This is a genomic window from Streptomyces sp. NPDC045899 (assembly GCF_056431485.1).
The window spans coordinates 129,848-185,680 of the sequence record NZ_JBWKKP010000005.1 but is presented as its reverse complement, the minus strand read 5'-3'; the positions used below and the strand labels follow the sequence as shown (position 1 = coordinate 185,680).

At 73.1% G+C, this 55,833-nt stretch carries 51 protein-coding genes (1 of these 51 running past the window's edge); 27 read left to right on the top strand and 24 right to left on the bottom strand.

All coding sequences use genetic code 11. The features are described 5' to 3' along the window. Positions 1-56 precede the first annotated feature (56 nt). Positions 57-275, bottom strand: a complete 219-nt coding sequence (locus tag AC07FT_RS09690; protein WP_479175422.1) for a hypothetical protein — start codon at positions 273-275, stop codon at positions 57-59. Between the two features lie 112 nt (positions 276-387). Between AC07FT_RS09690 and AC07FT_RS09685 the strand changes: the two genes are divergently transcribed. The 3 genes from AC07FT_RS09685 to mug are packed head-to-tail and all read left to right on the top strand — an operon-like array spanning position 388 to position 3,235. Then, positions 388-1,170, top strand: a complete 783-nt coding sequence (locus tag AC07FT_RS09685) for an SGNH/GDSL hydrolase family protein (protein ID WP_479175420.1) — start codon at positions 388-390, stop codon at positions 1,168-1,170. A gap of 60 nt (positions 1,171-1,230) precedes the next feature. Further along, the gene (purB, locus tag AC07FT_RS09680; RefSeq protein ID WP_479175418.1) at positions 1,231-2,664 is read left to right on the top strand and encodes an adenylosuccinate lyase; all 1,434 of its coding nucleotides are present in this window, start codon (positions 1,231-1,233) and stop codon (positions 2,662-2,664) included. 28 nt (positions 2,665-2,692) lie between these two features. Beyond that, positions 2,693-3,235 carry a G/U mismatch-specific DNA glycosylase gene (gene mug / locus AC07FT_RS09675; RefSeq protein WP_479175679.1) on the top strand — a complete coding sequence of 181 codons (543 nt, stop codon included), beginning with the start codon at positions 2,693-2,695 and terminating at the stop codon, positions 3,233-3,235. 16 nt (positions 3,236-3,251) lie between these two features. Here mug and AC07FT_RS09670 read toward each other — a convergent pair whose 3' ends face one another. Then, the gene (locus tag AC07FT_RS09670) at positions 3,252-3,689 is read right to left on the bottom strand and encodes a hypothetical protein (protein WP_479175416.1); all 438 of its coding nucleotides are present in this window, start codon (positions 3,687-3,689) and stop codon (positions 3,252-3,254) included. Positions 3,690-3,874: 185 nt separating this feature from the next. Here AC07FT_RS09670 and AC07FT_RS09665 point away from each other — a divergent pair, with 185 nt between their 5' ends. Next, on the top strand, positions 3,875-5,077 hold the full coding sequence (locus AC07FT_RS09665; protein WP_479175415.1) for an ROK family protein: 1,203 nt from the start codon (positions 3,875-3,877) through the stop codon (positions 5,075-5,077). A 15-nt stretch (positions 5,078-5,092) separates the two neighbouring features. On the opposite strand, the gene AC07FT_RS09660 is transcribed toward AC07FT_RS09665, so the two are convergent. Then, positions 5,093-5,839, bottom strand: a complete 747-nt coding sequence (locus AC07FT_RS09660; RefSeq protein ID WP_432034849.1) for a GntR family transcriptional regulator — start codon at positions 5,837-5,839, stop codon at positions 5,093-5,095. Between the two features lie 203 nt (positions 5,840-6,042). Between AC07FT_RS09660 and AC07FT_RS09655 the strand changes: the two genes are divergently transcribed. Further along, positions 6,043-6,789 carry an SDR family oxidoreductase gene (locus tag AC07FT_RS09655; protein ID WP_479175413.1) on the top strand — a complete coding sequence of 249 codons (747 nt, stop codon included), beginning with the start codon at positions 6,043-6,045 and terminating at the stop codon, positions 6,787-6,789. 26 nt (positions 6,790-6,815) lie between these two features. Here AC07FT_RS09655 and AC07FT_RS09650 read toward each other — a convergent pair whose 3' ends face one another. After that, complete coding sequence (locus tag AC07FT_RS09650; protein ID WP_479175411.1) at positions 6,816-7,697, bottom strand: RNA polymerase sigma-70 factor; 882 nt, start codon at positions 7,695-7,697, stop codon at positions 6,816-6,818. Between the two features lie 147 nt (positions 7,698-7,844). Between AC07FT_RS09650 and AC07FT_RS09645 the strand changes: the two genes are divergently transcribed. From AC07FT_RS09645 to AC07FT_RS09630, 4 genes are all read left to right on the top strand, one after another. Further along, the gene (locus AC07FT_RS09645) at positions 7,845-8,675 is read left to right on the top strand and encodes an alpha/beta fold hydrolase (protein ID WP_431774543.1); all 831 of its coding nucleotides are present in this window, start codon (positions 7,845-7,847) and stop codon (positions 8,673-8,675) included. Positions 8,676-8,865: 190 nt separating this feature from the next. Then, on the top strand, positions 8,866-10,440 hold the full coding sequence (locus AC07FT_RS09640; protein WP_479175408.1) for an alkaline phosphatase D family protein: 1,575 nt from the start codon (positions 8,866-8,868) through the stop codon (positions 10,438-10,440). 49 nt (positions 10,441-10,489) lie between these two features. Next, positions 10,490-11,065 (top strand): DUF1990 family protein, encoded by a 576-nt coding sequence (locus AC07FT_RS09635; RefSeq protein WP_479175407.1) that lies wholly within the window; start codon positions 10,490-10,492, stop codon positions 11,063-11,065. A 103-nt stretch (positions 11,066-11,168) separates the two neighbouring features. Beyond that, positions 11,169-12,497 (top strand): N-acetyltransferase family protein, encoded by a 1,329-nt coding sequence (locus AC07FT_RS09630; protein ID WP_479175405.1) that lies wholly within the window; start codon positions 11,169-11,171, stop codon positions 12,495-12,497. On the opposite strand, the gene AC07FT_RS09625 is transcribed toward AC07FT_RS09630, so the two are convergent. After that, positions 12,427-13,653, bottom strand: a complete 1,227-nt coding sequence (locus AC07FT_RS09625; RefSeq protein ID WP_479175403.1) for a trans-sulfuration enzyme family protein — start codon at positions 13,651-13,653, stop codon at positions 12,427-12,429. The two genes, AC07FT_RS09630 and AC07FT_RS09625, sit on opposite strands and share 71 nt — an antisense overlap. A gap of 59 nt (positions 13,654-13,712) precedes the next feature. On the opposite strand from AC07FT_RS09625, the gene AC07FT_RS09620 reads away from it, so the two are divergent. The 3 genes from AC07FT_RS09620 to AC07FT_RS09610 all read left to right on the top strand — a co-directional run bounded on the left by AC07FT_RS09620 (position 13,713) and on the right by AC07FT_RS09610 (position 16,961). Further along, entirely contained in the window at positions 13,713-14,207 is a 495-nt protein-coding gene (locus AC07FT_RS09620; RefSeq protein WP_479175401.1) for an Lrp/AsnC family transcriptional regulator, read from the top strand. A gap of 92 nt (positions 14,208-14,299) precedes the next feature. Beyond that, complete coding sequence (locus AC07FT_RS09615; RefSeq protein WP_479175400.1) at positions 14,300-15,982, top strand: DUF885 domain-containing protein; 1,683 nt, start codon at positions 14,300-14,302, stop codon at positions 15,980-15,982. 103 nt (positions 15,983-16,085) lie between these two features. After that, positions 16,086-16,961, top strand: a complete 876-nt coding sequence (locus AC07FT_RS09610; RefSeq protein WP_479175398.1) for an ATP-grasp domain-containing protein — start codon at positions 16,086-16,088, stop codon at positions 16,959-16,961. Between the two features lie 51 nt (positions 16,962-17,012). Here AC07FT_RS09610 and AC07FT_RS09605 read toward each other — a convergent pair whose 3' ends face one another. Continuing rightward, complete coding sequence (locus AC07FT_RS09605; protein WP_479175396.1) at positions 17,013-20,408, bottom strand: AAA family ATPase; 3,396 nt, start codon at positions 20,406-20,408, stop codon at positions 17,013-17,015. Further along, positions 20,405-21,634 carry an exonuclease SbcCD subunit D gene (locus tag AC07FT_RS09600; RefSeq protein ID WP_479175394.1) on the bottom strand — a complete coding sequence of 410 codons (1,230 nt, stop codon included), beginning with the start codon at positions 21,632-21,634 and terminating at the stop codon, positions 20,405-20,407. Before AC07FT_RS09600 ends, AC07FT_RS09605 begins: the two co-directional genes overlap by 4 nt. 338 nt (positions 21,635-21,972) lie before the next feature. Here AC07FT_RS09600 and AC07FT_RS09595 point away from each other — a divergent pair, with 338 nt between their 5' ends. Together AC07FT_RS09595 and AC07FT_RS09590 are read left to right on the top strand one after the other, a co-directional pair. Then, positions 21,973-22,767, top strand: a complete 795-nt coding sequence (locus AC07FT_RS09595; protein ID WP_479175393.1) for a response regulator transcription factor — start codon at positions 21,973-21,975, stop codon at positions 22,765-22,767. Then, complete coding sequence (locus AC07FT_RS09590) at positions 22,764-24,332, top strand: sensor histidine kinase (RefSeq protein ID WP_479175392.1); 1,569 nt, start codon at positions 22,764-22,766, stop codon at positions 24,330-24,332. The genes AC07FT_RS09595 and AC07FT_RS09590 overlap by 4 nt, the downstream gene beginning before the upstream one ends. A gap of 55 nt (positions 24,333-24,387) precedes the next feature. On the opposite strand, the gene AC07FT_RS09585 is transcribed toward AC07FT_RS09590, so the two are convergent. Then, complete coding sequence (locus AC07FT_RS09585; protein ID WP_479175390.1) at positions 24,388-25,014, bottom strand: YigZ family protein; 627 nt, start codon at positions 25,012-25,014, stop codon at positions 24,388-24,390. A gap of 75 nt (positions 25,015-25,089) precedes the next feature. On the opposite strand from AC07FT_RS09585, the gene AC07FT_RS09580 reads away from it, so the two are divergent. The 3 genes from AC07FT_RS09580 (at position 25,090) to AC07FT_RS09570 (ending at position 26,622) form a co-directional block, all read left to right on the top strand. Beyond that, entirely contained in the window at positions 25,090-25,704 is a 615-nt protein-coding gene (locus AC07FT_RS09580; protein WP_479175388.1) for a CGNR zinc finger domain-containing protein, read from the top strand. Continuing rightward, positions 25,701-26,123, top strand: coding sequence for an SRPBCC family protein (locus tag AC07FT_RS09575; RefSeq protein WP_479175386.1), 423 nt, complete (start codon positions 25,701-25,703; stop codon positions 26,121-26,123). The genes AC07FT_RS09580 and AC07FT_RS09575 overlap by 4 nt, the downstream gene beginning before the upstream one ends. Positions 26,124-26,214: 91 nt before the next feature. Beyond that, the gene (locus tag AC07FT_RS09570) at positions 26,215-26,622 is read left to right on the top strand and encodes a CoA-binding protein (protein WP_479175385.1); all 408 of its coding nucleotides are present in this window, start codon (positions 26,215-26,217) and stop codon (positions 26,620-26,622) included. Between the two features lie 61 nt (positions 26,623-26,683). Here the strand turns inward: AC07FT_RS09570 and AC07FT_RS09565 are convergent, their stop codons facing one another. Together AC07FT_RS09565 and AC07FT_RS09560 are read right to left on the bottom strand one after the other, a co-directional pair. Beyond that, positions 26,684-27,238, bottom strand: coding sequence for a YbaK/EbsC family protein (locus AC07FT_RS09565; RefSeq protein WP_479175383.1), 555 nt, complete (start codon positions 27,236-27,238; stop codon positions 26,684-26,686). A 34-nt stretch (positions 27,239-27,272) separates the two neighbouring features. Next, positions 27,273-27,845, bottom strand: a complete 573-nt coding sequence (locus AC07FT_RS09560) for a helix-turn-helix domain-containing protein (RefSeq protein WP_471196276.1) — start codon at positions 27,843-27,845, stop codon at positions 27,273-27,275. Positions 27,846-27,947: 102 nt separating this feature from the next. Here AC07FT_RS09560 and AC07FT_RS09555 point away from each other — a divergent pair, with 102 nt between their 5' ends. After that, positions 27,948-28,823 (top strand): EamA family transporter, encoded by an 876-nt coding sequence (locus tag AC07FT_RS09555; RefSeq protein WP_254741420.1) that lies wholly within the window; start codon positions 27,948-27,950, stop codon positions 28,821-28,823. A 67-nt stretch (positions 28,824-28,890) separates the two neighbouring features. Here AC07FT_RS09555 and AC07FT_RS09550 read toward each other — a convergent pair whose 3' ends face one another. Beyond that, the gene (locus tag AC07FT_RS09550) at positions 28,891-29,628 is read right to left on the bottom strand and encodes an alpha/beta hydrolase (protein WP_479175380.1); all 738 of its coding nucleotides are present in this window, start codon (positions 29,626-29,628) and stop codon (positions 28,891-28,893) included. 127 nt (positions 29,629-29,755) lie between these two features. Between AC07FT_RS09550 and AC07FT_RS09545 the strand changes: the two genes are divergently transcribed. Beyond that, positions 29,756-30,313 (top strand): gamma carbonic anhydrase family protein, encoded by a 558-nt coding sequence (locus AC07FT_RS09545; protein WP_432585634.1) that lies wholly within the window; start codon positions 29,756-29,758, stop codon positions 30,311-30,313. Between the two features lie 10 nt (positions 30,314-30,323). On the opposite strand, the gene AC07FT_RS09540 is transcribed toward AC07FT_RS09545, so the two are convergent. Next, positions 30,324-30,992 (bottom strand): DedA family protein, encoded by a 669-nt coding sequence (locus tag AC07FT_RS09540; RefSeq protein ID WP_479175378.1) that lies wholly within the window; start codon positions 30,990-30,992, stop codon positions 30,324-30,326. 145 nt (positions 30,993-31,137) lie between these two features. Continuing rightward, the gene (locus tag AC07FT_RS09535) at positions 31,138-31,590 is read right to left on the bottom strand and encodes a DUF4442 domain-containing protein (RefSeq protein ID WP_254741564.1); all 453 of its coding nucleotides are present in this window, start codon (positions 31,588-31,590) and stop codon (positions 31,138-31,140) included. An 84-nt stretch (positions 31,591-31,674) separates the two neighbouring features. On the opposite strand from AC07FT_RS09535, the gene AC07FT_RS09530 reads away from it, so the two are divergent. After that, the gene (locus AC07FT_RS09530) at positions 31,675-32,793 is read left to right on the top strand and encodes a DUF8017 domain-containing protein (RefSeq protein ID WP_479175376.1); all 1,119 of its coding nucleotides are present in this window, start codon (positions 31,675-31,677) and stop codon (positions 32,791-32,793) included. 57 nt (positions 32,794-32,850) lie between these two features. Beyond that, a complete protein-coding gene (locus AC07FT_RS09525) occupies positions 32,851-34,206 on the top strand; it encodes an MFS transporter (RefSeq protein ID WP_479175374.1) in 1,356 nt (451 codons plus the stop codon). On the opposite strand, the gene AC07FT_RS09520 is transcribed toward AC07FT_RS09525, so the two are convergent. From AC07FT_RS09520 to AC07FT_RS09505, 4 genes are all read right to left on the bottom strand, one after another. Then, a complete protein-coding gene (locus AC07FT_RS09520) occupies positions 34,185-35,345 on the bottom strand; it encodes an abortive phage infection protein (protein WP_479175372.1) in 1,161 nt (386 codons plus the stop codon). The two genes, AC07FT_RS09525 and AC07FT_RS09520, sit on opposite strands and share 22 nt — an antisense overlap. Positions 35,346-35,552: 207 nt before the next feature. Next, positions 35,553-36,398, bottom strand: a complete 846-nt coding sequence (locus AC07FT_RS09515) for a spermidine synthase (RefSeq protein WP_479175371.1) — start codon at positions 36,396-36,398, stop codon at positions 35,553-35,555. 170 nt (positions 36,399-36,568) lie between these two features. Continuing rightward, the gene (gene tuf / locus AC07FT_RS09510; RefSeq protein WP_479175369.1) at positions 36,569-37,750 is read right to left on the bottom strand and encodes an elongation factor Tu; all 1,182 of its coding nucleotides are present in this window, start codon (positions 37,748-37,750) and stop codon (positions 36,569-36,571) included. A 96-nt stretch (positions 37,751-37,846) separates the two neighbouring features. Beyond that, positions 37,847-37,996 carry a hypothetical protein gene (locus AC07FT_RS09505; RefSeq protein ID WP_479175367.1) on the bottom strand — a complete coding sequence of 50 codons (150 nt, stop codon included), beginning with the start codon at positions 37,994-37,996 and terminating at the stop codon, positions 37,847-37,849. Positions 37,997-38,211: 215 nt separating this feature from the next. Here AC07FT_RS09505 and AC07FT_RS09500 point away from each other — a divergent pair, with 215 nt between their 5' ends. Next, complete coding sequence (locus AC07FT_RS09500) at positions 38,212-39,057, top strand: TVP38/TMEM64 family protein (protein ID WP_479175366.1); 846 nt, start codon at positions 38,212-38,214, stop codon at positions 39,055-39,057. 5 nt (positions 39,058-39,062) lie between these two features. On the opposite strand, the gene AC07FT_RS09495 is transcribed toward AC07FT_RS09500, so the two are convergent. Continuing rightward, on the bottom strand, positions 39,063-40,616 hold the full coding sequence (locus AC07FT_RS09495; protein ID WP_479175364.1) for an MFS transporter: 1,554 nt from the start codon (positions 40,614-40,616) through the stop codon (positions 39,063-39,065). A gap of 259 nt (positions 40,617-40,875) precedes the next feature. Between AC07FT_RS09495 and AC07FT_RS09490 the strand changes: the two genes are divergently transcribed. After that, positions 40,876-41,748 carry an undecaprenyl-diphosphate phosphatase gene (locus AC07FT_RS09490; protein ID WP_254741586.1) on the top strand — a complete coding sequence of 291 codons (873 nt, stop codon included), beginning with the start codon at positions 40,876-40,878 and terminating at the stop codon, positions 41,746-41,748. 287 nt (positions 41,749-42,035) lie between these two features. Here the strand turns inward: AC07FT_RS09490 and AC07FT_RS09485 are convergent, their stop codons facing one another. From AC07FT_RS09485 to AC07FT_RS09460, 6 genes are all read right to left on the bottom strand, one after another. Next, complete coding sequence (locus AC07FT_RS09485) at positions 42,036-42,671, bottom strand: HAD family hydrolase (RefSeq protein WP_479175677.1); 636 nt, start codon at positions 42,669-42,671, stop codon at positions 42,036-42,038. A 52-nt stretch (positions 42,672-42,723) separates the two neighbouring features. Next, positions 42,724-43,347, bottom strand: coding sequence for a flavin reductase family protein (locus AC07FT_RS09480; protein WP_471196235.1), 624 nt, complete (start codon positions 43,345-43,347; stop codon positions 42,724-42,726). Positions 43,348-43,480: 133 nt separating this feature from the next. Then, entirely contained in the window at positions 43,481-43,933 is a 453-nt protein-coding gene (locus tag AC07FT_RS09475) for a VOC family protein (RefSeq protein ID WP_479175362.1), read from the bottom strand. After that, positions 43,930-44,796, bottom strand: a complete 867-nt coding sequence (locus tag AC07FT_RS09470; RefSeq protein ID WP_471196228.1) for a helix-turn-helix domain-containing protein — start codon at positions 44,794-44,796, stop codon at positions 43,930-43,932. The genes AC07FT_RS09475 and AC07FT_RS09470 overlap by 4 nt, the downstream gene beginning before the upstream one ends. 60 nt (positions 44,797-44,856) lie before the next feature. Continuing rightward, complete coding sequence (locus tag AC07FT_RS09465) at positions 44,857-45,165, bottom strand: hypothetical protein (protein WP_479175360.1); 309 nt, start codon at positions 45,163-45,165, stop codon at positions 44,857-44,859. Positions 45,166-45,204: 39 nt separating this feature from the next. Further along, positions 45,205-45,624 carry a helix-hairpin-helix domain-containing protein gene (locus AC07FT_RS09460; RefSeq protein ID WP_471196222.1) on the bottom strand — a complete coding sequence of 140 codons (420 nt, stop codon included), beginning with the start codon at positions 45,622-45,624 and terminating at the stop codon, positions 45,205-45,207. Between the two features lie 374 nt (positions 45,625-45,998). On the opposite strand from AC07FT_RS09460, the gene AC07FT_RS09455 reads away from it, so the two are divergent. The 4 genes from AC07FT_RS09455 to AC07FT_RS09440 all read left to right on the top strand — a co-directional run. Then, positions 45,999-46,730 carry a hypothetical protein gene (locus tag AC07FT_RS09455; RefSeq protein ID WP_479175358.1) on the top strand — a complete coding sequence of 244 codons (732 nt, stop codon included), beginning with the start codon at positions 45,999-46,001 and terminating at the stop codon, positions 46,728-46,730. Positions 46,731-46,744: 14 nt separating this feature from the next. After that, positions 46,745-47,965, top strand: coding sequence for a copper amine oxidase (locus AC07FT_RS09450; RefSeq protein WP_479175356.1), 1,221 nt, complete (start codon positions 46,745-46,747; stop codon positions 47,963-47,965). A 44-nt stretch (positions 47,966-48,009) separates the two neighbouring features. Beyond that, positions 48,010-49,374, top strand: coding sequence for a serine hydrolase domain-containing protein (locus tag AC07FT_RS09445; RefSeq protein WP_479175354.1), 1,365 nt, complete (start codon positions 48,010-48,012; stop codon positions 49,372-49,374). A 144-nt stretch (positions 49,375-49,518) separates the two neighbouring features. Then, positions 49,519-55,833: the beginning of a non-ribosomal peptide synthetase gene (locus tag AC07FT_RS09440; RefSeq protein ID WP_479175353.1), read on the top strand. It continues 12,351 nt past the right edge of the window; 6,315 of the gene's 18,666 nt are visible here — the first part of the coding sequence; its start codon is at positions 49,519-49,521; the stop codon falls past the right edge of the window.

Genomic DNA, 55,833 nt, shown 5'->3' with positions numbered 1-55,833 from the left:
CGAGCACCCTGCCCCGCCGGGCCCCGGGCGGAACCCCACGCGGTCCAACCGGGGTATCACCCCTGGGGACGCGGCCCGGGGCGGCGGGCGGAGGGGTCGTAGCGGAAGACGACGTACTCGATCCGGCCGAGCACCTTGACCCTGGTCGTACGCCGGTACAGCTCGGGCGGCCGGAAGATGTTGTCGTCGAAGATGTCCGCGCCGGGCTCCAGATTCCAGCTGACGGTCGTCCCGTTCCGCGCGCCGCCCTCGAAGTAGATGTGGGTCATCGCCATGCGGCTCATCATGCTCGCGCCCGGCCACCCGCGCAGCACACCAGCACGGGAACACCCGGGCGAGGTGGGTACCGACCGGGCGGTCTGGAGATCCGGATAGGATCGTCGCGCCATGCAGACGAACCTCACGTACACCAGCTTCGCCGCGCTGGGCGACTCCTTCACCGAAGGCATGTCCGATGAGCTCCCGGGCGGCGCCTACCGCGGCTGGGCGGACCTCCTCGCCGGGCGGCTCGCCGCCCGCACCCCCGGCTTCCGCTACGCCAACCTCGCGGTGCGCGGCAAGCTGATCGGCCAGATCGTCGACGAGCAGACCGGTCCCGCGGCCGCCATGGGCGCCGACCTGGTGACGCTGGTCGGCGGGCTGAACGACGTCCTGCGGCCCAAGTGCGACGTGGACCGGGTGTGCGCGCTGCTGGAGGAGGCGGCCGAGCGGCTGGCACCGAGCTGCGAGCGGCTGGTGCTGATGCGCAGCCCGGGGCGGCGCGGACCGGTGCTGGCGCGGTTCCAGCCGCGCATGGAGCAGCTGTTCTCCTTCATCGACGACCTGGCCGCCCGGTATGACGCGACGGTGGTGGACCTCTACGGCTCCGCGGCACTGGGCGACCCCCGGCTGTGGGCCGACGACCGGCTGCACCTCAACGCCGAGGGGCACCGCCGGGTGGCCGAGGCCGTCTGGCAGGCGCTGGGGCACGAACCGGAGGCCGACTGGAACGCCCCGCTGCCGCCCCCGGTCCGCCCCGGCTGGGTCGCCCGGCGCACCTCCGACGCGCGGTTCGCCCGGGAGCACCTCGGGCCCTGGATCGTGCGGCGGCTGACGGGCCGTTCCTCGGGTGACGGACGCCTTCCCAAGCGGGCGGAGCTGCTGCCCTACCCGGCGCCGGACGGGGGCTGACCCCGCGGCCGACCGGGGGACCGGTCTGGCCTGCGCGGATCGCCAGTAGACTCTGTGCACGTGACTGCTAAGCCGCGCATCCCGAACGTCCTGGCCGGCCGCTACGCCTCCACGGAGCTGGCCGTCCTGTGGTCCCCCGAGTACAAGGTGACACTGGAGCGGCGGCTGTGGCTCGCCGTGCTCCGCGCCCAGAAGGACCTCGGGATCGAGGTGCCGGAGGCCGCCCTCGCCGACTACGAGCGGGTCCTGGAGGATGTGGACCTGGCCTCGATCGCCGAACGCGAGAAGGTCACCCGCCACGATGTGAAGGCCCGGATCGAGGAGTTCAACGCCCTCGCCGGCCATGAGCACGTGCACAAGGGCATGACCTCCCGCGACCTCACCGAGAACGTGGAGCAGCTCCAGATCCGGCTCTCCCTGGAGCTGGTGCGGGACCGCACGGTGGCCGTGCTGGCCCGGCTGGGGAAGCTGGCCGCCGAGCACGCCGAGCTGGTGATGGCGGGCCGTTCGCACAATGTCGCGGCGCAGGCCACCACGCTCGGCAAGCGGTTCGCGACCGGCGCGGACGAGCTGCTGGTGGCCTACGCGCGGCTGGAGGAGCTGCTCGGCCGCTATCCGCTGCGCGGCATCAAGGGCCCGGTGGGCACGGCACAGGACATGCTGGACCTCTTGGGCGGGGACGCCGGGAAGCTGGCCGAGCTGGAGCGGCGGATCGCCGGTCACCTGGGCTTCGCTCAGGCGTTCACCTCGGTCGGCCAGGTCTACCCGCGGTCGCTCGACTACGACGTGGTCACCACCCTGGTGCAGCTGGCCGCCGCGCCGTCCTCGCTGGCCAAGACGGTCCGGCTGATGGCCGGGCACGAGCTGGTGACCGAGGGCTTCAAGCCCGGCCAGGTCGGCTCGTCCGCGATGCCGCACAAGATGAACACCCGCTCCTGCGAGCGCGTCAACGGCCTCGCGGTGATCCTGCGCGGCTATGCCTCGATGGCCGGGGAGCTGGCGGGCGACCAGTGGAACGAGGGCGATGTGTCCTGCTCGGTGGTGCGCCGGGTCGCGCTGCCGGACGCGTTCTTCGCCTTCGACGGTCTGCTGGAGACCTTCCTGACCGTGCTCGACGAGTTCGGCGCCTTCCCCGCGGTGGTCGCCCGTGAGCTGGACCGCTACCTGCCCTTCCTCGCGACGACGAAGGTGCTGATGGGCGCCGTGCGGGCCGGGGTGGGCCGCGAGGTGGCGCATGAGGCGATCAAGGAGCACGCGGTCGCCGCGGCGCTGGCGATGCGCGAGCGCGGCGCCGAGCGCAACGAGCTGCTGGACTCCCTCGCCGCCGATGAGCGGATCCCGCTGGACCGGGCCGCGCTGGACGGGCTGATGGCGGACAAGCTGTCCTTCACCGGCGCCGCGGCCGACCAGGTCGGCGCGGTGGTCGCCCGGATCGAGGAGGTCGCCAAGCGGCATCCGGAGGCCGCGGCGTACACGCCCGGGTCCATTCTCTGACCCCGGCGGCGACCCGGTGTCCCCCTCGCTGACGCCCGAGGAGCTGGAGGCCGCCCGCGACCGTCTGGTGCCGGACGTGGTCGCGGACGGTCTGCGGGTGCTGTTCTGCGGGATCAACCCGGGGCTGATGACGGCCGCGACGGGCCACCACTTCGCCCGTCCCGGCAACCGCTTCTGGCCCGTTCTGCACGCCTCGGGGTTCACCCCGAGGCGGCTGGACCCGTCCGAGCAGGCGGAGCTGGTGGAGTACGGGCTGGGCATCACCAATGTGGTGGCCCGGGCCAGCGCCCGCGCGGACGAGCTGAGCGACGAGGAGTACCGCCGGGGCGGCCGGGTCCTGGAGGAGAAGGTGCTGCGGCTGCGGCCCCGCTGGCTGGCGGTGGCCGGAGTGACCGCCTACCGGGTCGCCTTCGGGGACAGACGGGCGGCGATAGGCCCCCAGACGCGGACCATCGGGGAGACCAGGATCTGGGCCCTGCCCAATCCGAGCGGGCTGAACGCGCACTGGACCCTGGCGACCATGGCCGAGGAGTTCGGCAGGCTGCGGGCCGCGGCGGAGGCGGAGGGCTGAGCGCCCGGCGGGGCGCTCAGCGCGGATCCGCACCCGGATCCGGATCCTCCGCCATGGCCACCACCAGCTGGAACGGCAGCTCCCGGCCCGCCTGTCCCACTCCCAGCGCGACCCACCGCCCGTCCACCCGCCAGACGCACAGCCGGGGGACATAACCGCACAGGACGTCCAGCGGGGGCGGCACCGGCTCGCCCATGGCCGAACGCTCCAGGTGCCCGGTGAGGTCCAGCACCTCGGGATCGCCCCACCGTAAGGACAGGACCCGGACGAGGGCGCGCAGCTCGGCCTCGAACTCCTCCTCCGCCTCCCGTATCCGGACCGCGTCCGCCTCCCAGAACTCCTCGCTCACCCGGAGGTCGGCGACACGGCACCCGGAACCGCGCTGCGCGGGCAGGGCGTCGGCGCGCAGCCGGTCGATCGTGGCCAGATGGCGGGCGGTGGTGCTGCTGGTCATGCTGTCAGTAAACAACGCGGGTCGGACATGTGGCCCTCCGTCAGGGAACGGACCTCCGCCCCGCGCCCCCGCGCCCGGACGCCGCGCACGCATTCCCCCTCCCGCCCCGGCGACCGGGCCACTCGCCGCGTACGTCCCCAGCGGATACGATCCGCCAGACACGGACAGCGAGGGAGGCCGACGACGTGGGGCGGCTCACCGGCGGGGACCCGTCCCTGCTGCGGCGCATCAACTCCGCGGTGGTGCTGCACGCGCTGCGCGCCGCGACGGCGGCCGGATCCCAGGACGTTGCCCGCGGCCCGGGGGCCGCGACCCTCACCGACCTCACCCGGGTCACCGGACTGTCCCGCCCCACCGTCGAGGGCGTGATCGACGGGCTGATCGGCATCGGTCTGGCGGCGGACGTGCCCGCCGAGGAGGGCGGGGTGCGCCGCCAGGGCCGTCCCGCGCGCCGCTTCCGCTTCCGGGCCGAGGCCGGACATCTGCTGGGCATCGAGATAGGCGCGCACCGGATCGCCGCGCTGCTCTCGGACCTCGACGGCCGGCTGCTGGGCTCGACGGTGCGCGAGGTGTCCGAGAGGGCGTCGGCGGACGAGCGGCTGGAGCGGGTGCGCGGTGCCGTCGCCGATCTGCTGCGACGGGCCGGGGTGGCGCGCCACTCGCTGCGCGCGGTCGGGGTGGGCAGCCCGGGGGTGGTCGAGGACGACGGCACGGTGCATCTGTGCACCGCGCTGCCCGGGTGGACCGGGCTGCGGCTCGGGGAGCGGCTGCGGCGGTCGTTCCGCTGTCCGGTGCTGGTGGAGAACGATGCCAACACGGCCGCGGTGGCCGAACACTGGAAGGGCGCGGCGCTCGGCTCGGACGATGTGGTGTTCGTGCTGGCCGGGCTGAGTCCGGGCGCGGGTTCACTGATCGGGGGGCGGCTGCACCGGGGGTTCGGCGGCGCGGCCGGGGAGATCGGGGCGCTGCATCTGCTGGGCCGGGAGGCGACTCCGGAGGAGGTGCTGTCCACCACCGGGGAGCCGCTGAACCCGCTGGACGAGGAGCAGGTCGCCCGGGTCTTCTCGCTGGCCCGGGAGGGGGACGCGCGGGCGCGCGCCGCGGTGGACCGGTTCGTCCGGCGGCTGGTGCACGACGTGGCGGCGCTGGTGCTGGCGCTGGATCCCGAGGTCGTGGTGGTGGGCGGCTGGGCCGCGGGGCTCGACGGGATGCTGGAGCCGTTGCGCGAGGAGCTGGCCCGCTACTGTCTGCGGCCGCCGCAGGTGGCGCTGTCGATGCTGGGTGAGGCGGCGGTGAGCACGGGCGCGCTGCGGCTGGCCCTGGACCATGTGGAGGCGGAGCTGTTCGCGGTGGAGGGCACGGTCACGGCCCGCCGCGCGGGCCGATGACCGTCGGCGGGCCGCTCAGCCCGCCAGCAGCTCCCCGGAGTCGTGCGGATCGCCGAAGGTGAGGCGGCAGGTGTCGGCCCGGTAGGTGGCCACGGCGACCGCGGCGGTGCGTCCGGCCGCGACATAGCGGGTGGTGACCACGAGTACGGGGGCGCCGGGCAGCCGGTCCAGCTCCTTGGCGTCGTCGGCGCGGGCCGAACCGAGCTCGACCGACTGGTCATTGCCTTCCAGCTCCAGGCGGCGCAGCTCGCGCAGCACGGCGCGGGCGCGGGCCAGCCCGCTGGTGGTGTCGATGGCGGCGAGACCGGGCACCGACTCGGCCGGGACGTAGAGCAGTTCGGCGGCGAGCGGCTGGCCCTGGCTGATCCGGGTGCGGCGGACGCGGTGCACGGGAGTGTCGGGGTCGGTCTCCAGCAGCCGGGCGACGGCGGCCGGGGGGACCGCCTCGACGCTGTCGACGGACTGCCAGGCGTCCGCGCCGCCGTCGGTCCAGCCGTGGGTGGAGTCGCCGACGGCCACGCCGACGCGGGGCGGGGCGACGGTGGTGCCGACGCCGCGGCGGCGCTGGAGCCTGCCCTCCAGTTCGAGCTGTTCCAGTGCCTGCCGCAGGGTGGCGCGGGCGACTCCGAAACGGGCCGCGAGCTCACGCTCGTTGGGCAGGATCTCCCCGACGGCGAACTCGGTGTCGAGCGCGTCGGTGAGCACGGTCTTCAGGTGCCAGTACTTGGGCTCCGGCACCGATTCCAGCTCCGTGGTCCCCATCCTGTCCCCCTGTTCCCGCACCGGTCATGCGTGCTTGGTTCTGCGTGCTTCTTTATTAAAGGTTGTTGCAGTATCAATGCGACGATAAGGCGGCCCACCTGGTTGGTCAAGACCAATCCATGGTCAGCTAGGGTCATTGATCACTAGTCTTTGCGGTCGGCACCGGGCCGGAGCGGAGGGCGGCTAGGGGCGGGAGCGGATCGATGGACCAGGTCACGGTGATCACCGGCGGCAGTCGAGGCATCGGCGCGGCGGTGGCCGTGCGGCTCGCCCGCGCCGGACACCACATCGCCGTCGGCTACGAGCGTGCGCGGGACGCGGCCGAGCGCAGCGCGGAGGCGGTGCGCGCCGAGGGGGTCCGCGCGGTCGTCGTCCAGCTGGACACCAGCGTCGAGGAACAGGTCGAGGCGCTGTTCGACACCGCGGCGGCCGAACTGGGCCCGATCACCGGACTGGTCAACAACGCAGGGATCACCGGGCGTCTGGGCCGGTTCACCGAGACCTCGCCCGAGGTGATGCGCCGGGTGGTGGACGTCAATGTGACCGGCGCGCTGCTGTGCGCACGACGGGCGGCACGCGAGATGTCCACGCGCCACGGCGGCCGGGGCGGCGCCATCGTCAACATCTCCTCGGGTGCGGCGACCACCGGCAGCCCCGGGGAGTACGTCCACTACGCGGCCAGCAAGGCGGCCGTGGACACCATGACCGTGGGACTGTCCAAGGAGCTCGCCGCGGAGGGCATCCGGGTCAACTCGGTCCAGCCCGGGATGACGGTGACCGACATCCATGCGCAGATGGGGGATCCGGAGCGGCCCTGGAAGGGTGCGGGCCGGGTGCCGCTGGGGCGGCCGGGCGAACCGGAGGAGATCGCGGGCGCGGTGGCGTGGCTGCTCTCGCCGGAGGCGTCGTACACCACCGGTGCGGTGCTGCGGGTCGCGGGCGGGTTGTGAGTCCGCGCCACCCCGGGTGAGCGTGCTCAGCGGGCGAACGCGGCCAGCTTGTCGGGGTTGCGCACGATGTAGACCGCCTGGGCGCGGCCGTCCGCCACGTCCAGGCTCATCACCGAGTCCGGCACCCCGCGCGAGAGGATCAGCAGCCCGGGCCCGCCGTTGATCTCCGTGATCCGCAACTCCGCCTCCTCGACGGGCCGCCGGGCCACCCCGAGCAGGAAGCGTCCGACCTTGTCGGCCGTCTCCAGCACCCGCAGCGGCGCCTTGGCCTTGCCGCCGCTGTCGCCGATCAGGCGGGCGTCGGGGGCGAGCAGTGCGAGGAGCTGCCCGAGGTCGCCGCCGGTGGAGGCGGCGAGGAACTTCTCGGTCAGTTCCCGGCGCTGCCGCTGGTCCACCTCGAAACGCGGTTTGCGCTCCGCCACATGGCGCCGGGCCCGGCCGGAGAGCTGCCGCACCGCCGCCTCGCTGCGGTCCAGCGTCTCGGCGATCTCGCCGTACGGGAAGCCGAACGCCTCGCGCAGCACGAACACCGCGCGCTCCAGGGGCGACAGCGACTCCAGGACGACCAGCACCGCGAGCGAGACGGTCTCGGAGAGCAGGGCGCGCTCGGCGGCGTCCGGGATGGTGTGGCCGAGGTCGGTGGCGATCGGTTCGGGAAGCCACGGGCCGACGTAGGACTCCCGGCGCGAGGTGATCTGGCGCAGCCGGTCGATGGCCAGCCGGGTGGTGACGCGCACCAGGAAGGCGCGCGGATCGCGGACCCGCTCGCGATCGGTGCCGGACCAGCGCAGCCAGCTCTCCTGGACGACGTCCTCGGCGTCGGCGACCCGGCCCAGCATCCGGTAGGCCACTCCGGTCAGCAGGGATCGGTGCGCCTCGAAGACGTCGCTCGCGGTATCGGTGGCCACGGCCCCATCCCACCCGACGCCCGGCACGTTGTCCAGGCGGTTCCGCTCCGGTGCCCCATCGGGTCTACCCGGCGGTAACTCTTGCTGACATGCTGTCTCATACGACTGCCCGGCAGATCATGACGAGCCGACCCGAGGAGCCCTCCCATGGCCGCGACCATCTCCTTCCCCGTCGACACCCCCGGCGGCCCCCGCACCGCGCGGATGGTCCACGAACGGCGCGGCGCGGGACGTCCGCTGGTGCTGCTGCACGGTATCGGCCACCACTGGCAGGCATGGGAGCCGGTGCTGGACATCCTCGCCGTGGAGCGCGAGGTCATCGCCGTCGACCTGCCGGGGTTCGGCGCCTCGCCCGCGCTGCCGGAGGGCGTCCCCTACAACCTGGACGGTGTGGTGCCGGTGCTCGGGGCGCTCTTCGAGGCGCTGGAGGTCGAGCGCCCGGACGTCGCCGGGAACTCACTGGGCGGACTGCTCGCCCTGGAGCTGGGCCGGGTCGGTCTCGTACGGTCCGTCACCGCACTCTCCCCGGCCCGGTTCTGGAACGAGGCCGAGCGCCGTTACGCCTTCGGGGTGCTGAACGCGATGCGGGTGGGCGCGCGGAGGCTGCCGCCCTCCCTGGTGGAGCGGCTGGCCCGCAGCGCGGCCGGGCGGGCGGCGCTCACCGGCACCATCTACGCCCGTCCCGGGCGGCGTTCGCCCCAGGCCGTGGTGGCCGAGACCCGGGCGATGCGGGAGGCGGTGGGGTTCGAGGCGACGCTCGCGGCCGGGGGCACCGGGCTGTTCACCGAGGACGTCCCCGATGTGCCGGTCACCATCGGCTGGGGATCGCGCGACCGGCTGCTGCTGCGCCGTCAGGGCGTGCGTGCCAAGCAGGTGATCCCCGGGGCGCGGCTGGTGCGGCTGCCCGGCTGCGGCCACGTCCCGATGAACGACGACCCCGCGCTGGTGGCCCGCGTGATCCTGGACGGCAGCCGCTGATCCGTGACCGCTCGCCGGGTGCCGCCGGCCGGGGGATCGTCGGCGCAGCCCACTTCCCCCGGCACCACGGCCGGTTGTTCACTGTCCGTTCGGGCGCGGGGCATCTCGCACCGATAGCAACGACAGGGGTACGGCAGCACAGCGGCCACGCACGGTACGGCGGTTCTTCGATTCTCACAGGAGGTTCCACATGGCGCGGGATTCCGGCAGGCGGATGGGGCGGCGGGCGGTACTGCAGGGTTCGGCGGCCGCCTCGGCCGCCCTCACCCTGCCCTCCGTGGCACCGGCCGCGCCCGCGCAGGCGCTGTCCGGGCGGCCGAACGCCCGGTGGGGCGTCCAGGTGGGCGATGTGACGACCTCCTCCGGGCTGGTGTGGGTGCGCTCCGACCGCCCGGCCCGGATGATCGTCGAGACCGCCGCGACCGAGTCCTTCTCCCGACCGCACCGCTGGCACGGCCCGGTGGTGGGCCCCGGCACCGACTTCACCGGCCGTACGGCACTGCACGGACTGCCCTCCGGCAGCCAGGTGCACTACCGGGTGCTGCTGGCCGACCCCGATGACCCGCGCCGCACCGGAGAGCCGGTGTACGGCACGTTCCGCACCGTCTCCGCCCGCCGCCGCGAGGGGGTGCGGTTCGTGTGGTCCGGCGATCTGGCGGGCCAGGGCTGGGGCATCAACCCCGATCACGGCGGCTTCCGCATCTTCGAGGAGATGCGCCGCAGGGACCCCGACTTCTTCCTGTGCAGCGGTGACAACATCTACGCCGACGGCCCGCTGGCCGAGAGCGTCACCCTGCCCGACGGCTCCACCTGGCGGAACGTGGTCACCCCGGAGAAGACCAAGGTGGCCGAGAGCCTGGACGAGTTCCGCGGCGCCTTCCGCTACAACCTGCTGGACACCGCCCTGCGCCGGTTCCACTCCCAGGTGCCGGTCATCAGCCAGTGGGACGACCACGAGGTCCTCAACAACTGGTACCCGGGCGAGATCCTCACCGACGCCCGCTACACCGAGAAGAACGTGGACGTGCTGGCGGCCCGCGCCCGGCGGGCGTTCGCCGAGTACTCCCCCGTCGGCACCCTGCGCCCGGACGCCCAGGGCCGGGTCTACCGGGTGCTGCGCCACGGTCCGCTGCTGGACGTCTTCGTCCTGGACTGCCGCACCTACCGGGACGCCAACTCGCCCGGGCGCCAGCCGGAGAACACCCAGGGCATCCTGGGCGCGGAACAACTGGCCTGGCTCAAACGGGAGCTGTCACGGTCGCGGGCGGTGTGGAAGGTGATCGCCTGCGATATGCCGCTGGGCCTGGTCGTTCCGGACGGCACCACCGCCATCGAGGGCGTGGCGCAGGGCGACCCCGGCGCGCCGCTGGGCCGGGAGCTCCAGCTGGCCGAACTGCTGCGGCACATCAAGCACCGGAAGATCACCGGCACGGTGTGGCTGACGGCCGATGTGCACTACACCTCCGCCCAGCACTACGACCCCGCGCGGGCGGCGTTCAAGGACTTCGCCCCGTACTGGGAGTTCGTCTCCGGGCCGCTCAACGCGGGTGCCTACCCCGCACTGAAGCTGGACGGCACCTTCGGGCCCGAGCAGCCCTTCGTCAAGGCTCCGCCCCGCGCCAACGTCGGACCCGCCGAGGGCTTCCAGTTCTACGGCGAGGTGGACATCGACGGGGACAGCGGCGAGATGACCGTCCGGCTGTGCGAGGACGGCGGAGCGGTGCTCTACACCAAGGTGCTCCGGCCGGGTCTGGTCGGTCAGTAACCGTCCTGGGGTACGCCGCGCGGGTGCCCGCGCGGCGTACGGTACGGACATGACGACCCCCGGCGGTCCCGGCGCCCCCGTCACCCGGCTCACCTATCCGGAGGTGGAGGCCACCCGGTGGTGGCCGCTGCCGGACGGCTATCACCACCTGCGGGTGCGCACCGTCCTCGGCCACGGGCCCGCGGTGTTCGAGCGGGCCGGGCGGGCGGTGCTGGACTGGCGGATGCACCGGGCGGTCGGGGTCTCCGTCCGCTCCTGTGAGCCGGTCGCCACCGCGGGGCGGCCGGTCGTGGTGGGTCTGGGCATCGGGCGGCTGCGGCTGCGGGCGCCGTGCGAGGTGGTGTGGACGGTCGCCGACGGGACCCGCACCGGCTTCGCCTACGGCACGCTGCCGGGCCATCCGGAGCGCGGCGAGGAATCGTTCGTGGTGGGTCGGGAATCGGACGATTCCGTGATCCTGACGGTGACGGCGTTCAGTCGCCCGGCAAAGTGGTACACGCGTCTGGTGGGGCCACTGGTACCGGTCTTCCAGCGTGCCTACGCACGGCGCTGCGGCCTGGTGCTGCGGCGGCTGGCCACCCAGCACGACGACCCTTCCAGGAATCGGAGATTCCATCTTCAATGATTTCATGCCGGACAAAGCGAACTTCTCACAGCAAAGCCTTACTTAACCCTCCGGACACATCGTGTTCGTGATCAGGCAACACCCCTGCGCGAAGGTGTTTTCCATGACCTCACGAGCGAACTCCCCGCACGACTCCCGCCTCCGCCGCCACTGGCGGCGCACCCGGGCCGAACTGGCCGCCCCGTTCGGCGCGGTGGCGGCCGCCTTCCCCGTGCGGTGGTCACGACGCAACGGTCACCGGCCACCGGACGGCTCACCCTCGCCCGCGGGCGGCGCGCCCACCGCCGCCCCCGCGGGCGCCCCGGCGACCGAGCACCCCGAGACCACCGCGCTGTGGCGGATGCGCACCACCGTCCGGGACGAGCCCGGCACCCTGGCCGCCCTGTGCGCGGCGCTGGCCGGGTACCGGGTGGACATCCTGGCGCTCCAGACCCATCCGCTCGCGGACGGTACGGTGGACGAGTTCCTGCTGCGCGCCCCGGAATCCGTGACCGCGGCCGAGCTGACCCGCGCGGTCGGGGCCGGGGGCGGCAGCGACACCTGGCTGGAACGGGCCGACACCCACGATCTGGTGGACGCCCCCACCCGGGTACTGAACCTGGCCACCCGCACCGCGCTGGACGGCGCCGAACTCCCGCTGGCGCTGCGGCAGCTGCTGGGCCGCTGCACCATCCACTCACTGCCCGCGAAGTCCCTCACCGGCCGCCGGCTGGACGGCACCCCGCCGGTCGAGGGCGTACTGGAGGAGACCGTGATGCGACTGCGTGACCCGTCCGGTGGCGCGATCACCATCGAACGGCCGCATCTGCCGTTCACCCCCACCGAGTTCGCCCGGGCCCGGGCTCTGGTGGAGCTGGACGCCCGGCTCGGTCCGCGCATACCGCACCGCAGCGATGTGCTGACCCTGCCCGAGGGCAACGAGATCACCGTGCGCCGCGCGGGCACCGGCGATCTGCCCGCCGCCCGCGCGATGCACGGCCGCTGCTCCCCCGCGACGCTCGGTCTGCGCTACCACGGCCCGATCGGCGACGCCGACCGCTACCTCGGCCATCTGCTCAGCCCCCGCTTCGGCCGGACACTGGCCGCCTACACCGCCTCCGGGCGGCTGGTGGCCCTCGGCCATCTGCTGTGGGACGGCGACGAGACCGAGGTCGCGCTGATCGTCGAGGACGACTGGCAGCGGCGCGGTGTCGGCGGCCGGCTGCTGCGGCGGCTGGTGGCGATGGCCGCCGAGACCGGCTGCGAGAGCGTCTACGCCGTGACCCAGTCGGCCAACACCGGCATGGTCGCGGCCATGCGCGCCCTCGAACTGCCGCTGGACTACCAGATCGAGCAGGGCACCCTCGTGATCACCGCCCGGCTCAGCCCGGCACCGGCGCCGGCCGCTGCTCCGGCGCCGCTTCCGGCGCCCGCCCGGCCGCACGGGCACTGAGCGCCCGGTCCAGGTCGCCCCACAGGTCCTCGACGTCCTCCAGACCGACCGACATCCGCAGCAGCCGGTCGCTGATGCCGTGGGAGTGCCGGTCGCCCTCGGCCACGATGCGGTGGCTGATGGAGGCGGGGTGCTGGATCAGGGTGTCGACGCTGCCGAGGCTGACCGCGGGGGTGATCAGCCGGACCCCTGCGATCACCCCGTGCGGATCGCCGTGGGTCTCGAAGGCCACCATGGCGCCGCCCAGCCGCGGATAGTGGACCCGCGCCACCCGCGGGTCGGCTTCCAGCCGCCGGACCAGCTCCGCCGCGGTCGCCGAGGCGGCCCGCATCCGCACCGGCAGCGTGGACAGCCCGCGCAGCAGCAGATAGCCCGCGAGCGGGTGGAGCACCCCGCCGGTCGCGAACCGCACCTGGCGCAGCGACCGGGCGAAGCCCTCGTCGCAGGCGACGACGCCGCCCAGGACGTCGCCGTGTCCGCCGAGGTACTTCGTGGCGCTGTGCAGGACCACGTTCGCACCCTGTTCGGCCGGGCGCTGGAGGACCGGGGTGGCGAAGGTGTTGTCGGCGAGCAGCGGCACCGTGCCGCAGGAGTGGGCGATGGCCCGCAGATCGAGCTCGCGCAGGGTCGGGTTGGCCGGGGACTCGACCACCACCAGACCGGTGTCCGGGCGGATGGCGTCGGCCACCCCGGCCGGGTCCACCCAGGTCACCTCGGTGCCCAGGAGTCCGGCGTCCAGCAGATGGTCACTGCATCCGTACAGCGGACGGACCGCGACCACATGCCGCAGTCCCTGGGCCACCCGCACCAGCAGACAGGCGCTGAGCGCGGCCATCCCGCTGGCGAAGGCGACGGCGCTCTCGGTGCCCTCCAGCCGGGCGAGGGCGGTCTCGAAACGGCCGACGGTCGGGTTGTCGAGGCGGGCGTAGACGGGCGGGCCGTCCGGCCGGGCCCCGGTGGTGGCGAAGTCGTCGATCCGGGCGGCCTCCTGGCGGCTGTCGTACGAGGGGTAGGTCGTCGACAGGTCCAGTGGCACGGCGTGCAGTCCCATGGCCGCGAGGTCCTCGCGACCGGCGTGGACGGCCTCGGTGGCGAGTGCGTGGCTCCCGCCGTACCGCGTGCTCTCCGTGGTCTCCGTGCTCTCCGTGAAGTCCATGGGTGAAGGGTGAACAAGCACCGATTCAATACGACTGATGTTCGTGCTACGTTCGGCCGATGGCCGAAACAGTCGCTCTCGATCCGGTGGATCTCCAGATTCTGCGGCTCTTGCAGAACGACGCCCGGACCACCTATCGGGACCTCGCAGCCCAGGTGGGTGTGGCGCCCTCGACCTGCCTGGACCGGGTCACCCGGCTGCGCCGCTCGGGAGTCATTCTCGGCCATGAGCTCCGGCTCGACCCCGCCAAGATGGGGCGCGGTCTGGAGGCGCTGCTCTCGGTGCAGCTGCGGCCGCACCGCCGTGAGCTGGTCGGACCGTTCGTCGAACGGATCCGGGCGCTGCCGGAGTCCCGGTCGCTGTTCCACCTCGCCGGGCCCGACGACTACCTGGTGCACGTCGCGGTCGCCGATACCGCCGATCTCCAGCGGCTGGTGCTGGACGAATTCACCTCACGCCGTGAGGTGGCCCGGGTGGAGACCCGGCTGATCTTCCAGCAGTGGGCGTGCGGGCCCATGCTGCCCCCCGTCCACGGTGGCGCACCAATCGGCTAGGCACGCGCTTCCGGCCGCCGTGACCGGCGGGTTCAGGTACGTCACCGGAATTGCTGCTGACGCAGTGGCCCCGCGCGTACGAGGATGGCCGCATGTCCGACATCAAGAACGCTCCGCTGCCCCGTGACGTCGCCGACGCCTACGTCGACGCCCTCATCGAACTCGACCCGATCACCGGCACCTACATGGGCGTTCCCGAGAGCTCCCGCCGCCTCCCGGACTTCTCCCCGGCCGGTGCCGGCGCCCTCGCCGAGCTGGCCCGCACCACCCTGGACCGGCTGACCGAGGCCGAGGCACGGCCCGGCGCGGACAGTGACGCCGAGCGGCGCTGCGCCCGGCTGCTGCGGGAGCGGCTGACCGCGGAGCTCGCGGTCCACGACGCCCATGAGGAACTGCGGGCCGTCAGCAATCTGCACTCCCCGCTCCACTCGGTGCGCGGCATCTTCACCGTGATGCCCACCGGGTCCGACGAGGACTGGGCGGCCATCGCGGCCCGGCTGCGCGCCGTACCGGCCGCGCTCGAGGGCTACCGCGCCTCGCTCGCCGAAGGGCTGCGCCGGGAGCTGCCCGCCGGGCCCCGGCAGGTGACCACCGTGCTGGAGCAGCTCGCGGAGTGGATCGGCACCGACGGCGGCTGGTTCGCCGAGTTCGCCGCGGGCGGTCCGAAGGAACTGCGCGCGGAGCTGGACGAGGCCGCGGCGGTGGCCACCGGGGCGCTGGTCACCTTCCGCGACTGGCTGCGCGACACCTACGCGCCCGCCGTCGAGGGCGCCCCGGACGTCGTCGGGCGCGAGCGCTACCGGCGCTGGGTCCGGATGTGGAACGGCACCGATCTCGACCTGGACGAGGCGTACGCCTACGGCTGGTCGGAGTTCCACCGCATCCACGCCGAGATGCGCACCGAGGCCGAGAAGATCCTCCCCGGTGCCACCCCCTGGGAGGCGCTGCGCCACCTCGATCAGCACGGCACCCACATCGAGGGCGTGGAGGAGACCCGGGTCTGGCTCCAGGAGCTGATGGACGAGGCCATCGAGCAGCTGGACGGCACCCACTTCGACCTGGCCGAGCGGGTCAAGCGGGTCGAGTCGATGATCGCCCCGCCCGGTGGCGCCGCCGCGCCGTACTACACCCAGCCCTCGGTGGACTTCTCCCGGCCCGGCCGGACCTGGCTGCCGACCATGGGCGAGACCCGCTTCCCGGTCTACGACCTGGTCTCCACCTGGTACCACGAGGGCGTCCCCGGCCACCACCTCCAGCTCGCCCAGTGGGCCCACGTGGCCGACCGGCTCTCCCGCTACCAGGCCACTGTCGGCATGGTCAGCGCCAACGCCGAGGGCTGGGCACTGTACGCGGAGCGGCTGATGGACGAGCTGGGCTACCTCTCCGACGCGGAGCGGCGGCTGGGCTATCTGGACGCCCAGATGATGCGGGCGCTGCGGGTGATCGTCGACATCGGGATGCACCTGGAGATGGAGATCCCCGGTGACTCCCCGTTCCACCCCGGTGAGCGCTGGACCCCGGAGCTGGCCCGGGAGTTCTTCGGCCTGCACTGCGGCCGTCCCGCCGAGTTCCTCGACAGCGAGCTGGTCCGCTACCTCGGGATGCCGGGCCAGGCCATCGGCTACAAGCTGGGCGAACGCGCCTGGCTGACCGGCCGTGAGGCCGCCCGCAAGGCCCACGGCGACGCCTTCGACGCCAAGAAGTGGCATATGGCCGCGCTCTCGCAGGGGTCACTGGGGCTGGACGATCTGGTCGAGGAGCTGTCGGCGCTGTGAGCCCCGAGGGTTCCACGGGCGCGGCGGCCGCGTAAGCGCACGGGGGCGGCCCGGCCGGGAAACCGGCTTGTGGCCGGGCCGCCCCGCTTCCTAGGGTCCGCCCATGGGCGCCGTCTTCCTCTTCTCCCGCGATCCGCTCGTACCGCGCCGGGTCGACCCCGAGTTCGCCGACGAGGCGCGGGCCGTGCGCACGGCCGGAGGCGCCGTCGCCCTGATCGACCACGAGGCCCTGGTCTCCGGCGACACGGCGGGCGCGGTGGCCCGGGTGCCACGGGAGAGCGGGCCCGCCTGGTACCGCGGCTGGATGCTGCCGGGCGACCGCTACGCCGAGCTGGCCACCGCGCTCGCCGGGTGCGGCCGCACCCTGCTCACCACGCCCGAGCGCTACCGCACCGCCCATGAACTCCCCGGCTGGTACGAGGTGTTCGCCCCCCTCACTCCGACCAGCGCCTGGCTGCCCACCGCCCCGGGCAGGAGTCCCGGGGAAGCGGCGCTCGCCGGGCTGGCGGCCCGGCTCGGCGGTACCGGTCCGGCCGTGGTGAAGGACTGGGTCAAGTCCCGCAAACATGAGTGGGACGAGGCGTGTTACGTCCCCGACCTCGCCGACACCAAGCACCTCACGGCGGTCGCTGCCCGTTTCGTCGAGCTCCAGGACGACTTCCTCACCGGGGGTGTGGTGCTGCGCCGCTTCGAGCGGTTCCGGCCGGTGGGCGAGGCGCGGGTCTGGTGGCTCGACGGTGAACCGGCGCATATCGGCCCCCATCCCGACTCCCCCGCCCTCCGCCCCGTACCGGATCTGACCGGTATCGGGTCGGCGGTACGGGAGCTGGGCTGCCGCTTCATCACCACGGACCTGGCGCTCCGGGAGGACGGGCGGTGGCGCGTGGTGGAGGTCGGCGACGGACAGGTCAGCGGTCTGCCCCGGGACACCGATCCACGCCCCCTGTTCACGTCCCTGGCGGCGGCCGCCGCCCGCTGACCGACGCCCCGGCGGCCGACAGGGCCGGTGGGCCCGGTGCCGACCGGGGGCTCAGGTCCCCGTCGTCAGGCGGTGGCGGACCGTCGAGCCCTGACGGGCCTTGACGACCTCCAGCTGGGCCGGGATCCGCCGGCGCAGATCCGCGACATGGCTGACGATCCCGACCGTGCGGTCCCGCTCGCGCAGCGAGTCCAGGACGTCCAGGACCTCGTCGAGGGTCTGCTCGTCCAGGCTGCCGAAGCCCTCGTCGATGAAGAGGGTGTCCAGGCGGACCCCGCCCGTCTCGTCCGTGACCACGTCGGACAGGCCCAGGGCCAGGGCGAGCGAGGCGAAGAAGGTCTCCCCGCCGGAGAGGGTGGCGGTGTCGCGCTCACGGCCGGTCCATGCGTCGATGACGTGCAGTCCGAGGCCGGAGCGGCCGCGGCCGCCGGCGCGGGCGTCGGAGTGCACCAGGGTGTAGCGGCCCGAGGACATCCGGGCCAGACGGACGCTCGCCGCGGCGGCGACCTGTTCCAGCCGGGCGGCCAGCACATACGCCTCGAGCCGCATCCTGCGCTCGTTGTCGGCCGCGGTGCCCGCCGTGAGCGTGGCGAGGCGGGCCACCCGGTCGTACTCCTCCCGCAGCGGGGCGACGCGGTGGGCGTCGGCGACCGCCTGCCACGACAGCGCGTCCAGGTCCGTGCAGCGGGCGCGGGCCGCGGCGTCCGCGGCCGAGGCGTCGCGCAGCGCCCTCGTGGCCACGTCGGCGGCGGCGCGCGCGCCCTCGGGGTCGGCCGGCGGTGTCTGCGCGGCGGCGCGCACCCGCTCATCGGCCAGTTCCGACGCGACGGCCGCGGACTCCGTCTGCCACTGCTCGACGCGCAGCCGCGCCTCACGCTGCCGCTCGGGGGGCAGCAGTGCGCCCGCGGCGGCCTGGGGGGTGTCGAAGCCCGCGCGGTAGGCGGCGTCGGCGAGCCGGGCGTCGGCGTCCTTCAGCCGCCGCGCGGCGGACTCGGCCGCGCGGGCTGCCTCGGCGGTGCGTGCCAGCAGGGCGGCCTGCCGTTCCAGCCGCTCCGCGCGCTCCGCCACGGTGGCGGCGCCACCCCGGGCCCGCTCCAGTTCGGTGCGCAGCGCGGAGCGTTCGCGCAGCAGCGCCTCGCGGTGCGAGGTGCGCGCGGAGGCCCGCCGTTCGGCCTCCTGACGCTGGGCGAGCCGCCGCTCGTACTCGCGCCCGGCCCGGTCCAGCGCCTCGCGGGCGGGATGACCGTCCGCCGCCGCCTCACGGGCCCCGGCGTACGCGGACCGCAGTTCGGCCAGCGCGCGGGCGAGTTCGGCGGTCTCGCCGCCCCCGGCGGTGGTCTCGGCTGCCGCGAGGGTTTCGCGCAGCCCGTGCAGAACGCGCTCGGCCTCCTCCCTGCGTGCCTCGGCGCTCTGGTACTCGGCCAGCGCGGTTTCCTCGGCTGCCGGGTCCACATGCCCGTCGCCGGGGCGCGCCGGGGCCGGGTGGTCGGCCGATCCGCATACCGCGCACGGCTCCCCCGCCCGCAGCCCGGCGGCGAGTTCGGCGGCGATCCCGCGCAGTCGGCCCTCCTTGAGGTCCAGCCAGTTCTGCCGGGCGCCGGTGGCCTCCTCCCGGCACCGCAGCCGGTGCTCGCGCGCCTCCGAAGCCTCCATGGTGAGCCGGTCGCGCAACCGGGCGGCGTCGAGCCGCCGTTCGGCGGGTTCGATCCGGCCGCCGAGCTGTTCGGCGCGGGTGGCGGCGTCCTGGGCGTCGTCGATACGCCGCTGGTGCTCCGCGCGGACCGTCTCCCAGCCGGTGAGCCAGTCGGCGGCCTCGGCGAGCGCCTCGTCGTCGGCGCGCGCTTCCCGGTCGAGCCCGGCGATCTCGTCGGCCACGGCCTCGGCCCGTTGCTCGGCGCGCCGGGCGGCGGCCAGGGAGCCGAGTTCCTCGCGCAGCCCGCGCTCGACCCGGCCCAGGGAGACCGCGTCCGCCTCGGAGAGACGGGTGCGGAGGTACCCGTCCGGCGCGGGGCCCGGCAGCCACGGCCGGGTGTCGTCGTCCTGGTGGTGCACGGCGGACGGCCGCCGCGGCGTCCCCTCGGCAGGCGCTGCGGCCTCATCGGTCCGTCCCTTGTCCTCGGACCGCGGGGCCGCGCCCGGCTCAGCGGAGCCCCCGCCCCTCGTTCCGTCCCCGGTCCCCGCCCCGGGCACCTCTCCCCGCGCGGCGCCGGAGGTGCGGTGGGCCGGGTCCGGGGCGGCCACCGCGTCGGCCGGGACCTCCCGCTCGTCCACCGGGCGCTGGCCCGGGATCCCGGGTGTGGCGGGCCGGTGGGGCGCGGCCGTCAGGGTGTCGAGCCGGGGATCGGCGGCCAGTCGGGCACGGGCGGCGCGTTCGGCGTCGGCCGCGGCCCGGTGTTCGTGGTCCGCGGCGGCGCGCAGTTCGAGGGCCGGGGCGACCGTGTCCGCCGCGCGGGCGCGCTCCAGCCGCTCACGCACGCCGTCGTGTTCGGCCCGCTGCCGTTCGAGGTCGTCCGCACGCCGCCGGGCCTCGGCGTGGCGCTGCTGCAACCGGTCCCGTTCGCGCTCGGTGTCGGCCGCGCGCCGGGCCGCGTCATGCGCGGCCTCGGCGGCGTGCACCGCAGCGGACGCGATGTCGCGCCGCTCACGCGCCCCGGCACGGGCGACGGCGGCCCACTCCAGGACGGCGTCGGCCAGCCCCGGTGCGCCGGGGGCCAGTTCGGGGAGCGGCCACGCCGCGAGGTCGGGGGCCGGTCCCGCCGCCTGGGCCATCCGGTGGGCGAGCGTCAGAAGCCTCTCGTCACCGCCGGTGACCCGCTTCTCGGCGGCCCGCCGCAATTCGGCGAGCCGGGCCTCGACGGCGGCGAAGCGGCCGGTGTCGAACAGCCTGCCCAGCAACGTTCCGCGCGCCATCTCATCCGCGCGCAGAAAGCGCGCGAAATCGCCCTGCGGCAACAGCACCACCTGGCAGAACTGTTCGCGGCTCATCCCGAGCAGCTGCCCGATCTCCTCGCCGATCTCCTGGTGCGAGCGGCTGAGCGCCTTCCACTCCCCCGGCCGGCCCGGCGCCGTACCCGTCGCGGGGACCCGTTCGCGCAGCAGGCTCTGCGCCTTCTCGCGCGTCGTCCCGGTGCCCCGCTTCTTGGGGCGGGGCTGTTCGGGACTGCGGGTGATCTCCAGATGCCGTTCACCGACGGTGAGTTCGAGGACGACCTCGGTCGGGGTGAACGGATCGGCGTGATCGCTGCGCAGGGACGGCGCACTGCCCTGCCGGGCCCCGGGCACCTGCCCGTACAGGGCGTAGCAGACCGCGTCGAGGACCGAGGTCTTGCCCGCGCCGGTGGGCCCGTGGAGCAGGAAGAGCCCGGCGGCGGAGAGTTCGGCGAAGTCGATCTCCTGGGTGGAGCCGAACGGACCGAAGGCGGTGAGGGACAGCCGGTGCAGCCTCATCGCGTCCCCTCCGTGCCGCCGGTGCCGGCTCCGGCGTCCCGTCCGGCGCCGTTCTCCTCGGTCCGCACGGCTTCGAGCGCGTCGCCGAGCACCGTGCGCTCCGCCGCGTCCGGGCCGCGTCCCCCGCGCACATGGGCCACGAAGTCCTCGGCGATCTGCTGGTCGTCGCGGCCGCGCAGCCGCCGGGCATAGGAGGCGAGCGGGTCCTCGGGGGGCCGCTCGGGGTCGAACACGAGCGTGAGGACGTGCGGGAAGCGCCGTGTCAGCCGGGCCATCGGCTCCTGCGGACGGACCGGGTCGGTCAGGGTCGCCTCGACCCAGGCGTCCTCGTGCCGGGCGAGACCGGGGTCGGCGAGCAGGTCCTCGATACGGCCGCGGATCCGGGCGAGCGGCCGGGGCACGGGACAGTCCACCCGCTCGGCGGACAGCGCTGCGCTGCCCGGCCCCACCGCTTCTCCCATGTCCGCCGGGCCCAGTTCCACCAGCCACATGGACTTGCGGTGGGTGGCCTCGGAGAAGGAGTAGGCGAGCGGTGAGCCGGAGTAGCGGATCCGTCGGGTGATGGTCTGGCAGCCGTGCAGATGGCCGAGCGCCACGTAGTCCACGCCGTCGAAGACCTCGGCGGGGACGGAGGCCACACCGCCGACGCTGATGTCGCGCTCGCTGTCGCTGACCGCGCCACCGGTGACGAAGGCGTGGGCGAGGACGACGGCGCGGGTGCCGGGCGGCCGGGTGGCGAGATCGGCGCGCACCCGCCGCATGGCGGCGTCCAGCACCGCCGTATGCCCGGCGGCCGGAGCGTCCAACGTCTCGCGCACCAGGCGGGGTTCCAGATACGGCAGACCGTAGAAGGCCACCGCTCCATGGGCGTCGTCGAGGACGACGGGGGTGGCGCACTCGGCGGGGTCGGTGCGCAGGTGGACCCCGGCGCGTTCGATCAGTCCGGCGCCGACGCCGAGCCGGCGGGCGGAGTCATGGTTGCCGGAGATCATGACGGTGGGAACGCCGAGCTCCGCCAGCCGGTGCAGGGCGTCGTCGAACAGCTCGACGGCGGCGAGCGGCGGCACCGCACGGTCATAGACGTCCCCCGCGACGACCACGGCGTCGGCCTCCCGCTCCCGCGCGGTGGTGACCAGGTGGTCGATGAACTCACGCTGGGCGGTGAGCAGGTTCACCCGGTGAAAGGACCGTCCGAGGTGCCAGTCGGAGGTGTGCAGAATTCTCACCGTTCATCCCCGACCCGCACGTTTGTCCTTCCCCCGCCCCATGGGCCTCGGTCACCATCGCGCCCGCACCGCATGGACGGTACGGGCTCCGACCACGGTATCGGCGATCGGAGCCCCGCCATAACAGGGCCCTCTCTCCCCGCCCGTGTCATCCGCGCCGCCCGTCCCACCCGCATGACCCCCGAACGGTCCGGAAAGGGGCGATCCGGAATGGCCGAGGCAATTGCCGACCGCCGTATGTACGTATTCCGCGGCGGTCCCGTTCCGCCCATTCCGGCCCCCGCTCGGAAGATTACAAAAATCGGCGGGGCCCGGAGCGGCTGCGGTAGACAGACCGCATGACGGTACGTGCACTGCTCATCGAGGACGACGAGACCATCGCCGAGCCCCTGATCGAGGGTTTAGGGCGCTACGGGCTGACCGTCGACCATGTCCGCACCGGGGCCGAGGGGCTCCGGGGGCCGTACGGGGACATCGTCCTGCTCGACCTGGGACTGCCGGACATGGACGGCATCGATGTCTGCCGCGGCATCCGGCGGACGTCCGAGGTGCCCATCATCATGCTCACCGCCCGGGGTGAGGAGGCCGACCGGGTCCTCGGACTCGAACTGGGGGCGGACGACTATCTGGCGAAACCGTTCAGCATGCGGGAGCTGATCGCACGGATCCGGGCGATCACCCGCCGCACCCGGCCCGCCGCCTCCGCGGGCACGTTCCCGCCGCTCGCCGCCTTTCCGGCGGCGGTCCCGGCCCCGGGTCCCTCCGGCGCCGGCCGTCCGGCCGGGCCGGCGCACGGGCCCACGGTCGCCGATCTCCGGGGCCCCCTCGCCGAGCCGCTGGTCGTGGACCGGCGGACCCGGCAGGTCTGGGTGGGCGACTCCCCCGTGCCCCTCACCCCCAAGGAGTTCGAGCTGCTGGCCCTGCTCACCGAGGACCCCGGCGCCGTCTGCTCCCGTCAGCAGATCCTCGACCGCGTATGGGACCCCCACTTCGAGGGGCCGACCAAGACGCTGGACGTCCACATCGCCACCCTGCGCCGCAAGCTGGGGGATCCGGCCTGGATCCAGACCCTGCGCGGCGTCGGCTTCCGGCTCGCGGTGCACGCCCGGGTGCCCGAGACCGCCCGGCCGTGACCCGCCGTCTGCTGCTCGGCTATCTGACCCTGGCGGCCCTGGTGCTGCTGAGCCTTGAGATACCGCTGGGGTACGTCTACAGCCGGGCCGAACGGGAGCGGATCATCACCGCCGCCGAGGACGAGGCCGAGTCCGTCGCCGCGTTCGCCTCACTGTCCATCGCCGCGGGCCGGGAGGACCGGCTGCCACCGAGGGTGGCGCACTGCGCCGAGCGCATCGGCGGGACCGTACTCATCGTCGGTGTCCACGGCCGGCTGCTCGCCACGTCGCAACCGCTCTCCGCCGGGCAGCGGCGGACCGCGGCGGCGCGGCCCGAACTGCGGGCCGCACTGAACGGCCATGACGCGTTCGACGTCCGGACCTCCACCATCGGCGGGGTGCGCCATCTGTCCATGGCCGCGCCCATCGGCCACGGCGACCGGCCGCAGGGCGCGGTCTGGCTCACCCTCCCCACCGACGCGGTGGAGGGCCGCGTCCACCGGATCTGGCTGATCCTGGCCCTCGCCGGGCTCGCGATCCTGGTCGCCGTCGCCGTCGTGGCCCTGGTCTTCGCCCGCTGGACCAGCCGTCCGATCCGTGAACTCGAGCGTGCCGCACACCGGTTGGCCGACGGCGAACTGGCCACCCCGGCCCCGGCGAGCTCCGGACCGCCCGAAGTGCGCAGCCTCGCGGCGACCTTCAACCAGACCGCCGCCCGGCTGGAACATCTGCTGGCCTCCCAGCGCGCCTTCGCCGCCGAGGCGTCCCACCAGCTCAAAACGCCCCTCGCGGCGCTGCGGCTGCGCCTGGACAACCTGGAGCCCGAGGTGTCCGGTCATGCGCACGACTGCCTCACCGCGGCGATGACCGAGATGGACCGGCTGGCGCGGATGGTGGAAGGGCTGCTGGCGATGGCGCGCCTGGAGGAGGGGGCCGTCGTCCCCGAACCGGTCGACGTGGACCAGGTGTGCGCCGGCCGACTGCGCACCTGGGCGCCGCTGTTCGAGCGGGAGAACGCCCGGCTGGTGCTGACCGGCGGACCGGTCGGCCATGCGCTCGCGGCGCCCGGGGCCGTGGAACAGATCCTGGACAACCTGCTCTCCAACGCGTTGCGGGCGGTCCCGGCGGGCGGCACGGTCACCCTCGGCCCCCGGCTCTCCGTCTCCGACCGGCGCCCTCTCCATCTGCCCGGTCACCAGACGCGGCCGTCCTGGGTCGAACTGCATGTGATCGACGAGGGGCCGGGGATGACGGCCGAACAGCGGCGGCGCGCCTTCGACCGTTTCTGGCGCGCCCCCGACGCACCCAAGGGCGGCACCGGTCTGGGCCTGTCGCTGGTCCAGCGACTGGCCCATGTGAGCGGCGGGGAGGCGACGTTGGCCGCGGCACCCGGCGGCGGGCTGGACGCCTTTGTCCGGCTGCGGCGGGTGTCCCGCGCCGATGCGGCCCGTCCGGTGAGGATCACCCTCGGCCGCAGAGCGTCGGGGGCGCCGGGGCCGGGACAGCAGGGCTCCCCGGACGCCGCGTCCGACGCGGAGCCACCGGTCCGCGGTTCCGCCCGGGTCGTATCGTCCGGATCTTCGTGAATCAGACCGCGGGGCCGGACTCCGCACGGTCGCTTCCGCCGCCGGGACCGTCCGGCTACGCGTCCTGGTACGCCTCGCCGCCCAGCACCAGGACGGCGGTCCCGGCGGTGGTGTCCGCGAGCCAGCCGCGGAACGCCTCGACGTCCGCCTCGGGCAGCCCCACCTCGATCGTGACGTCCTCGGCGTAGCGCACATCGCGCACCGCCCGGCCCGTGGCACGCAGATCGTTCTCCAGCTTTCCGGCCCGCTGGTGGTCGACCGTGATGGTGACCAGCCGGAAGCGCTGCCGGACCACGGTGCCCAGGGTGTCCAGCGCCTCGCCGACCGCTCCGCCGTAGGCGCGGATCAGCCCGCCCGCGCCCAGCTTCACACCGCCGTAGTAGCGGGTGACGACGGCCACCACGTAGCGCACCTCCCGGCGCACCAGCATCTGGAGCATCGGCACACCCGCCGTACCGCCCGGCTCACCGTCGTCGGACGCCTTCTGCACTCCGCCGTCGGCTCCGATGACGTAGGCGAAGCAGTTGTGCGAGGCGGTGGGGTGCTCCTTCCGGACGCGCTGGATGACCTCCTGCGCCTCCCGCTCGGTCGCGGCGGGCGCGAGTGAGCAGATGAAGCGCGACTTGTTGATCTCGATCTCATGCACGCCCGCGCGGGCGACCGTCCGGTACCGCTCCTGCATCCGTCCACCCTATGCGCCGCGCGGAGCCCGTCCTCCGGACTGCCCCACCGTCCGGTAACTGGTTATGGTGGTTACATGAACGAGTCGGCGCACAGCCTGGTCCTGACCTCCCCCGAGGGCACCCGCTACCCGTTCGATCCGGGCGCGCTGTGCCTGGAGTTCCTGACCACCGGCGGGCCCGGAGCGCTGAGCCGTCACGAGGTACTGCACACCCCGGCGGACCTGGCCGACTGGCTGGGCCGCTGCCGGCTCGGCCTGGACCCGGCCGATGTGCGGACCGCCCCGGAGGACGTGGCCGCGGGCCGTCGGCTGCGTGACGCGCTGTGGGGCCTGGCGCGCGCCGCGACGGACGGCGGACCACTGTCCGCCGGGGACCTCGCCGGACTCCACCGCGCGGCGGCCCGTCCCCCGCTGGTCCCGTACGTCACAGCGGATCGGACCCGTGGCTGGCACGCCCCGGCGGAGGCGTCCCAGGCGCTGTCCACGATCGCCCGTGACGCGGTCGAACTGCTCACCGGCCGCTTCGCCGGGCGGATCCGGGTCTGCGGAGCGGACGACTGTTTCCTGGTCTTCGTCGACACCTCCCGTCCCGGGCGGCGCCGCTGGTGCGCGATGGAGCGCTGCGGCAACCGCCACAAGGTCCGGGCGCTGCGCGCCCGCCGAGACACCGAGGAGAACACCGCACCATGACGCATCCCACCGGACTCACCAGGACCGCCGGCTTCCAGATCGGCGTCTCCAAGACGCTGCCGCTGCCGCCCGAGACCGTCTGGCGCTTCATCACCGGACCGGAGGGGCTGGCCCTGTGGCTGGGGCACGGCGTCCGGATCCGCCCCGAGCGCGGCTCCGCGTACCGCACCGACGAGGGCGTGACCGGCGAGGTGCGCGGCTATCAGGAGGGCTCCCGGCTCCGGCTGACGCACCGGCCCGCGGCGGCGGAGCGGGAGACCACGGTGCAGATCACGGTCACCGCACAGGGCGCGGGCTGCGTCCTCCGCTTCCACCAGGAACGGCTCTCCGGTACGCGGGACCGCGCCGAGCGGCGGGACCACTGGCGGGCGGTGATGGCCGAGGTGGCGGGCGTCCTGCTGCCGGGGCGTGGCGGGTGACCGGATCACCGGGAATCCGCGGGCGCCGGTGACGGTTGTCCTGCGAAGAGCCCTGGAACGGCACGTTCGAGCATCCCCGCAGGAGGCACCCATGTACGGCGACCCGGAGACGGTCCGCAGGATCCTGACGGAGCGAGGTGACACCTGGGCCGTGGTGGGACTCTCCGCCAACCAGGAGCGCGCGGCCCACGGGGTCGCGGGCGTGCTCCAGCGCTTCGGCAAGCGGATCGTGCCGGTGCATCCCAGGGCCGAGACGGTGCACGGCGAACGGGGCTACGCCTCCCTGGCCGACATCCCCTTCCCGGTGGACGTGGTCGACGTGTTCGTGAACGCGGGACAGGCGGGCGGAATCGCGGACGAGGCGGTGAGCGTCGGGGCGAAGGCCGTCTGGTTCCAGCTGGGCGTGATCGACCCGGCCGCGTACGAGCGCACCCGGGCCGCCGGACTGGACATGGTCATGGACCGCTGCCCGGCCATCGAGATCCCGCGGCTCGGCTGAACCGCACGTCCGCCACGACTCCTGGGCGCACCCGCGGGCGGGGCGGGCCCGGACCGGCGGGTCAGACGCCGAGACCCTCCAGGACCACCGCGCCCGGCAGTCCGGCCAGCAGTGCGCCCGGCACGATCAGCTTGCCCCGGCGGCTGCCACTGCCGATCACGGCATGGGGGATCTCCGCGACGGCGGCATCCACCAGCAGCGGCCAGCCGTCGGGCAGACCGATGGGCGTGATGCCGCCGAACTCCATACCGCTCTCCCCGGTGGCGGTCTCGGCCGGGGCGAACGACGCCTTCCGGGCGCCGAGATGACGGCGGACCACACCGTTGACATCCGCGCGGGTGTGGGCGAGCACCATGCAGGCGGCGAGGGTGACCGCACCGCCCCGTTTGCCCGCGACGACCACGCAGTTGGCGGACTGCTCCAGCAGCCACGCCCCGTAGTGCTCGACGAGTACGGCGGTGTCGGCCCGCTCCGGGTCGGTGTCGACGTAGCGCACCCGCTCGACCGGCACATTCCCGCGCCAGTGGCGCAGGGCGGCGGCGACGGGGGCGGTCAGCAGGTCCAGGCACTCGACGGCGGGGCGGACGTCGTCGAAGGCGTCCATCGGCGTGCTCATGGGGTCACGCTAGCCGAGCGGGCGGAGGGACGGTTCAACGGGCGGGCGGGACCGACACGGCCATGGTCATCGCCACCGGGACATCACCGTCATTGCGGTAGCCATGGGGGGTGTTGGCCTCGAAGGCGGCCGACGTCCCGGTCGGTACGGTGTGCTCCTCGCCGCCCGCCACCAGGGTCAGCACCCCCGCCGTCACGACCAGCAGCTCGAAGGTGCCCGCCGGATGCGGATCGGATGTGCTGCCCTCACCGGGCATCAGCCGCCACTCCCACAACTCCAGCGGCCCCTCCGCCTCGGTCCCGACGAGCAGCGCGGTGTAGCTTCCCCCATCGGTGGACCACATCCGCACCGCCTGATCGGCGGGGACCAGGCGTACCTGCGGTCCCTGTTCATAGTCGAGCAGTGTGGTGATGTTCACCCCGAGGGCGTCGGCCAGCTTCACGGTGGTGCCGACACTGGGGTTGGTGCGGGCCTGCTCAATCTGGATGATCATGCCCCGGCTGACCCCGGCCCGGGCGGCGAGGGCGTCGAGGGTGTAGCCGCGCTCATTGCGCCAGCGCTTGAGATTGCGGGCGAGTGACTGCGTGAGCTGGTCGAGGTCCGTCACGGTCCGGATGTCCGTCCAATATTTTGAATGGCTTAGTCGAACGCATTGAACTACGGTGGGGTGTACTCCCACGTCCAACACACTGTACGGCGAGGTTCCACCATGTCCGCACTCTTCGCTCTTGCCACCAGCCTGCTCTGGGGGCTGGCCGACTTCGGCGGAGGGCTGCTCACCCGGCGTATGCCCGCCCTCACCGTGGTCGTGGTCTCGCAGACCATCGCGGTGGCCGTCCTCGGGGCGATCGTGGTGGCCACCGGCGGCTGGTCCGAGGCCGGACCTCAGCTGTGGTTCGCGGTCGCGGCGGGTGTGGTCGGACCGGCCGCGATGCTCTGCTTCTACCGGGCCCTCGCGCTCGGCCCGATGGGCGTCGTCTCCCCGCTCGGCGCGCTGGGCGGAGTGGCGGTGCCCCTCGGACTGGCGCTGGTGCTGGGCGAGCGGCCGGGTGTGCTCCAGGTCGCGGGGATCGTGGTCGCGGTGGCCGGTGTGGTCCTGGCGAGCGGACCGCAGACCGGCGGCGCGCCCGTCCAGCGGCAGACCCTGGTGCTCACCCTGGTCGCCGCGCTCGGCTTCGGCTCGGTGATGGCGCTGATCGCGGAGGCGTCCTCGACCCTCACCGGGCTCTTCCTCGCGCTGTTCGTGCAGCGGTTGGGCAATGTCGCGGTCGGCGGCGCGGCGCTCTACGTCTCCGTCCGGCGGGGCAACCCCGCACTGCCCGAGGGTCCCGAGGGCGGTATCGCCGTGGTCCGGGCGGCGCTTCCGGCGCTCGCCTTCGTGGGCCTGTCCGATGTCGCCGCCAACGGCACCTACAACCTGGCCGCCCACCACGGCCCGGTCGCGGTGGCCGCCGTACTCGCCTCGCTCTACCCGGTGGTCACCGCGCTCGCGGCCCGCGGGCTGCTCAACGAGCGGCTGCGGGCCATCCAGGCGGGCGGTGCGGGACTGGCGCTGGTCGGAACCCTGCTGCTGGCGACGGGCTGAGAGGCCGGCGGGGCGCCGCGGGGTCCCCGGCCGGCGCCCCGCGCATCCTCACTCGGTCCGCAGGGACTCAGGCGTCCACCAGCGCCCGCACGAAGCGGCGGCGGTCCCCGGGCTGGTCACGGAACCACGCGCCGAGCCAGTGTTCGGCCTCGGGCAGCACGAGATGGCCGAGACCGGCCCCCTCGGCCAGCGCGTCCGCCACGGCCTCGGTCACCTCCGGCGGGATGACCTCGTCCCGGGCGGGCACCGCGAGGACCGCCCGCGCGCGGTAGGCGCGGAAGGTGTCGAGGGCGGCGGAGGAGCGCCAGCTCTCCGGGCTGCGGATGATCTCGGTGAAGCCGGATCCGGCACGGAACGGCACCTGCCAGGCGTCACGGGCGTAGACGGCAGGGGCGCACAGACCGATCGTGGTCACTCGTGGGCCGTAGTGGGCCAGCAGATCGGCGACCGTCTGACCGCTCATGCTGAACCCGATGAGGACCAGTTCATCGGAGGCGGGTACCGACTGGTCGATCAGGGCCCGGGCCTGGGTGAACCGCCGCTCCAGGCTCAACTCGCCCAGTTCACCGGAGCTTTCGCCATGGCCGGAGAAGTCGCAGGCGACGGCGGTGCGGCCGGTGGCCGCCACGTCCCGCATCAGGCCGAGCATGCGCTCCTTGTCGCTGGTCCCGGCACCGTGCAGCACCACCGCGGTGGCGCCCACCGCCGGGGCGGCGGGGGCGAACGCGGCACAGCCGAGCCGTTCGCCGTCGCCCGCCACGAAGAAGCGGCGCGGTTCCTGTGTCTGCTCTCGCCGGGTCCCCATGAACCCTCCCGGTGTTCCCACGGAGAACAGGACGCATGATCGATTGCTGTGGTTCCGCCGGTTGCGGTGGTTCGGTACGGGGGTACCGTGCCGGGGACATGCCCAGACGGACCGAGGGAGACATGCTGTGACGGAGCGGGCGTTGATAGCCGGGGTGGGCGGCAGGGAGCCGAAGGTCGACCCGGAGGCGTTCGCCGCCCCGACATCCGTGGTCATCGGTGAGGTGTCGGTGGCACCGGAGGCGAGCGTCTGGTACCACGCCGTGCTCCGCGGGGACACCGCACCGATCAGTGTCGGGGCGCAGAGCAACATCCAGGACAACTGCACCGTGCACGCCGACCCCGGATTCCCGGCCAGCGTCGGCGAGCGGGTGTCGGTGGGCCACAACGCGGTGCTGCACGGCTGCACCGTCGAGGACGATGTGCTGATCGGCATGGGCGCGACCGTCCTCAACGGCGCGCACATCGGGGCGGGCTCGCTGGTGGCCGCCCAGGCACTGGTACCGCAGGGGATGCAGGTGCCGCCGAACTCACTGGTGGCCGGGGTCCCGGCGAAGGTCAGGCGCGAGCTCACGGAGGAGGAGCGCGAGTCGATCCGGTTCAACGCCACGGGCTATGTCGAGCTGGCCCGCCAGCACCGCGCGGCCGCGGAGGAGCGGGCGCGGCAGGAGGGCCTGCCCAGCTGAGCGGAACCGCTCAGTCGGCGGCCGGGACGGGCTCCGGCTCGGCCGCCTCGTTTGCGGCCTTGGCGGCCGCCGCCGCGTTGGCCTTCTTCGAGCGCCGCTTCATGACGAGCATCGAACCGAGGCCGAAGAGCAGGGCGATGAGCAGACCGAGCCAGGAGAAGCGCTTGAGCCAGTCCTCGGCGACCTTGCCGACCGAGTAGATGACCGCCGTGGTGCCGCCCGCCCAGATGATGCCGCCGAGCACATTGGCGGTGAAGAACTTCCAGTACGGCATGCGCAGCACACCGGCGAGCGGACCCGCGAAGATCCGCAGCAGGGCGATGAAACGGCCGAAGAAGACCGCCCACATGCCCCACTTCTGGAAGGAGCGCTCGGCGGTGGCCACATGCTCGGCGCTGAAGTGCCGGGGGAACTTGCGCCCCAGCCACTCCAGGAGCGGCTCGCCGCCCTTCCGGCCGATCAGATAGCCGATGGAGTCGCCGATCACCGCGCCCGCGATGGCGCACGCCCCCAGGATGTAGGGGTTGATGTGGTCCTGCGAGGCCGCCAGCAGTGTCGCGCTGACGAGGATGATCTCTCCTGGGAGCGGGATACCCAGGCTCTCCAGGCCGATGACGATGCCTACGAGAAGATAGACGCTGACCGCGGGTACGCTCTCGAGCCATTCCTCGATGTGCAACGCCGGTTCCTCCCCGTGTGCCGATCCCTGCCGGGCGCGCACCGCTTTCGGCGCACGCCCGGGAAGCCTACTCAATCAGCGAGCCGTCGCCATCATCCCCAGGTCGTGCTCCGGGGCGCGTCGGCGTACTGCGGAAGGGGCGGCTTCAGGACTGCGGCCTCAGGGTCCATGTGATCGACATCTCGCCGGTCACCGCGCCGTCCTCACGGGTGATCTCGACGTTCACCGGGAATTCCGGACGCTCCCCCGCGTCCAGCTCGGCGATCACATCGGCGACCGGGCGGCCGAGCCGGGCCGTCGCGGTGACGGGGCCCATGGCCAGCTTCTTGAAGGCGATCTCGGAGCGCACGGCCAGCGGTACGGCACGGCCGAGCTGGTCGCCGAAGGCGGCGATCACGATCGCGCCGCTCGCGGACTCGGCGAGGGTGAACATCGCGCCCGCGTGCGGCCCACCGACGTGGTTGTGGAAGTCGGGCTGGTCCGGCAGGCGCAGGACGGCGCTCTCGGCCGTCGCCTCGACGATCTCCAGGTTCAGGGTGCGCACCATGGGAACGGTGGCAGCGAGCATCTCGCCGATGGACGGCATGGTCTGTGACATGCCCCGGAAGTTACCACCCGGTAGCAAAGCGGGGAAAGGGGCAGCCGTAGCCGCGGTCAGCACCCACCCTTAGGGTTACTGGCCATGTGGCCAGGACAGCAGCCGCCCGGGGGCGAGCAGAACCCGCACGAGCAGAACCCCTATCAGCAGCCGGGGTACCACCAGCCCAACCCGTATCAGCAGCCGGGCTATCAACAGCCGAATCCCTACCAGCAGCCGCCGCAGCAACAGCAGCCCCAGCAGCAGCCACAGCCGGGCCAGCCCACCTATCCCGGTCAGCCGCAGCAGCAGCCGGGGTACGCCGGACCGCATCAGCAGCCGCACACGCAGCAGCAGCCCCAGGGATGGGGCGGCCCTTCCGCGCCGCCCGGGGCCCCGGAGCCTCCGCACAAGAAGCGCACGGCCACCATCGCGGTCGTCACGGCGGTGGCGGTGGTGGCGGCCGCCGCGGTGGCCGCGGTGTTCGTCCTGGGCAAGGACGACGGCGAGAACGACGAGTCGAGCGGCAAGAAGCCCGGCGGCTCCTCCTCCGCCCCCGCCTCCTCGGAGGCCTCTTCCGGCAGCGGCCGGGAGGACGACAACCCGCGGGACGGGGAGGACGAGGAGGACGTCAAGCCCGTCATACCCGGCTGGAAGACGGTGGTCAGCTCCAAGCGGCACAACGCCTTCGACGTGCCCGCGAACTGGGGGGTCGAGTCCTCCGGTCTGAGCATCGGCTTCGAGGACGACAACGGCAAGCCGCTCGTCGTCATGTCCGCCCCCGGGATCTACAAGAAGGACTACTGCACGGTCAAGGACGAGGACGGCTACGAGAACAAGAGCGACGCCGCCGGGGCGGGTTCCAAGGGCGCCCAGGGAGCCAAGAGCGAGGCGTCCGCCGCCCGTATCGAGGCGGGCAACTGGGCCTTCGCCGCCTTCGACCAGGACAAGACCGGCAAGCTCAAGGTCAGCCAGCCCAAGAAGTTCAGCAGCGACCACGGGCTCAAGGGCTACACCTCCTCGGCCACCGTCACCGGGGTCAAGAAGACCGACAAGTGCAGCACGGACGGGAAGTCGGTGGCCGTCTCCTACACCGACACCAACGGCGACTTCGCGACATGGGTGCTCTACTCCGAGAAGGGGACCAAGAACGAGGTCCCGGACGCGACCATCAAGAAGATCATGAGCAGTCTGCGTCCGCTGAAGTCCGAGACCGGCTTCTGATCGCCTTGGCCGGATTCCGGTTGGACGCCGGGCCCCGCTCCCAGGGATAGTCCGCTGGTGACCACTGCCCGGGCCCCGCGCTCCCGACCCCGCCGCCCCTCGTGGGCCGGACGCAACTACACACTGCTGACCGCCGCCGCCGTGGCGACGGGCCTCGGAAACGCCGGGGCCCTCATCGCCGCGGCGTTCGCGGTGCTCGACGCGGGCGGGGACAGCGGTGACGTCGGTCTGGTGGCCGCGGCCCGCACCGTGCCGCTCGTGGTGTTCCTGCTGATCGGCGGGGCACTGGCGGACCGGCTGCCGCGGCATCGGGTGATGGTCACGGCCAACGCCGTGAACTGTCTGTCGCAGGCGGCCTTCGCGGCGCTGGTGCTCTCCGGCGAGGCACAGCTGTGGCAGATGGCTCTGCTCTCCGCGATCGGCGGCACCGGACACGCCTTCTTCTCCCCCGCCGCCGAGGGCATGCTGCTGTCCACCGTCACCAGCGAACAGGCGGGCCGCGCCTTCGCGTTCTTCCGGATCGGGGTGAACGGCGCGCAGATCGGCGGCGCCGCGCTCGGCGGCGCGCTGATCTCGGTCGTGGGCCCCGGGTGGATGCTGGCCGTGGACGCCCTCGCCTTCGCCGTCGCGGGCTCCCTGCGCGCCTTTCTCGACGTCAGCGAGGTGGCCCCGCGCGAGCCGGGCGGCGGGATGCTGGCCGATCTGCGCGATGGATGGCGGGAGTTCGCCACCCGGCCCTGGCTGTGGAGCATCGTGCTGCAGTTCTCCGTGGTGAACGCCGTGGTGGGCGCGGCCGAGGCGGTCTACGGTCCACTGGTCGCCGAGGAGCATCTGGGCGGGGCCCGGCCGTGGGGCTTGGCCCTGGCCGCGTTCGGCGCCGGAACCGTCCTCGGCGGAGTGCTGATGACGCGCTGGCGGCCGCAGAGAATGCTGCTCGCGGGCACCCTGTGCGTCCTGCCCTTGACCATGCCGTCGGCCGCGCTCGCCGTCCCGCTCCCGGTGCCGCTGCTGGCCGTGGTGATGTTCCTCAGCGGGACCGCCATCGAGGTGTTCGGCGTGTCCTGGATGACCGCGCTGCACCAGGAGATCCCGGAGAACAAGCTGTCGCGGGTCGCGGCCTACGACATGCTCGGCTCGATCGCCTTCCTCCCCGTGGCCATGTCCCTCGCGGGCCCGGCCGAGGGCGCCTTCGGCCGGACGGCCTCGCTGTGGGGCTGTTCGGCGCTGATCCTGCTGCTGACCCTGGCGGTACTGACCGTGCCGGACGTCCGCCGACTGCGGCGGCGGGAATCGGGGCCCGTCGTCAAGGGGCCGGTCGCGGAGGGGATGCCCGCCGCCGAGAGACCGCTCCGCGTGGAGTCCGTCCTCCCCGACCCGACGACGGACGAAGGTCAGCACCGCGCCCTGCCGTAGTGCCGCGCCAGTGCGTGGAACGCCTCCTTCGGCTCCCAGTGCCAGTGGGCCGTGGGCTCCTCGGGCGTCTTCCAGATCGCCTTCACCAGGCTGTAGCTCGCCAGGTCGAGGTCATGGCGCGGCTGGTGCCGGTGCGGGGCGTCAGGGGTGACGAACTGGTACACCAGGGCCGCGTAGAGGCCCATCGACTCGAACACATCGACCAGATCGGTGAGATAGGCGGCCTGGGTGCGCTCACTGCGGACCAGGTCGCCGATGATCTCGGGGGGCTCCTTGTCGTAGTCCACGGTGTCCCAGCCCATCCCGCCCCGCTCCGGGGCTCCCCGGTAGGTGCAGGTGCCGAACTCGGAGACGACCACCGGCTTGCCCCACCGCCGGAACGGGGCCAGCTCACGGACATGGTCGGCCCGCCGGGGCCGGGACGCGTAGTAGTTGACGCTGACCAGGTCGAAGAGGCTCCAGTCCACGTCCTCGTCCTGTGCCGCGCCGTAGGTCATCCGGCCCCGGAAGACGGACCTGCCGACCTTCGCGGCCTGCGCGGTGAACGAGCGCAGCTCCCGCACCAGGGTCCGCGGGTCGTAGTTCCCGCTCGTCAGGTTCCTGATGCGCTCCACCGCGTCGGCACCGGGCACGATACCGGGCACGAAGAGCATGAACTCGGCGCCGACGCTGAGGTGGACATCGGCCCCCTGACGCCGCATCCGCTCGGCATGGCGCCCCGCTTCGGCCAGATGCTCGAGGATCTCCGCCCGAGGAACGTCGGCCAGCCGTGGCTGGAGCCATACGTGCAGCCCGCGCTCGGCCGCCTCCGACGAGGTGGCCGCCAGCCGCTCGACACCGGTGCCGAAGACCGAGACCGAGCTCGCGTGCAGCTCGTCCCTGATCACCTGGATGTCCCGGCGCATCCGGGTGGCATCCCAGCCGGTGAACGGTGTCTCTCCGTCGATGACCTCATAGGACACCCCGCGGTGGGTCAGCCCCCGCCGACCGCCCGGTGTGTCCGGCGCCCCGGTCTCCTCGGGCACCCCTCCGGCCCCCGCCGGGCCCGCTGTCAGCAACGGTCCCATCGCTCCCGCGACACCGACCGCCCCCGCCCTGGCCAGAAATCCGGCCCGGCTGATCCCCCTGCTGTGCGCCATGTCTCCCCCGCTGTGCCATGCGTATCGTCCGTCGGCCACGGCGTCCTCGGTGCCGCGGAATGACTCCACTCTGGCAAGCGCCGGTGCGCGCTGTCGTCGGCCGAAGGTCTGCGCCTCGGCGACCGAAGGAGGAACCCGTCCGCGCGGAAAGCGACATGAGTAGCGTCGGACAGCGACTTCGGTCATGTCGCCTCGGCCGAACGGCCTTCAACCCACGCTGAACGCACCACCGGGCGGTTCGGGCGAGGGCACCGCGTCGGCGTCCGCCACCGGCGCCGCACCGCCCATGAAGCGCTCCAGCGCCTCGCCGTGCTCGACCCGGGCCGGGAAGGCGTCGGCCGCGGCGCGGCGGGCCAGCACGGCGACGGGCAGCTCGCTGTCCGAGGCCACCAGCACGGCGTTGCCGAACCGCCGGCCGCGCAGCACAGCGGGTTCGGCGATCAGGCACAGATGCGCGAACACCGCCCGCAGCGAGGCCAGCTGGGAGCGGAGGAACGTGAAGGGCGCTCCGTCGGCCAGATTGGCCGCGTAGCGGCCGTGCGGCCGCAGCACCCGCTCGGCGGCGCGGGCGTACTCCACCGAGGTGAGGTGCGCGGGCACCCGGGAGCCGCCGAAGACATCGGCGATGACGATGTCGGCGGACGCTTCGGGCGCGGCCTCCAGGGCCTTCCGCGCGTCCGCGCGGCGTACCGTGATCCCCGAGTCGGGTGGCAGCGGCAGATGTTCGCCGATGAGTTGCAGCAACCCGCGGTCGGCTTCGATCACTTCTTGATGCGAACCGGGCCGGGTCGCGGCCACGTACCGCGGCAGGGTGAGCGCCCCGCCGCCGAGGTGCAGGACGTCGAGCGGGGTGCCGGACCCGCCGGTCTCGTCGAGGACGTGCGCGAGCCGTTGCGCGTACTCGAACTCGAGGTGGGTGGGGTCGTTCAGGTCGACGTACGACTGCGGGGCGTCGTCCACCGTGAGCAGCCAGGAGTGCGGCCGGTCGAGGTCCGGCATCAGCTTGGCGGTGCCGCCGTCCACGGCGCGGGTCACGGGTATGGGCTCGTCCACGCTCTCATTCTGCCGGGCCGGACGCCCTGCCGCGGCCCGGCCCGGCGCACGGCGGCTCCCACTCTCTCCTGCCGTTCCCTTTCCCTTCTGTCCGCCGGTCTGTGCGCCGGCATCGATCTGTCCGCGCCACGCAAGGCGCACGGGACGCGGACAGATCGTTCAGCGCGGTGTCACAGCCGGTCGGAAACGGTGGTCACCGTTCCCGCGCCCACCGTGCGGCCTCCCTCCCGGATCGCGAAACCGAGCCCCGGCTCCAGCGGCAGCGCGCGGCCCAGCTCGACCGCCATGGTGACGGTGTCACCGGGGCGCGCCACCCCCGTGAGCCCGAGGTCGACGGCACCGACCACATCCGCCGTACGGAGGTAGAACTGCGGCCGGTAGCCGGTGGAGACCGGTGTGCGCCGCCCGCCCTCGTCCGTGGACAGGACGTAGACCCGCGCGGTGAAGTGCCGCCGGGGCACCACGCTGCCGGGCTCGGCGAGCACGTGGCCACGGCGCACCGCGTCACGCGGCACACCGCGCAGCAGCAGGGCGACGTTGTCGCCCGCCTCGGCGACCTCCATCGGTTTGCCGAAGGTCTCGACCCCCGTGACGACGGTCGCCACGTCCGCGCCGGGCACCTCGACCCGGTCGCCGACGCGTACCGTGCCGCGCTCGATGGCTCCCGTGACCACCGTGCCGCGCCCGGTGATGGTCAGCACGTTCTCCACCGGGAGCAGGAACGGGGCGTCGGTGTAGCGCACCGGCGTCGGCACGTAGAAGTCCACGGCGTCCAGGAGCGCCTCGATGGCACCGGTCCAGCGCGGATCCCCTTCCAGCGCCCGCAGCCCGGAGACACGTACGACGGGCGTGCTCTCACCGGGGTAGCCGTGCGCCGACAACAGGTCCCGCACCTCCAGCTCGACCAGGTCGGTGAGCTCGGGGTCGCCCGCGTCGGCCTTGTTGAGGGCGACCACGACGTGGTCGACCCCGACCTGACGGGCGAGGAGCACATGCTCGGCGGTCTGCGGCATGACGCCGTCGAGCGCGGAGACCACGAGGATCGCGCCGTCGAGCTGGGCCGCGCCGGTCACCATGTTCTTGATGAAGTCGGCGTGGCCGGGCATGTCGACATGGGCGTAGTGCCGGGTGTCGGTCTCGTACTCGACATGGGCGATGTTGATCGTGATACCGCGCGCGGCCTCCTCCGGCGTCCGGTCGATGCGGTCGAAGGGCACATAGGTGCCGCCGCTGCCGCGCTCGCTGAGCACCTTGGTGATGGCGGCGGTCAGGGTGGTCTTGCCGTGGTCGACGTGGCCCATGGTGCCGATGTTCAGATGCGGCTTGGTACGCACGTATGTCTGCTTGGACATGCTGCGGTTCCTCCTCGGAACGGCGAAGGGAAGCGCGGACCCCAGGGCCCCTCCGACCCTCCCCTTACGGGATCCGTCGGAGTTGTCCGAGGAGGGTCAGCTTCGGGCGCCGTCGAGGCAGGCGGGATCGGTGACGACGGCGATGGCCTTCGCGGCGGTGGCCGTGGTCACGGTCCGGGGAACGGCGGCAGCCTTCGGCGCGTCCGCGAAAGCGGACGTCGGCGGGAGGAAGGCGTACCGGAACATGCCGTTGATCATTGCGCACCGTACGATCCGCGTCGAATGGTTTTCGGGGCGGCTGGGTTCAGTGCGCCGGGAACGAACTTGTGGTGCGGGAGGGGTCGTTATGGCGTCCTCGCCCATGACGAAAGTCCGACGGTCACCCGACGATCGGCCGACGATCCCGCGACGAAAGCACGACGTCACAGCGGCGATCATGACCGGTCGGTTACGCTCCACCGATGCTCGATATCGCCGCCCCCTCCCCGAAACCGGCCGTGCGCCGCGCCCGTGCGGTGCTGCTGTCGCCGTGGTCGCGGCTGGGACTGCTCGCCGCGCTGCTGGTGGGCTCGGCGACATCGGTCTGGATGTGGCAGCCGCACCGGCTGCTGTCCCACGGCTGGCCGCCCCAGCTGTCCGGTCCGGCCGCCGTCGTGCTGTTCACCGTCGCCTACGGGCTGTGCACCGCGGCGCTGGTGCCGCGGCCGCTGCTGAACCTGGCGGCGGGCGCGCTCTTCGGCTGGCAGGCCGGGCTGGCGGCGGCGACCGCCGGTACGGTGATCGGCGCCGGAATCTCCTTCGGTCTGGGCCGGCTGCTGGGCCAGGACGCGCTGCGCCCGCTGCTCCGGGGCCGCTGGCTGACCTCGGCCGACCGGCTCCTGAGCCGTCATGGCTTCCGTTCGATGCTCGCGATCCGGCTCTTCCCCGGCGTACCGTTCGCGGCCGCCAACTACTGTGCCGCGGTCTCCCGGATGGGCTGGCCGTCGTTCCTGCTGGCGACCGGTCTCGGCTGTGTGCCCAACACCGCCGCGTACGTCGTGGCGGGCAGCCACGCGACCACGCCCACCTCGCCCGTGTTCCTCATCGCGATGGCGTGCATCGCCGTTCCCGCACTGGCCGGGGTGGTCGTGGCCTGGCGCAAACGCGGTGGACTGCGCGCTCCGCACGACGCAGCGGACGTGGAAGGTGCCGTGCGTGCCCCGGAGGCCGCCGGGGGCACCGCCGTCGGCGTCCCGGTGGCCGTCGCCGATGTCGCCGCACCGGAGACCTCCGTGCCCCAGGTCCGCGCCGTACCCGGGCGGCGCTGAAGCGTTCAGGTGGCGCCCGCCTCCGGAGCCGGACCCGCTCCGGGTGCCGGTCGCGCGCCGGACGCCGGGGACGCCGCCGCGGCACGGGCGGACAGCGGCTCGGCGATGTCCTCGAGGGAACGGCGCTCCGCCGGTACCGCCAGGAACGCGGCGATCAGTCCGGCCACCACCATCAACGACGCCCCGATGCAGAAGGCCAGCACCGTGTCGGCGACCACACCGCTCGCGGTCAGGTCCGCGAAGATCAGCGGGCCGGTGATCCCTCCGGCCGCCGTACCGATCGCGTAGAAGAAGGCGATGGCCAGCGCCCGCGTCTCCATGGGGAAGATCTCGCTCACCGTCAGATAGGCGGAGCTGGCCCCGGCCGACGCGAAGAACAGGACCACGCACCAGCACGCGGTCATCGTCGTCGCGGTGAGCCAGCCCTGCCCGAAGAACCAGGCGGTGACGTACAGCAGCAGACCGGAGAGGACGTACGTGCCCGCGATCATCGGCCGCCGTCCCACCGTGTCGAAGAGCTTGCCGAGCAGCAGCGGACCGAGGAAGTTGCCCAGCGCGATCACCGCGAAGAAGTAGCCGGTGGTGCCGCTGGACACGGAGAAGAACTTCACCAGGATCGAGCCGAAGCCGAAGGTGATGGCGTTGTAGAGGAACGCCTGCCCGATGAAGAGGGCCAGGCCGAGCACGGCACGCCGGGGGTAGGAGCGGAAGAGGGTCTGGCCGATGTCGAGGAAGCCGGTGCTCTTGCGGGTCCGGATGGTGATCGACCGGTCCGGTGCGGGGAGCGGACGGCCGGTCTCGTCCTCGACGCTCCGTTCGACGTCCGCGACCAGTTGCTCGGCCCCGTCCGACCTGCCGTGGATGAACATCCAGCGCGGGCTCTCCGGGACGTGGCGGCGCACCAGGAGGATCACCAGCCCCAGGACCACTCCGAGGGCGAAGGTCAGCCGCCATCCGATGTCCTGCGGGAAGATGCTGGTGTTCAGCATCAGAACGGACAGCAGTGAGCCGCCCATCGCACCCAGCCAGAAGCTGCCGTTGATGATCAGGTCCACCCGGCCCCGATAGCGGCTGGGGATCAGCTCGTCGATCGCGGAGTTGATCGCCGCGTACTCGCCACCGATGCCCAGACCGGTGAGGAAACGGCAGAGGAAGAACCACCAGACGGAGAAGGAGACGGCGGTCAGGGCAGTCGCCACGAGATAGACCACCAGCGTGATCATGAACAGCCTCTTGCGGCCGTACCGGTCGGTGAGCCAGCCGAAGAACAGCGCCCCACAGCACGCACCGGCGACGTAGAGGGCCGCGGCCATACCGGTGACCTGCGCATCGGTGATGGGCAGCCCACTGCCGGGCTCGGAGAGGCGGCTGGCGATATTGCCGACGACGGTCACTTCCAGACCGTCGAGGATCCACACCGTGCCGAGTCCGATGACGATCATCCAGTGCCAGCGGGACCAGGGCAGCCGGTCCAGCCGGGCCGGGACCTCGGTCGTGACCGTACCGGTCTCCGCGCGGCAGTTCCCGCCGCCTGACGCTGCGTGCCCGGTCGCGGTCATAGGCATGGCTCCTCGGCAGGTCATCGGCATCGCGGACGCGGTGTGCCGAGCGGCCGGGTACCCCATGATCCATGCGATTAACGGGTCAGCGGACCGGGCCCTTGGTGGGCGGTCACCCGGGGGCGCTACGCTGCCCCACGGACCCGGAGGTTGATCGTCGACCCCCGGTTTCCTCCCGTCGGCCACCCCCGCCTGACCCGGTCATGCCCTGCCATGCCCCGGGACAGCGCATGATCAGCCTTTGGATAACGTAGACGCGATGTCGTGGTTTGAATCTTTCATTCTTGGACTTGTCCAGGGGCTGACCGAGTTCCTTCCGATTTCCTCCAGTGCGCATCTGCGGCTCACGGCCGCCTTCGCGGGCTGGAACGACCCGGGGCCCGCCTTCACCGCGATCACCCAGATCGGGACCGAGCTCGCGGTGCTCATCTACTTCCGCAAGGACATCGTCCGGATCGTCTCGGCCTGGTTCCGCTCGCTCTTCAGCAAGGAGTGGCGGTCCGACCACGACGCGCAGATGGGCTGGCTGGTGATCGTCGGCTCCATACCCATCGGCGTGCTCGGCCTCACGCTCCAGGACCAGATCGAGGGCCCGTTCCGTGATCTGCGGCTGATCGCCACCACCCTGGTGGTCATGGGTCTGGTGCTGGGCTTCGCGGACCGGCAGGCGGCACGCGATGAGACGGGCGGGAAGCACCGGGTCGCCAAGCAGCGCAAGACGCTCAAGGAGCTCGGGGTCAAGGACGGGCTGATCTTCGGTGTCTGCCAGGCGATGGCTCTGGTCCCGGGCGTCTCCCGGTCGGGAGCGACCATCAGCGGCGGTCTGCTGATGGGCTACACCCGTGAGGCCGCCGCCCGCTACTCCTTCCTCCTCGCCGTCCCCGCGGTGCTGGCGTCCGGGCTCTTCGAGCTCAAGGACGCGTCCGAGGGGCACACCTCCTGGGGTCCCACCATCTTCGCGACGGTGATCGCCTTCGTCGTCGGATACGCGGTCATCGCCTGGTTCATGAAGTTCATCTCCACCAAGAGCTTCATGCCGTTCGTGATCTACCGGATCGTGCTGGGTCTGGTCCTCTTCGCCCTGATCGGCTTCGGCGTGCTGAGCGCCCACGCGGCCGAGTCGGCCGGCTGACGCGCCCGACCGGTACCGCGAGCGGGCGCTGATCCGCGCCGCGGACGCCGCGGGCAGAAGGAGATGGGCCGCCGGCCGAGGAGGGAGGAGTCCGGCGGCCCCTTCGCTCAGGTCTGGCGCCCCCTGAGCGGCATGGGAAGAGTCAATCGCCCCGTGGTACGGACCGGGAAGGGTGTGCGGTAGATATATGCAAGCGCTCTGGTCACACGGGGTGTGAATGGCTCACACACCGTGAAACCCTGCCCTGAGCTGCGCCCTTCTGCCGACTCCCCGGCCCTCGCCCGGCTTCACCCGGCGGCGGTGCCGATCAGCTCGTCCAGGGCGTCGATCCGCCAGTCCGCGAGGGCGGCGTCCGGGGTCCCGGACCACAGATGTCCCCACGGTCCGCGCCGGATATGCGCGGCCCTCAGTCCGGCGGCCTTCGCCGGACGGATGTCGAGCGCCGGATGGTCCCCCACATAGACGGTGCGGTCGGGCGCGCCGCCCGCGAGCTCGCGCACCCGGCGGAAGAATCCGGCCTCGGGCTTGGCGACACCCCATCCGCCGGATGTCGCGACGGCGTCGACCGGCAGCTCCAGTGTCCGCAGCAGCTCGCCCATCCGGACGGTCTGGTTCCCGGCGACGACGATCCGCGCCCCGGTCCCGCGCAGCCGGCCGAGCGCGGTCCGGACGTCCGGATACAGATCCGCCTCGTCCAGCCGTTCGCCGTGTCCGGCCGCCTCGCGCGCCCGCCACTCGGCGGCGAGGTCCATCCCCGGCTTCACCAGCCGGAGCGCGTCGGTGTCCGTGCGCCCCTGCGCGACCACGGCGCCCACCAGGGCGGAGAGGGTGTGCCGCGGAACACCGAACCAGTCGGCCCACGCGGCCCAGTGGCGGTCCTCGCGGATGAGGGTCGAGCCGACGTCGAACACGAAGGTCTGCATCACCGGCAGCACCCTACGGGCCGACCGCCCTCCCGCCCCGGGGGCGCTCCGTTCAGCCCCGGGGCTCGCTCCGGCCGGCCTCCCAGTCCGCGTAACGGATCCGGGCACGGTCCAGCACCTCGCCGGTGGTCCCCCACTCGTTCTTGCCCAGCCGGGCCAGCGGCTTGAGCCGGTCGATCTCGGGGTGGCCGTCGTTCAGCACGGCATCGTCGACGGCGGCGTGCACCACTCGGCCGAAGACCACCGTGGAGTCGCCCAGCCCCAGCGTGCTGTGCAGCACGCACTCGAGCGCCACCGGCGAGGCGGCCACCCGCGGCGGCTTCACCCGCAGGCTCGTCTCCTGCTCGATCCCCACCTTCTCGAATTCGCTGACCCCGTGCGGAAAGTCCGTCGCCGTGGCATTGATCTGCTCGAAGAGCTGCTCGGGGGCGAAGTTCACCACGAACTCCCCGGTCTCCTCGACATTGCGCAGCGAGTCCTTCCGCCCCACGGAGGTGAACTGCACGATCGGCGGTGAGACACAGGAGACGGAGTAGAACGAGTGCGGGGCCAGGTTGGCCGTCCCGTCGGCCGACATCGTCGACACCCAGGCGATCGGCCGGGGCACCACGACCGAGGTCAGCAGCTTGTAGAAGGGGTACCGGTCCATGGCCTCGGGATCAAAGTCGATACGCATGCCGCCCAGTATCCGCGCCCGCGCCGCGGACCCCAACCATGGGCCGCTCCGGCGCTCTCCCGCCCCACCGCCACGGCACACCCGCGCCCGGCCGGTGCCCGGACGGGCGCGGGTGCCTGGCGAGCAGGGGCCGTCAGTCCTGGCCGCGGCGGGGTTCACCGGGGTAGGTGCCGAAGGACCAGGTGTTGCCTTCCGGGTCCGCGATGGCGAACTCCCGGCTGCCGTAGGGCTGGTCCTCGATGGGGCGGACGATCCTCGCCCCGGCCGCGGTCAGCCGCTCGTGGAGCGCGTCGACCCGGGCGGTGACGATGTACGCGCCGGAGCTGCCGGGCTGGAGGCAGCCCTTCTCGCCGGACGGGTCGTAGGAGCCGAGCATGATGCCGCCGCCCTCGGGCCAGTCGAGCTGGGCGTGGGCGACCCGGTCGCCGTCCCGGTAGACGGCCGTGCGCTCGAAGCCGACCGTGTCGGTCAGGAAGTCGATCAAGGCGGGGGCGTCATGCGCCTGGAAGGTGGGCCAGACGTCGGGGGCGCGGAGCCGCCGCTCCCCGGGGGCCTGTGTGCTGTCCGTGCTGTGCGTGGTGTTCATGGCTCCCACTCTTCGCCGTCGCCGTGTGCCCCGGCTTGGATATTCCGGCACTCCTCGGCCAGCCAGCCGGTCGGGCTGAGCCCGGTGTACTGGCGGAAGTCACGGACGAGGTGGGAGTGGTCGTAGTAGCCGCATTCGGCGGCGATACGGGACAGCTCCGGCGGGCGGTTCCCGGCGGCCGCACGGGCCACCGCCGACCTGGCGCGCTGGAAGCGCATCAGCCGGGCGGCCTGTTTGGGGGCGAGTCCGGTCTCGGCGCGGAACAGGGTGGTCAGCCGGCGCGGGCTGAGGGCCACGTGGTCCGCGAGTCCGGAGAGCGTGCCGGTGCCGCGGTGGCGCGCCAGCCAGGCCCATGCCCCGGCCACCTCCGGGCGCACCGTGGTGTGCCGGGCCGACGCGGCGCGCCGCCGCAGATAGCCGGTGAGGGTGGCGAAGCGCTCGTCCCAGGTGTCCTGGGCGCACATCCGCTCGCGCACCTCGGCGGCCTCCGCGCCGAGGACGTCCGTGCCGGACACGACCAGCTGGGAGGTGAGTTCGGCGGCGGGCAGCCCGAGGAGCGCACGGGCGGCCAGCGGGTGCAGCGCGAGCTGGACCCCTGCCTCGTGGCTCTCCTGGGCCACGTACGCGGGGGCCTGGTGCAGCCCGGCGACCACGATGTCGGTCCGCGCGGCGCCGGCGCCGTACACCTGCTCGGGGCTGCTGCCGGTGATCACCGGCACCTCGAGGGAGAAGATCAGCGTCAGCGAGGGCGAGGGCAGCCCGCGGTGCAGGGCCGGGGTGACCCCGGCGGAGCGGTAACCGACCGCGGACACGACCATGCCGTCGAGTCCGGGAGTGGCCCGCACGAACTCGCGGGTGCTCATGGGTCCAGTATGGCTCCCCGCCGCGCGCCGGGGATGCCGGTCCCGGCGCGCGGCGGCCGGTCACCCCCGGCGCTCCCCCGCGTCCAGCAGGGCCGCGTGTGCCGCCGCCGTCAGCACCACCGTCCCGAGCACCCACGGGATCCAGTCGCCCGGGTTGGGCAGCCAGGTGCGGCCCAGCGCGATGGGGTAGATCAGGGCCGCGTACACCGCGGGGACGGCCGGACGGACGACGCCTTTCCGGGCGGCGGCGAGGAACAGTGCCGGCCCGAGCAGCCCGGCGGAGAACACCACCCCCAGCACCCACAGCGTCCGGCTCCGGCCGGTGGCGTAGAAGGTGGTGGTGGTCGCGCGGGTGGGGACATCGGTCATGGGGTCACCTCTCGGCCGTGAGCGTGGTCGTCGAACGGCTCAACCCGTGGTGTCCCGTTCCGGTTCGGGACGCAGCCGGCTGAGCGCGTGGTGGGCCCCGGCGGTGCCGATCCCCTCCAGACTGAGGAGCTGGCGCGCCGATAAACTGCACAGGAGTTCCAGGTTGTCGATGCCCGCCCGCAGCAGGGTGTTGGCGAGCCGGTGCCCGATCCTGTCGTGGCCGAGCGCGTCGAAGAGTTCACCGCCCTCGCATGAGCAGCGGGGTTTCCCACCGGGGTTCTCCGGTGTGTTCCGCAGGGTGGTGCACGCTGAGCACACATCGATCATCCGGCCGTCCTGTCGCGCCACCGCCCAGCCCATGAGGGCCATGGCCTCCCGTACCGCGCTGACGCTCTCGGCCGCGTGGGATGAATGAGTGGCGCCACAGAGGTCACATCGAATGATGATCCAATGGCTCATGAGCGCATGATGGCAGACGGGTTGCGGGTGGGCTTGCTCCGTAGTCGCTTTGAAGTCTCCCCCGTCCTCAGCGGATTCCGGCCAGAACATGCGTTTCTCACAGTCGCTTGATTACAAAAGCAACTGTTACGCCGCCCGGAGTGGTGAAAACGTGAGCCGACAGTGGACAGCGATGCACCTCGGAGGTGTCCGGGCGAGCCGTCGGAAGCGTCTCGAATCGCGCTGGTGGCACGGCGATCGCCGTGCTGTCCTCCCCGAGCCCCACCCGGGCTCGACTGACCGACGACCGGAACGGCTGGGTGATGAGAAGCAACGCCACTCACAACGGTGCGGCCGATGCGAAGGGCGGCCGCACACGACGATGGCGAATACCCGTGGCCCTGGGCCTGACGGCCCTGCTGGCCGCCGGAGGCACGGCGGTCCTGAAGGCCACCGGATCCGCACCCGGCACCTCCCCTGCCCCCGCCGCCGTGATCGCCTCCCACAACGGTCCGCTGACCTCGGAGGAGGCCGGCAAGGCCGCCCGGATCGCCCTCGGTCACACCGCCTCCCGCCGGGGAGGGAACGGCACCGGCCGGGAACGGAACGCCGCGGGTGCGGCCGGGGCCGAACTGCTGGACACCCACCGTCCGCCACGGGCCAAGTCCGCGTCCGCGGCCCCCGACGGTGAGGCCGAGGTCCAGCTCTACGACTACGGCTCGGACAGCCTGATCACCCGCCGGGTCGATCTGCGCTCCGGGAAGGTGCTGGCCTCCCACCGGCGCCGTGGTGTGCAGCCGCCACCCAGCCTCGCGGAGGTCCGGCAGGCGGTACGGATCCTGCTCGCCGACCGCCGCCTCGGTCCGGGGATGCGCGCGTCGTACGCGTCCGTGACGCATGAGAAGCTCACCTCGCCCGCCCAGCTGAAGCTCCAGGGTCTTGCGTTCCTGGCCGCCCGCGCCGACGGCGTCAAGGGGGCCCGGCAGGTGTCCCGGTGCGGTACGCACCGATGTGTGCAGCTCTTCGTACGCGTCCCGGGTGAGCGGGGCCGCGGCGGCAAGTGGATCGACACCAGCCGCATCGTCATCGATCTGTCGGCCCGGCGCGCCGCCGTCATCGGCCTCTGAGGGGAGCCCCGTTCGTGTTCCGTGTCCTTCGGCGTGCCCGTGTACTGGTGGCAGCGGCGGTCCTGCTGGGCCTGGGGCTGCCGGTCCCGGCCTCCGCGGCGCCCCGGGAGCGCTCGGCGGCGGCCGGGTGCCCCGCGGCCGGCCGCATCGACAAGACCCTGAAGAACGGCGCCCGTTGGCAGATGTGCTGGGACGTCGACCGCAACACCGGTGTGGTGCTCAGCGATGTGACGTACACCCCGCTGCGCGGCACCCCCACCCGGGTGCTGAAGAGCGCGTCGCTGGCCGAGGTGCACGTGCCCTACGACAGCGGCCAGCCGCGCTTCTACGACGTGTCCGCCATCGGCTTCGGTGACCTGGAACAGGGCACCCTCACCGAGCTCGGCAAGAAGGACTGCCCCACCGGGCGGCTCGGCAGCTTCCGGGACACCGCCGTGGTGTGCAGCGAGGAGCAGCCGAGGCCCTTCGCCTACAAGAGCGCGGTGGAGAAGGGGGTGTTGCACGGCAGCGATCTGACCGTGTTCTCGGTCTCGGAGATCGGCTGGTACGACTACATCATCGAGTGGCGCTTCGCCGACGACGGCTCGATCTCCCCCAGGGCGGGCGCCACCGGATCCCTGTCGCCGTTCCAGTTCTCCGACGCGAGCCGTGGCTGGCCGACCGGGGTGGGCTCCACCCGGTTCAGCGAGAACCACACGCACAACGTGTTCTGGCGGATGGACTTCGATGTCGACGGGGAGAAGAAGAACTCCGTCGAGCAGTACGACTTCCCCGGCAGCGGTACCGCGAAGCGCACCACCAAACGCGCCGTGCTCTCCCGTGAGACGGCGGCGGACATCGCCCCCAGCCGCTTCTGGCGGGTGCTGAACCCGACCGCCGAGAACGCCGACGGCCACCCGAAGTCGTGGGAGATCGACAACCACGAGAGCGATCAGTACCGGGGGCCGGACCACACCGAGGACTTCACCCATCACGACATGTACTTCACGCAGTACCGGACGTGCGAACGGCTGGCCTACGGCAACACCGCCAACGCCTACGGCACCGGCGCGTCCGGGTGTGCCGCCTCGGTGGACAAGTACGTCAACGGCGAGAAGCTCACCGACCCGGTGGCCTGGGTCAGTGTGGACTTCCACCACGTCCCCCGGGACGAGGACGAGGACCCCATGCCCACCCACTGGCAGGGCTTCCGGATCGTCCCCCGCGATGTGACCGCCACCAGCCGGCTGCCGTGACGCCCGGTACGCCGACCGTCCCCTCGTGCGTCAAGGAGTACACCGTGTTCCACCGGTCCGAGACCGCCTCCAGAGAGGAGCGGCGTCCCAAAGACCGCCGCCTCCTCGAAGACCGTCTGACCGCCCTGGCCCGCGCCCACCGGGTGCCGGGCGCCCAACTGGCCGTGCACACCGGGGGATCCACGATCGCCGTGGAGACCGGAGTGCTGGACGCCGACACGGCGGAGCCGTTCACCGCCGACACGGCCGTGCCCATCGGCTCGATCACCAAGTGCTACACCGCGACGGTGGTGATGCTGCTGGTGGCCGACGGGGACCTGGAACTCGACGACCAGCTCGGCGACCACGTACCGGAGCTGCGCCGGGCCGGACCGCCGTGCACGGTGGGCCAGGTGCTCAGCCACACCGCCGGGCTGCCGTCCGGTCCCGACTCCGACCAGGTGGCCGCGCTCACCGCCTCGCGCTATCTGCTGGACCACTGCACCGACCGCAGCCTGGTGATGGCGCCCGGCACCGACTTCTCCTACTCCAACGCCGGTTATGTGGCGGCGGGCCGGCTGATCGAGACGGTCACCGGGATGAGCTGGGCGGAGGCCGTGCGGTCGGTGCTGCTGGAACCGCTGGGCACGGCGCCGTGCTTCATCGGCGCCAACGGCACCGCGCGCCGCCCGCTGGCACACGGCCACGCGGGAAACACCGCCACCGGCAGGATCCGACCGGTGCGCCAGAACCTCGCCGCGGCGGAGGCCGCCGCCGGGGCACTCGCGGTCAGTGCGCTCGATCTGGTGGCCCTGGCCCGGGTGCACACCGGCGACGGCCCCCCGGGGCTGCTGCCGCCCGAGCTCGCGACACGTGCGCGCCGCCCGGTGTCCGGCGCCGACCCCGGGGTGCTCGCCGACGGCTGGGGGCTGGGCCTCGCGCTCTTCCGGCGGGACGACACCCTGTGGTTCGGCCACGACGGCAACGCCCAGGGAACCTCCTGCCATCTGCGGGCGGACCCGGCCGGCGGTGCCGTGGTCGCGTTCACCAGCAACGCCAGCGGCGGCACCGAGCTGTGGCACGAACTGGCCGACGGACTCGAGGACATCACCGGGATCCGGGTGCCCGCGACACCCGCCCGGCGGGCCGCGGCCACCCCGATGGCCGCGACGGCCCAGTGCACCGGGACCTATCTGAACGGTGACGTCGAGTACCAGGTGACGATGAACGACAGCGGCAGTCTGGCCCTGTCCGTGGACGGCGATCTGCCCGCGCCCCTGGTCTGTCACGAGGACCTCACCTGTGACCTGGTGGACCCGCACTCGGGACGCCGGATGCCCGGTGGCCGCTTCGTGCGCGATCCGCGGACCGGCGCGGTCGACCGCATCCAGCTCTCGGGCCGGATGGCCCGCAAGAACGCCCTGGTCTGACGGCCGTTTCCGGTCCTCCCCGCACCGGATCGCACCACCCCCCAGCGCACCGCCACGGCGCACTCCCCCACGCCCACCGCCGGGCCGCGCGGCACCACGTCCCCCGTCCCCGCCCGAACACCCGCTCCGAAGGGCCGCCCCATCATGATGGACCGCCACGAGACATCATCCGGTCAGGCAACCGCCGGTCCGGCTTCCGCGTCCCAGGGGGCCCCGGGCCTGCCTCCGGCGGAGTGGAACGCCACCGGCCGGGACGCCTCCCGCGCCCCGCTGGACGCGCTCTTCGCGGTGTGGGCGGCGCGCACCCCGGACGCCGCGGCGCTGGTGGCACAGGACCGCATCTGGTCCTTCGGCGAGGTCGAGGAGTGGGCGAACCGGCTGGCCCACCGGCTGATCGGGCAGGGGGCGGGGCCCGAGGGGGTGGTGGCGCTGGTGCTGCCGCGCTCGGCCGAACTGGTCGTGGCGGAACTGGCGGTGGCCAAGGCCGGGGGCGCGTTCCTCCCGGTGGACCCGGCACATCCCGAGGAGCGCCGGGCCATGATGCTGGCGGACGCCCGGCCCGTCGCGGTCCTGGACGACCCGGCAGCCATCCGCGCGGTGACCGGCCCCGGCCACGCACCGGGCGATACGGACCGGCCGGCGCCGCTGCTGCCCGAGCACCCGGCGTACGTCATCTACACCTCGGGATCCACCGGTGTGCCCAAGGGGGTGGTGGTGGCCCACTGCGGACTGGGCAACTTCTCGGCCGCGGCCGCCGAGCACTACGCCGTACGGCCGGGCGACCGGGTGCTCCAGTTCTCCTCGCCCAGTTTCGACGCCTCGGTGCTGGAGCTGTGCTCCTCGCTGCTCGCGGGCGCGGCGCTGGTGGTCCCTCCGGAAGGGCCGCTGCTGGGGGCGGAGCTGGCCGCCGTACTGCGGGACCACGAGGTGACGCACGCGCTGGTCCCCCCGGCGGCGCTGGCGACGGTGCCCGCCGAGGAGGTGCGCCGGGGGCTGCCGTCGCTGCGCACGCTGATCGTGGGCGCCGAGGCGTGCCCGGCCGGTCTGGTGGACCTGTGGGCACCGGACCGGAGACTGGTCAACTCCTACGGTCCGACCGAGGCCACCGTCGTGGCCACCTGGACCGGTGCGCTGCGCGCGGGCTCCGGCACCCCGGCGATCGGCCGGCCGCTGCCCAACACCCGGGTGTACGTACTGGACGGGGCGATGCGGCAGGTGCCCGTCGGCACCACCGGTGAGCTGTACATCACCGGCGCGGGGGTGGCCCGCGGCTATCTGGACCGGCCGGGGCTGACCGCGGACCGCTTCGTCGCCGCACCCTCCGGTCCGCCGGGCACCCGGATGTACCGCACCGGCGATCTGGCGCGCTGGACGGCCGACGGTGAGCTGGAGTTCCTCGGCCGGACCGACCACCAGGTGAAGGTGCGCGGGTTCCGTATCGAGCTGGGTGAGGTGGAGGCGGCGCTCGCCCGGCACCCGGAGGTGGGGGCCGCGGTCGTCACCGTCCGGGAGGACGAGCCGGGCATGCGCCGGCTGGTCGGGTACGTGGTGCCCGCCGGCGGGGGCACCCCGCCGTCGGCCGCCGGACTGCGGGCGGCGGTGAGCCGGTCGCTGCCCGCCCATATGGTGCCGTCCGCCTATGTCGTACTCGACGCCTTCCCGCTCACCCCGCACCGCAAGATCGACCGTGCGGCGCTGCCCGCGCCGCGTTCCACGCCCGACGGGGACGCCCGTCACATCGCCCCGCGCACCGCGGCCGAGGCCGCCCTGGCCCGGATCTGGGCCGAGGTGCTGCCGGTGGACACCGTGGGCGTGGAGGACGACTTCCTCGGGCTCGGCGGCGATTCGATCCTGGGCGTGCGGCTGCTGTCCCGGGTCCGGGCCGAACTGGGCGCGGACCTGACGCTGCGGGAGCTGCTGGACGCCCGGACGGTGGCGCGGCTGGCGCGGGCGCTGCCCGCCGAACCCCCGGCCGCGGACCCGCCGATCCCGGCCGTACCGCGGGACCGCCCGCTGCCGCTGTCCGCCGCCCAGCGGCGGCTGTGGTTCCTGGACGACCTGACCTCCGGCGGCACCGAGTACAACACCGGGGCCGGGCTGCGGCTGAGCGGCCCGCTGGACGAGGAGGCGCTGTCCCGGGCGCTGGACGCGCTGGCCGCCCGCCATGACGCGCTGCGCACCACCTTCGCCACCGTGGAGGGCCACGGGGTGCAGCGGGTGGCCGAGCGGGGCGCCTTACCGCTGGAGCGCACCGATCTGGGCGGGCTGCCCGCCGCCGAGCGGGACGGCGCCGTCGAGCGGCTGCTCACCGACGAGTTGAACCGCCCCTACGACCTGGAGCACGGGCCGCTGACCCGGGCCTCGCTGTTCCGGCTCGCCGACGAGGACCACGTCCTGCTGCTGGCCCAGCACCACATCGTCACCGACGGCTGGTCGGTCGGGGTGCTGGTGCGGGAACTGGCCGCGCTCTACGGGGCGCAGGTGGCGGATACGGACGCCGGACTGCCGCCGCTGCCGCTCCAGTACCCGGACTACGCGGTGTGGGAGCGGGACCGTCCGGCCCCGCCGCGGCAGGAGACCGATCTGAAGTACTGGCGCAGCAAGCTGGCCGGGATGCAGATGCTGGAGCTGCCCACCGACCGGCCCCGGCCGCCGGTGCGCACCACCGCGGGCGCGGTCCACCGGCACGAGCTCCCCGCCGATCTGGTGGCGGATCTGGTCCGGCTGGGCCGGGAGCGCTCCACCACGCTGTTCACCCTGCTCGCGGCGGCCGTGTCGGTGCTGTTCGCGCGGTATTCGGGACAGCGGGACATCTCCTTCGGCACCGTCACCAACGGACGTCACCGCAGCGAACTGGAGTCCGTCGCCGGGTTCTTCGTCAACACCCTGGTACTGCGCTCCGAGGTGGACGGGGACACCACCGTCGAGCAGTTCCTCGACACCATGCGGGAAACGGTGCTGGACGCGTTCGGCCATGACGGGCTGCCGTTCGAGCGGGTCGTGGAGGAGCTGGCCCCGCAGCGCGACCCCAGCCGCAACCCGCTGGTGCAGGCGCTGGTGGTGCAGCAGGGCGCGATGGTGCCGACCCGCGACGCCGGGGAGCTGCGGATCACCGAGCACGCGCTGCCGCGCCCCGCCGCCCGGTTCGACCTGGTGCTGGAGTTCCTGCCGCGGGAGAGCGGTTCGCTGGGGCTCACCGTGGAGTACAACTCCGATCTGTTCGACGCCGGGACGATGGAGCGGATGGCCACCCATCTGCACCGGCTGCTGACGGGGATGGCGGCGGCGCCGGAAACACCCCTGATCGAGCTCCAGATGCTCACCGACGCCGAGTGGCACACCCTGCTCGACTCCTGGAACGGACGGGGCCGTCCGGCCCCGGACACCACCCTGCCCGAGCTGTTCGAGGCGCAGGCGGCCCGCCGTCCCTCGGCCCCCGCGGTGGCCCACGGGGACGTCCGGCTCACCTACGGCGAGGTGAACCGGCGCGCCAACCGGCTGGCCCGGCTGCTGATCGACCGCGGGATCGGTCCCGAGCGCCTGGTGGCGCTGGCGCTGCCGCGCTCCGCCGACCTGGTCGTGGTGGTGCTGGCGGTGCTCAAGGCGGGCGCGGGCTATCTGCCGGTGGACCCCGGCTATCCGGCCCAGCGGATCGCGCTCATGCTGGACGACGCCGCGCCCGCGGTGGTGCTGACCACCGGTGAGGCGGCCGGAAGTCTGCCCCCGGGCACGGAGATCCTGGTCCTGGACGACACCGCGGTCCGCGCCGACCTCGGCTCGCGCCCGGACGGCGACATCACCGACGGTGAGCGGATCCGGCCGCTGGACCCGGCGCACCCGGCGTATGTCATCTACACCTCCGGATCCACCGGCAGGCCCAAGGGCGTGGTGGTCACCCACCGCAGCGTGGCGGGGCTCGCGGCGTGGGCCGAGGCGGAGCTGGGGCGGGAGCGGCTGACCGATGTGGTGGCCTCCACCTCGCTCAACTTCGATGTGTCGGTCTTCGAGATCCTCTGCCCGCTGCTGGCCGGGGGCAGCGTCGAGGTGGTCCGGGACCTGCCCGCGCTGATCGATCCGCGGGAGCGGCCGCGTACCCCCGGGCTGATCAGCGGGGTGCCGTCGGTGTTCGCCCGGATCCTGGGCGCGGACGCGGCGGCCTGGGCGGAGGGTGCCGCCGGGACGGTGGTGCTGGCGGGCGAGGCGCTGCCCGCCCAGACCGTACGGGACGTCCGCGCCGCCCTGCCGTCCAGCCGGATCGCCAATCTGTACGGGCCGACCGAGGCCACGGTGTACGCCACCGCCTGGTTCTGCGACGGCGAGGCGCCCGAGCAGGCCCCGCCGATCGGACGTCCGGTGGCGGACACCCGCGCCTACGTCCTGGACCCCACCCTGCGGCTGGTGCCGCAGGGGGTGACCGGGGAGCTCTACCTCGGTGGCCGGGGGCTGGCGCGCGGCTACCTCAACCGGCCCGAGCTGACCGCCCGTCGCTTCGTGGCGGACCCCTTCGGCCCGCCCGGCAGCCGGATGTACCGCACCGGCGACCTGGTGCGGTGGAACGGCGACGGCCAGCTGGAGTACATGGGCCGGGCCGACGACCAGGTCAAGATCCGCGGTTTCCGCATCGAGCTGGGCGAGGTCGAGACGGCGCTGCTGCGCCACCCCGACGTGGCCGGGGCGGCCGCCGTGGCCAAGGAGTCCGGCGACGTCAAGCGGCTGATCGCCTATGTGGTGGCCGCGCCGGGGGCCACACCGGACCCGGCCGGGCTGCGCCGCTTCCTGCGGCGCGGGCTGCCCGACTACATGGTGCCCGCCACCGTGCTGGTGCTGGACCGGATGCCGCTCGGTCCCAACGGCAAACTGGATCGCGGCCGGTTGCCCGACCCGGACTGGAGCGCCACCGCGGCCGGCGGCTACGTGGCACCGAGAACGGCGACCGAGCGGACGCTCGCGGGGGTGTGGGCGGCGATCCTGCGGGTGCAGCGGGTCGGCGTGGAGGACAACTTCTTCTCGCTGGGCGGCGATTCGATCCTCAGCATCCAGGTGGTGTCCCAGGCGCGGCAGGCCGGGCTTCCGCTCACCTCGCGCGATGTCTACCGCCACCAGACGATCGCCGCGCTCGCGCTGCACCTGGACACCGCCGCCCCGGCCGGGCGGCCCGCCGCGGGCGCGGACCAGGAGGCCACCGGGGAGCTGCCGCTGACGCCCATCCAGCGGTGGCTGTTCGAGCACGACGCCGAGCGGGCCGGACACTTCAACCAGACGGTGTCCCTGGAGCTTGCGGAGGACGTGGACGAGGAGGCGCTGCGCGGCGCCCTGGCGGAGCTGCTGGCCCACCATGACGCGCTGCGCTCCCGTTTCCCGCTGCGCGACGGCGCTCCGGACCGCGCCCAGTGGATCGACCGCGTCGGGTCCACCGAGGTGCTGCGCCGCGCCACCGCGGACAGCGGCCACCACCTCGGCGGCTTCGACCTGGCGGAGGAACCGCCGCTGCGCGCGGTGTTCGAGGCGGGCGGCGACGGGCGGCGGCCGGTGCTCCACCTCACCGTGCACCACGCGGTGGTGGACGGGGTGTCCTGGCGCGTCCTGCTGGAGGACCTGGACACCGCCTACCGCGCCCTGGCCCGGGGCGGCGCGGTCCGGCTGCCCGCGAAGTCCTCCGCGCTGCGCCACTGGGCGCTGCGGCTGACCCGGCACGCGGAGGCCGGGGGGTTCGACGACGAGACGGCGTACTGGAACGGGGTGGTCGCCGGATGCGATCCGGCGCTGCCGACGGACCGTCAGGGCGAGAACACCTACGCCTCGGCCCGCTCGGTCACCGTGCGGCTGGGGGAGGACGAGACCGCCGCCCTTCTCCAGACCCTCCCCGAGGTGTACCGGACGCAGGTCAACGATGTGCTGCTGAGCGCGCTGGCGCGGGTGCTGACCGGGTGGACCGGCCGGTCCCGGGTACCGGTGGACCTGGAAGGGCACGGCCGCGAGGAGCTCTTCGAGGACGTGGACCTGTCGCGTACGGTCGGCTGGTTCACCACCCGCTTCCCGGTGGCGCTGGACCTGCCCGAGGGTGACTGGGGCGCGGTGCTCAAGTCCGTCAAGGAGCAGCTGCGGGCGGTGCCGCGGCGCGGCCTCGGCTACGGGGTGCGCCGCCACCTGCTGCGTCCGGACGGGTTCCCGGACGGACCGACGGCGGGGATCAGCTTCAACTACCTGGGCCAGTTCGAGCTGCCGGGCGGTGGCGAGGGACTGTTCCGGGACACCCACCGCGAACTGTCCCTGGACGCCGACCCCGGCAGCCCGCGGCCGCATCCGCTGGAGGTGGTCGGCCGGGTCGAGGGGCGGACGCTGGAGTTCACCTGGTTCTACTCGGCCGGGCTGCACCACGAGGAGACCGTGGCCGGGCTGGCCGAGGAGTTCCGCCGGGCGCTGGTGGAGATCGCCCGGCACGGCGGCTCACCCGGCGCC

What these genes read in the sequence shown, in the direction of transcription:
- AC07FT_RS09690 (WP_479175422.1), bottom strand. Translation starts at nt 275, where the DNA reads ATGGCGATGACCCACATCTACTTCGAGGGCGGCGCGCGGAACGGGACG.
- AC07FT_RS09660 (WP_432034849.1), bottom strand. Translation starts at nt 5,839, where the DNA reads ATGGGGACCACGGAGCTGGAATCGGTGCCGGAGCCCAAGTACTGGCAC.
- AC07FT_RS09495 (WP_479175364.1), bottom strand. Translation starts at nt 40,616, where the DNA reads ATGACCGCGACCGGGCACGCAGCGTCAGGCGGCGGGAACTGCCGCGCG.
- AC07FT_RS09615 (WP_479175400.1), top strand. Translation starts at nt 14,300, where the DNA reads ATGTCCGACATCAAGAACGCTCCGCTGCCCCGTGACGTCGCCGACGCC.
- AC07FT_RS09670 (WP_479175416.1), bottom strand. Translation starts at nt 3,689, where the DNA reads ATGACCAGCAGCACCACCGCCCGCCATCTGGCCACGATCGACCGGCTG.
- AC07FT_RS09460 (WP_471196222.1), bottom strand. Translation starts at nt 45,624, where the DNA reads ATGAGCCATTGGATCATCATTCGATGTGACCTCTGTGGCGCCACTCAT.
- AC07FT_RS09605 (WP_479175396.1), bottom strand. Translation starts at nt 20,408, where the DNA reads ATGAGGCTGCACCGGCTGTCCCTCACCGCCTTCGGTCCGTTCGGCTCC.
- AC07FT_RS09575 (WP_479175386.1), top strand. Translation starts at nt 25,701, where the DNA reads ATGACGCATCCCACCGGACTCACCAGGACCGCCGGCTTCCAGATCGGC.
- AC07FT_RS09625 (WP_479175403.1), bottom strand. Translation starts at nt 13,653, where the DNA reads ATGGACTTCACGGAGAGCACGGAGACCACGGAGAGCACGCGGTACGGC.
- AC07FT_RS09475 (WP_479175362.1), bottom strand. Translation starts at nt 43,933, where the DNA reads ATGAACACCACGCACAGCACGGACAGCACACAGGCCCCCGGGGAGCGG.
- AC07FT_RS09640 (WP_479175408.1), top strand. Translation starts at nt 8,866, where the DNA reads ATGGCGCGGGATTCCGGCAGGCGGATGGGGCGGCGGGCGGTACTGCAG.
- AC07FT_RS09635 (WP_479175407.1), top strand. Translation starts at nt 10,490, where the DNA reads ATGACGACCCCCGGCGGTCCCGGCGCCCCCGTCACCCGGCTCACCTAT.
- AC07FT_RS09620 (WP_479175401.1), top strand. Translation starts at nt 13,713, where the DNA reads ATGGCCGAAACAGTCGCTCTCGATCCGGTGGATCTCCAGATTCTGCGG.
- AC07FT_RS09655 (WP_479175413.1), top strand. Translation starts at nt 6,043, where the DNA reads ATGGACCAGGTCACGGTGATCACCGGCGGCAGTCGAGGCATCGGCGCG.
- AC07FT_RS09465 (WP_479175360.1), bottom strand. Translation starts at nt 45,165, where the DNA reads ATGACCGATGTCCCCACCCGCGCGACCACCACCACCTTCTACGCCACC.
- AC07FT_RS09610 (WP_479175398.1), top strand. Translation starts at nt 16,086, where the DNA reads ATGGGCGCCGTCTTCCTCTTCTCCCGCGATCCGCTCGTACCGCGCCGG.
- AC07FT_RS09570 (WP_479175385.1), top strand. Translation starts at nt 26,215, where the DNA reads ATGTACGGCGACCCGGAGACGGTCCGCAGGATCCTGACGGAGCGAGGT.
- AC07FT_RS09595 (WP_479175393.1), top strand. Translation starts at nt 21,973, where the DNA reads ATGACGGTACGTGCACTGCTCATCGAGGACGACGAGACCATCGCCGAG.
- AC07FT_RS09505 (WP_479175367.1), bottom strand. Translation starts at nt 37,996, where the DNA reads ATGTTCCGGTACGCCTTCCTCCCGCCGACGTCCGCTTTCGCGGACGCG.
- AC07FT_RS09535 (WP_254741564.1), bottom strand. Translation starts at nt 31,590, where the DNA reads ATGTCACAGACCATGCCGTCCATCGGCGAGATGCTCGCTGCCACCGTT.
- AC07FT_RS09530 (WP_479175376.1), top strand. Translation starts at nt 31,675, where the DNA reads ATGTGGCCAGGACAGCAGCCGCCCGGGGGCGAGCAGAACCCGCACGAG.
- AC07FT_RS09685 (WP_479175420.1), top strand. Translation starts at nt 388, where the DNA reads ATGCAGACGAACCTCACGTACACCAGCTTCGCCGCGCTGGGCGACTCC.
- AC07FT_RS09470 (WP_471196228.1), bottom strand. Translation starts at nt 44,796, where the DNA reads ATGAGCACCCGCGAGTTCGTGCGGGCCACTCCCGGACTCGACGGCATG.
- AC07FT_RS09550 (WP_479175380.1), bottom strand. Translation starts at nt 29,628, where the DNA reads ATGGGGACCCGGCGAGAGCAGACACAGGAACCGCGCCGCTTCTTCGTG.
- AC07FT_RS09480 (WP_471196235.1), bottom strand. Translation starts at nt 43,347, where the DNA reads ATGCGTATCGACTTTGATCCCGAGGCCATGGACCGGTACCCCTTCTAC.
- AC07FT_RS09580 (WP_479175388.1), top strand. Translation starts at nt 25,090, where the DNA reads ATGAACGAGTCGGCGCACAGCCTGGTCCTGACCTCCCCCGAGGGCACC.
- AC07FT_RS09585 (WP_479175390.1), bottom strand. Translation starts at nt 25,014, where the DNA reads ATGCAGGAGCGGTACCGGACGGTCGCCCGCGCGGGCGTGCATGAGATC.
- AC07FT_RS09490 (WP_254741586.1), top strand. Translation starts at nt 40,876, where the DNA reads ATGTCGTGGTTTGAATCTTTCATTCTTGGACTTGTCCAGGGGCTGACC.
- AC07FT_RS09630 (WP_479175405.1), top strand. Translation starts at nt 11,169, where the DNA reads ATGACCTCACGAGCGAACTCCCCGCACGACTCCCGCCTCCGCCGCCAC.
- AC07FT_RS09555 (WP_254741420.1), top strand. Translation starts at nt 27,948, where the DNA reads ATGTCCGCACTCTTCGCTCTTGCCACCAGCCTGCTCTGGGGGCTGGCC.
- AC07FT_RS09565 (WP_479175383.1), bottom strand. Translation starts at nt 27,238, where the DNA reads ATGAGCACGCCGATGGACGCCTTCGACGACGTCCGCCCCGCCGTCGAG.
- AC07FT_RS09500 (WP_479175366.1), top strand. Translation starts at nt 38,212, where the DNA reads ATGCTCGATATCGCCGCCCCCTCCCCGAAACCGGCCGTGCGCCGCGCC.
- AC07FT_RS09520 (WP_479175372.1), bottom strand. Translation starts at nt 35,345, where the DNA reads ATGGCGCACAGCAGGGGGATCAGCCGGGCCGGATTTCTGGCCAGGGCG.
- tuf (WP_479175369.1), bottom strand. Translation starts at nt 37,750, where the DNA reads ATGTCCAAGCAGACATACGTGCGTACCAAGCCGCATCTGAACATCGGC.
- AC07FT_RS09485 (WP_479175677.1), bottom strand. Translation starts at nt 42,671, where the DNA reads ATGCAGACCTTCGTGTTCGACGTCGGCTCGACCCTCATCCGCGAGGAC.
- AC07FT_RS09645 (WP_431774543.1), top strand. Translation starts at nt 7,845, where the DNA reads ATGGCCGCGACCATCTCCTTCCCCGTCGACACCCCCGGCGGCCCCCGC.